At 60.6% G+C, this 55985-nt stretch carries 55 protein-coding genes and 2 pseudogenes (1 of these 57 cut by a window edge); 27 read left to right on the top strand and 30 right to left on the bottom strand.

The window, feature by feature from the left end; genetic code table 11:
• Nucleotides 1-43, bottom strand: partial view of a zinc ribbon domain-containing protein YjdM gene (locus tag HMPREF3009_RS10240; RefSeq protein WP_070681744.1) — the beginning only. The gene continues 341 nt to the left of window position 1, outside the view; only the first 43 of its 384 coding nucleotides appear in the window; its start codon is at nucleotides 41-43; its stop codon lies off the left edge, out of view.
• 115 nt (nucleotides 44-158) lie between these two features.
• Between HMPREF3009_RS10240 and HMPREF3009_RS10235 the strand changes: the two genes are divergently transcribed.
• A complete protein-coding gene (locus tag HMPREF3009_RS10235; protein ID WP_070517622.1) occupies nucleotides 159-767 on the top strand; it encodes a CueP family metal-binding protein in 609 nt (202 codons plus the stop codon).
• A gap of 416 nt (nucleotides 768-1183) precedes the next feature.
• Here the strand turns inward: HMPREF3009_RS10235 and HMPREF3009_RS10230 are convergent, their stop codons facing one another.
• On the bottom strand, nucleotides 1184-1897 hold the full coding sequence (locus HMPREF3009_RS10230) for a Fic family protein (protein ID WP_232761076.1): 714 nt from the start codon (nucleotides 1895-1897) through the stop codon (nucleotides 1184-1186).
• A gap of 24 nt (nucleotides 1898-1921) precedes the next feature.
• Nucleotides 1922-2638, bottom strand: a complete 717-nt coding sequence (locus HMPREF3009_RS10225; RefSeq protein ID WP_070681741.1) for a helix-turn-helix domain-containing protein — start codon at nucleotides 2636-2638, stop codon at nucleotides 1922-1924.
• Nucleotides 2639-2753: 115 nt separating this feature from the next.
• Between HMPREF3009_RS10225 and HMPREF3009_RS10220 the strand changes: the two genes are divergently transcribed.
• Nucleotides 2754-5282, top strand: a complete 2529-nt coding sequence (locus HMPREF3009_RS10220; protein ID WP_070681807.1) for a hypothetical protein — start codon at nucleotides 2754-2756, stop codon at nucleotides 5280-5282.
• Between the two features lie 29 nt (nucleotides 5283-5311).
• Nucleotides 5312-5962 (top strand): MOSC domain-containing protein, encoded by a 651-nt coding sequence (locus HMPREF3009_RS10215; RefSeq protein ID WP_070681738.1) that lies wholly within the window; start codon nucleotides 5312-5314, stop codon nucleotides 5960-5962.
• Here the strand turns inward: HMPREF3009_RS10215 and HMPREF3009_RS10210 are convergent.
• Nucleotides 5937-7496, bottom strand: a complete 1560-nt coding sequence (locus HMPREF3009_RS10210; protein WP_062036601.1) for an ATP-binding protein — start codon at nucleotides 7494-7496, stop codon at nucleotides 5937-5939. The two genes, HMPREF3009_RS10215 and HMPREF3009_RS10210, sit on opposite strands and share 26 nt — an antisense overlap.
• A gap of 354 nt (nucleotides 7497-7850) precedes the next feature.
• Here HMPREF3009_RS10210 and HMPREF3009_RS13845 point away from each other — a divergent pair, with 354 nt between their 5' ends.
• Genes HMPREF3009_RS13845 through arfB form a run of 4 tightly spaced genes read left to right on the top strand, consistent with a single transcriptional unit; the run spans nucleotide 7851 to nucleotide 9631 of the window.
• Nucleotides 7851-8183, top strand: a complete 333-nt coding sequence (locus HMPREF3009_RS13845) for a hypothetical protein (RefSeq protein WP_070547153.1) — start codon at nucleotides 7851-7853, stop codon at nucleotides 8181-8183.
• Complete coding sequence (locus tag HMPREF3009_RS13840) at nucleotides 8183-8638, top strand: Fic family protein (RefSeq protein WP_118783645.1); 456 nt, start codon at nucleotides 8183-8185, stop codon at nucleotides 8636-8638. Before HMPREF3009_RS13845 ends, HMPREF3009_RS13840 begins: the two co-directional genes overlap by 1 nt.
• A complete protein-coding gene (locus HMPREF3009_RS10200; RefSeq protein ID WP_198531135.1) occupies nucleotides 8566-9156 on the top strand; it encodes a putative glycolipid-binding domain-containing protein in 591 nt (196 codons plus the stop codon). The genes HMPREF3009_RS13840 and HMPREF3009_RS10200 overlap by 73 nt, the downstream gene beginning before the upstream one ends.
• A 31-nt stretch (nucleotides 9157-9187) precedes the next feature.
• Nucleotides 9188-9631, top strand: coding sequence for an alternative ribosome rescue aminoacyl-tRNA hydrolase ArfB (gene arfB, locus HMPREF3009_RS10195; protein ID WP_070517628.1), 444 nt, complete (start codon nucleotides 9188-9190; stop codon nucleotides 9629-9631).
• 54 nt (nucleotides 9632-9685) lie between these two features.
• Here arfB and HMPREF3009_RS10190 read toward each other — a convergent pair whose 3' ends face one another.
• Nucleotides 9686-9994, bottom strand: a complete 309-nt coding sequence (locus HMPREF3009_RS10190; protein WP_083279048.1) for a HigA family addiction module antitoxin — start codon at nucleotides 9992-9994, stop codon at nucleotides 9686-9688.
• Nucleotides 9981-10085: pseudogene (locus tag HMPREF3009_RS13150) on the bottom strand (type II toxin-antitoxin system RelE/ParE family toxin); the annotation flags it as partial. The gene HMPREF3009_RS10190 and the pseudogene HMPREF3009_RS13150, both read right to left, overlap by 14 nt.
• A gap of 149 nt (nucleotides 10086-10234) precedes the next feature.
• Between HMPREF3009_RS13150 and HMPREF3009_RS10185 the strand changes: the two are divergent.
• The 3 genes from HMPREF3009_RS10185 to HMPREF3009_RS13985 all read left to right on the top strand — a co-directional run bounded on the left by HMPREF3009_RS10185 (nucleotide 10235) and on the right by HMPREF3009_RS13985 (nucleotide 13478).
• Nucleotides 10235-10594 (top strand): Cd(II)/Pb(II)-sensing metalloregulatory transcriptional regulator CmtR, encoded by a 360-nt coding sequence (locus tag HMPREF3009_RS10185; protein ID WP_005530797.1) that lies wholly within the window; start codon nucleotides 10235-10237, stop codon nucleotides 10592-10594.
• Entirely contained in the window at nucleotides 10591-12483 is a 1893-nt protein-coding gene (locus HMPREF3009_RS10180; protein WP_016423157.1) for a heavy metal translocating P-type ATPase, read from the top strand. The genes HMPREF3009_RS10185 and HMPREF3009_RS10180 overlap by 4 nt, the downstream gene beginning before the upstream one ends.
• 641 nt (nucleotides 12484-13124) lie before the next feature.
• Nucleotides 13125-13478, top strand: coding sequence for a type IIL restriction-modification enzyme MmeI (locus tag HMPREF3009_RS13985; protein ID WP_016423158.1), 354 nt, complete (start codon nucleotides 13125-13127; stop codon nucleotides 13476-13478).
• Nucleotides 13479-13548: 70 nt separating this feature from the next.
• On the opposite strand, the gene erm is transcribed toward HMPREF3009_RS13985, so the two are convergent.
• The 5 genes from erm to HMPREF3009_RS10150 form a co-directional block, all read right to left on the bottom strand.
• On the bottom strand, nucleotides 13549-14403 hold the full coding sequence (gene erm / locus HMPREF3009_RS10170) for a 23S ribosomal RNA methyltransferase Erm (protein ID WP_070517629.1): 855 nt from the start codon (nucleotides 14401-14403) through the stop codon (nucleotides 13549-13551).
• A 349-nt stretch (nucleotides 14404-14752) separates the two neighbouring features.
• Nucleotides 14753-14986, bottom strand: coding sequence for a recombinase family protein (locus HMPREF3009_RS10165; protein ID WP_224784272.1), 234 nt, complete (start codon nucleotides 14984-14986; stop codon nucleotides 14753-14755).
• Nucleotides 14987-15183: 197 nt separating this feature from the next.
• Nucleotides 15184-15438: a HepT-like ribonuclease domain-containing protein gene (locus HMPREF3009_RS13940; protein WP_081636726.1), complete on the bottom strand. Its 255-nt coding sequence runs from the start codon at nucleotides 15436-15438 to the stop codon at nucleotides 15184-15186.
• On the bottom strand, nucleotides 15359-15613 hold the full coding sequence (locus HMPREF3009_RS13830) for a nucleotidyltransferase family protein (protein ID WP_232745419.1): 255 nt from the start codon (nucleotides 15611-15613) through the stop codon (nucleotides 15359-15361). The genes HMPREF3009_RS13940 and HMPREF3009_RS13830 overlap by 80 nt, the downstream gene beginning before the upstream one ends.
• Before the next feature lie 349 nt (nucleotides 15614-15962).
• Entirely contained in the window at nucleotides 15963-17444 is a 1482-nt protein-coding gene (locus HMPREF3009_RS10150) for an ApeA N-terminal domain 1-containing protein (protein WP_070512995.1), read from the bottom strand.
• Nucleotides 17445-17474: 30 nt separating this feature from the next.
• On the opposite strand from HMPREF3009_RS10150, the gene HMPREF3009_RS13980 reads away from it, so the two are divergent.
• Nucleotides 17475-17882, top strand: a complete 408-nt coding sequence (locus HMPREF3009_RS13980) for an RCC1 domain-containing protein (protein WP_232745421.1) — start codon at nucleotides 17475-17477, stop codon at nucleotides 17880-17882.
• A gap of 169 nt (nucleotides 17883-18051) precedes the next feature.
• On the opposite strand, the gene HMPREF3009_RS10145 is transcribed toward HMPREF3009_RS13980, so the two are convergent.
• The 3 genes from HMPREF3009_RS10145 to HMPREF3009_RS10135 are packed head-to-tail and all read right to left on the bottom strand — an operon-like array spanning nucleotide 18052 to nucleotide 20547.
• The gene (locus tag HMPREF3009_RS10145; RefSeq protein ID WP_070512990.1) at nucleotides 18052-18840 is read right to left on the bottom strand and encodes a zeta toxin family protein; all 789 of its coding nucleotides are present in this window, start codon (nucleotides 18838-18840) and stop codon (nucleotides 18052-18054) included.
• 3 nt (nucleotides 18841-18843) lie between these two features.
• Nucleotides 18844-19107 carry a hypothetical protein gene (locus HMPREF3009_RS10140; protein ID WP_070444618.1) on the bottom strand — a complete coding sequence of 88 codons (264 nt, stop codon included), beginning with the start codon at nucleotides 19105-19107 and terminating at the stop codon, nucleotides 18844-18846.
• 30 nt (nucleotides 19108-19137) lie between these two features.
• Entirely contained in the window at nucleotides 19138-20547 is a 1410-nt protein-coding gene (locus HMPREF3009_RS10135; RefSeq protein WP_070681735.1) for an aldehyde dehydrogenase family protein, read from the bottom strand.
• A gap of 151 nt (nucleotides 20548-20698) precedes the next feature.
• Here HMPREF3009_RS10135 and HMPREF3009_RS10130 point away from each other — a divergent pair, with 151 nt between their 5' ends.
• Entirely contained in the window at nucleotides 20699-21619 is a 921-nt protein-coding gene (locus HMPREF3009_RS10130; RefSeq protein WP_070681732.1) for an AraC-like ligand-binding domain-containing protein, read from the top strand.
• 86 nt (nucleotides 21620-21705) lie between these two features.
• On the opposite strand, the gene HMPREF3009_RS10125 is transcribed toward HMPREF3009_RS10130, so the two are convergent.
• From HMPREF3009_RS10125 to HMPREF3009_RS10100, 7 genes and pseudogenes are all read right to left on the bottom strand, one after another.
• Complete coding sequence (locus HMPREF3009_RS10125; protein ID WP_070512982.1) at nucleotides 21706-23193, bottom strand: NAD-dependent succinate-semialdehyde dehydrogenase; 1488 nt, start codon at nucleotides 23191-23193, stop codon at nucleotides 21706-21708.
• A 66-nt stretch (nucleotides 23194-23259) separates the two neighbouring features.
• Nucleotides 23260-23988 (bottom strand): annotated as a pseudogene (locus HMPREF3009_RS13825) (HpcH/HpaI aldolase/citrate lyase family protein); the annotation flags it as partial.
• Nucleotides 23973-24758, bottom strand: coding sequence for a 2-oxo-hept-4-ene-1,7-dioate hydratase (hpaH, locus tag HMPREF3009_RS10120; protein ID WP_046648741.1), 786 nt, complete (start codon nucleotides 24756-24758; stop codon nucleotides 23973-23975). The gene hpaH and the pseudogene HMPREF3009_RS13825, both read right to left, overlap by 16 nt.
• Before the next feature lie 156 nt (nucleotides 24759-24914).
• Complete coding sequence (hpaD, locus tag HMPREF3009_RS10115; RefSeq protein WP_070517631.1) at nucleotides 24915-25991, bottom strand: 3,4-dihydroxyphenylacetate 2,3-dioxygenase; 1077 nt, start codon at nucleotides 25989-25991, stop codon at nucleotides 24915-24917.
• A 53-nt stretch (nucleotides 25992-26044) separates the two neighbouring features.
• On the bottom strand, nucleotides 26045-27562 hold the full coding sequence (gene hpaE / locus HMPREF3009_RS10110; RefSeq protein WP_070512973.1) for a 5-carboxymethyl-2-hydroxymuconate semialdehyde dehydrogenase: 1518 nt from the start codon (nucleotides 27560-27562) through the stop codon (nucleotides 26045-26047).
• A 16-nt stretch (nucleotides 27563-27578) separates the two neighbouring features.
• Complete coding sequence (locus HMPREF3009_RS10105; RefSeq protein ID WP_070681729.1) at nucleotides 27579-28241, bottom strand: GntR family transcriptional regulator; 663 nt, start codon at nucleotides 28239-28241, stop codon at nucleotides 27579-27581.
• The gene (locus tag HMPREF3009_RS10100) at nucleotides 28238-29713 is read right to left on the bottom strand and encodes a fumarylacetoacetate hydrolase family protein (protein ID WP_070517633.1); all 1476 of its coding nucleotides are present in this window, start codon (nucleotides 29711-29713) and stop codon (nucleotides 28238-28240) included. The genes HMPREF3009_RS10105 and HMPREF3009_RS10100 overlap by 4 nt, the downstream gene beginning before the upstream one ends.
• Before the next feature lie 122 nt (nucleotides 29714-29835).
• Here HMPREF3009_RS10100 and HMPREF3009_RS10095 point away from each other — a divergent pair, with 122 nt between their 5' ends.
• Together HMPREF3009_RS10095 and HMPREF3009_RS10090 are read left to right on the top strand one after the other, a co-directional pair.
• Complete coding sequence (locus tag HMPREF3009_RS10095) at nucleotides 29836-31200, top strand: MFS transporter (RefSeq protein ID WP_070681726.1); 1365 nt, start codon at nucleotides 29836-29838, stop codon at nucleotides 31198-31200.
• A gap of 205 nt (nucleotides 31201-31405) precedes the next feature.
• Nucleotides 31406-33256: an FAD-binding monooxygenase gene (locus HMPREF3009_RS10090; RefSeq protein WP_070681723.1), complete on the top strand. Its 1851-nt coding sequence runs from the start codon at nucleotides 31406-31408 to the stop codon at nucleotides 33254-33256.
• A 146-nt stretch (nucleotides 33257-33402) separates the two neighbouring features.
• Here HMPREF3009_RS10090 and HMPREF3009_RS10085 read toward each other — a convergent pair whose 3' ends face one another.
• From HMPREF3009_RS10085 to HMPREF3009_RS10075, 3 genes are read right to left on the bottom strand one after another with little or no spacing between them, the layout of a single operon-like run.
• The gene (locus tag HMPREF3009_RS10085; RefSeq protein ID WP_070512969.1) at nucleotides 33403-34191 is read right to left on the bottom strand and encodes an ABC transporter ATP-binding protein; all 789 of its coding nucleotides are present in this window, start codon (nucleotides 34189-34191) and stop codon (nucleotides 33403-33405) included.
• Between the two features lie 3 nt (nucleotides 34192-34194).
• On the bottom strand, nucleotides 34195-35052 hold the full coding sequence (locus tag HMPREF3009_RS10080; RefSeq protein WP_046648734.1) for an ABC transporter permease: 858 nt from the start codon (nucleotides 35050-35052) through the stop codon (nucleotides 34195-34197).
• A complete protein-coding gene (locus HMPREF3009_RS10075) occupies nucleotides 35049-36032 on the bottom strand; it encodes an ABC transporter substrate-binding protein (protein ID WP_070681721.1) in 984 nt (327 codons plus the stop codon). The genes HMPREF3009_RS10080 and HMPREF3009_RS10075 overlap by 4 nt, the downstream gene beginning before the upstream one ends.
• Nucleotides 36033-36463: 431 nt before the next feature.
• Here HMPREF3009_RS10075 and HMPREF3009_RS10070 point away from each other — a divergent pair, with 431 nt between their 5' ends.
• From HMPREF3009_RS10070 to trpA, 6 genes are read left to right on the top strand one after another with little or no spacing between them, the layout of a single operon-like run.
• Nucleotides 36464-37963: an anthranilate synthase component 1 gene (locus HMPREF3009_RS10070; protein WP_070681719.1), complete on the top strand. Its 1500-nt coding sequence runs from the start codon at nucleotides 36464-36466 to the stop codon at nucleotides 37961-37963.
• On the top strand, nucleotides 37960-38604 hold the full coding sequence (locus HMPREF3009_RS10065; RefSeq protein ID WP_070517637.1) for an anthranilate synthase component II: 645 nt from the start codon (nucleotides 37960-37962) through the stop codon (nucleotides 38602-38604). The genes HMPREF3009_RS10070 and HMPREF3009_RS10065 overlap by 4 nt, the downstream gene beginning before the upstream one ends.
• A complete protein-coding gene (trpD, locus tag HMPREF3009_RS10060) occupies nucleotides 38604-39641 on the top strand; it encodes an anthranilate phosphoribosyltransferase (RefSeq protein WP_070517638.1) in 1038 nt (345 codons plus the stop codon). The genes HMPREF3009_RS10065 and trpD overlap by 1 nt, the downstream gene beginning before the upstream one ends.
• Nucleotides 39619-41001: a bifunctional indole-3-glycerol-phosphate synthase TrpC/phosphoribosylanthranilate isomerase TrpF gene (gene trpCF / locus HMPREF3009_RS10055; RefSeq protein ID WP_070681715.1), complete on the top strand. Its 1383-nt coding sequence runs from the start codon at nucleotides 39619-39621 to the stop codon at nucleotides 40999-41001. Before trpD ends, trpCF begins: the two co-directional genes overlap by 23 nt.
• Nucleotides 41002-41046: 45 nt before the next feature.
• Nucleotides 41047-42261 carry a tryptophan synthase subunit beta gene (gene trpB, locus HMPREF3009_RS10050; protein ID WP_070681712.1) on the top strand — a complete coding sequence of 405 codons (1215 nt, stop codon included), beginning with the start codon at nucleotides 41047-41049 and terminating at the stop codon, nucleotides 42259-42261.
• Complete coding sequence (gene trpA, locus HMPREF3009_RS10045) at nucleotides 42261-43082, top strand: tryptophan synthase subunit alpha (RefSeq protein ID WP_070547217.1); 822 nt, start codon at nucleotides 42261-42263, stop codon at nucleotides 43080-43082. The genes trpB and trpA overlap by 1 nt, the downstream gene beginning before the upstream one ends.
• A gap of 113 nt (nucleotides 43083-43195) precedes the next feature.
• Here the strand turns inward: trpA and HMPREF3009_RS10040 are convergent, their stop codons facing one another.
• Nucleotides 43196-44479 (bottom strand): HNH endonuclease signature motif containing protein, encoded by a 1284-nt coding sequence (locus tag HMPREF3009_RS10040; protein WP_070681709.1) that lies wholly within the window; start codon nucleotides 44477-44479, stop codon nucleotides 43196-43198.
• A 283-nt stretch (nucleotides 44480-44762) separates the two neighbouring features.
• Nucleotides 44763-45998 (bottom strand): dicarboxylate/amino acid:cation symporter, encoded by a 1236-nt coding sequence (locus HMPREF3009_RS10035; protein ID WP_070681707.1) that lies wholly within the window; start codon nucleotides 45996-45998, stop codon nucleotides 44763-44765.
• Between the two features lie 156 nt (nucleotides 45999-46154).
• Here HMPREF3009_RS10035 and HMPREF3009_RS10030 point away from each other — a divergent pair, with 156 nt between their 5' ends.
• The 4 genes from HMPREF3009_RS10030 (at nucleotide 46155) to HMPREF3009_RS10015 (ending at nucleotide 48857) form a co-directional block, all read left to right on the top strand.
• Nucleotides 46155-46619 carry an SdpI family protein gene (locus HMPREF3009_RS10030; RefSeq protein ID WP_070681804.1) on the top strand — a complete coding sequence of 155 codons (465 nt, stop codon included), beginning with the start codon at nucleotides 46155-46157 and terminating at the stop codon, nucleotides 46617-46619.
• Nucleotides 46620-47135: 516 nt separating this feature from the next.
• Complete coding sequence (locus HMPREF3009_RS10025; RefSeq protein ID WP_070512931.1) at nucleotides 47136-47507, top strand: Rieske (2Fe-2S) protein; 372 nt, start codon at nucleotides 47136-47138, stop codon at nucleotides 47505-47507.
• Between the two features lie 75 nt (nucleotides 47508-47582).
• A complete protein-coding gene (locus tag HMPREF3009_RS10020) occupies nucleotides 47583-48542 on the top strand; it encodes a bile acid:sodium symporter family protein (protein ID WP_070517643.1) in 960 nt (319 codons plus the stop codon).
• Nucleotides 48543-48548: 6 nt separating this feature from the next.
• Nucleotides 48549-48857, top strand: a complete 309-nt coding sequence (locus HMPREF3009_RS10015) for a hypothetical protein (RefSeq protein ID WP_049155610.1) — start codon at nucleotides 48549-48551, stop codon at nucleotides 48855-48857.
• Between the two features lie 10 nt (nucleotides 48858-48867).
• On the opposite strand, the gene HMPREF3009_RS10010 is transcribed toward HMPREF3009_RS10015, so the two are convergent.
• From HMPREF3009_RS10010 to HMPREF3009_RS09995, 4 genes are read right to left on the bottom strand one after another with little or no spacing between them, the layout of a single operon-like run.
• The gene (locus HMPREF3009_RS10010) at nucleotides 48868-49200 is read right to left on the bottom strand and encodes a branched-chain amino acid transporter permease (protein ID WP_070517644.1); all 333 of its coding nucleotides are present in this window, start codon (nucleotides 49198-49200) and stop codon (nucleotides 48868-48870) included.
• On the bottom strand, nucleotides 49185-49901 hold the full coding sequence (locus tag HMPREF3009_RS10005) for an AzlC family ABC transporter permease (protein ID WP_070517645.1): 717 nt from the start codon (nucleotides 49899-49901) through the stop codon (nucleotides 49185-49187). Before HMPREF3009_RS10005 ends, HMPREF3009_RS10010 begins: the two co-directional genes overlap by 16 nt.
• A gap of 35 nt (nucleotides 49902-49936) precedes the next feature.
• Nucleotides 49937-50536, bottom strand: coding sequence for a YqgE/AlgH family protein (locus HMPREF3009_RS10000; RefSeq protein WP_070512915.1), 600 nt, complete (start codon nucleotides 50534-50536; stop codon nucleotides 49937-49939).
• A gap of 2 nt (nucleotides 50537-50538) precedes the next feature.
• Nucleotides 50539-51972: a CCA tRNA nucleotidyltransferase gene (locus HMPREF3009_RS09995; protein ID WP_070681706.1), complete on the bottom strand. Its 1434-nt coding sequence runs from the start codon at nucleotides 51970-51972 to the stop codon at nucleotides 50539-50541.
• 28 nt (nucleotides 51973-52000) lie between these two features.
• On the opposite strand from HMPREF3009_RS09995, the gene HMPREF3009_RS09990 reads away from it, so the two are divergent.
• The 3 genes from HMPREF3009_RS09990 to murJ all read left to right on the top strand — a co-directional run.
• Complete coding sequence (locus tag HMPREF3009_RS09990; RefSeq protein WP_070681703.1) at nucleotides 52001-52603, top strand: NUDIX hydrolase; 603 nt, start codon at nucleotides 52001-52003, stop codon at nucleotides 52601-52603.
• Nucleotides 52600-54741 carry a DUF6049 family protein gene (locus HMPREF3009_RS09985; protein ID WP_070681700.1) on the top strand — a complete coding sequence of 714 codons (2142 nt, stop codon included), beginning with the start codon at nucleotides 52600-52602 and terminating at the stop codon, nucleotides 54739-54741. Before HMPREF3009_RS09990 ends, HMPREF3009_RS09985 begins: the two co-directional genes overlap by 4 nt.
• A gap of 8 nt (nucleotides 54742-54749) precedes the next feature.
• A partial coding sequence (gene murJ, locus HMPREF3009_RS13135; protein WP_158010571.1) for a murein biosynthesis integral membrane protein MurJ occupies nucleotides 54750-55985 on the top strand: 1236 nt, incomplete at its 3' end.

Raw genomic sequence — 55985 nt, 5'->3', positions numbered from 1 at the left:
ATTCGGGGCAGGGCGGCAGAGTTGCGGCCGAAGTATCAGACATAGGGGAGAGTTTAACCTGCGTAGCACGAAAAGATGATCCTTCTCTCATTCCATTGATAGATACCCGGGTGGGGTATAGGCTTGAGTAAACACAATCGGACCCATTCGGAAGACTTATGAAACGCCTCATCGCCCTCACCACTGCCTGCGCCGCAGCCATCACCCTGTCCTCTTGCTCTACTGACAGCCCCGTACCGAGTGAAGCCTCGAAAAGCGCCGCTTCCAGCACCGACATCCAACAGGTGCCTGCCGAGGAGATCCTCGCCGAGTTCGATCTCGAAGGGTTGGATGGCCAGGAAATCGTGGACAAGCTGGACCGCCAGTCCAAGGACGAGCGCAATAGCGATCTCCTCGCATCCGTGCGCCCGAACGAGCTCATCCTCGCTACTGAACAGGGTCAGGCCTCCCTGCCGCTGCCGGAGGACAAGTTCTACCTCTCTATTGCGCCGTACCTCTCCCGTACGCACGACTGCTTCAACCACTCCCTGACCACCTGCACCGGTGAGCTCAGCCAGGAAGACATCCACGTCACCATCACGGATGACGAAGGAAATGAGCTAGTCAACGAAGACACCACGACGTTCGACAACGGCTTCATTGGCTACTGGCTGCCGGCCGACAAGAAGGGCACCATCACCATCGAGCAGGACGGCAAGACCGGCGAGGTTCCCCTGGATACCTCTGACGAAGGCGGTACCTGCGTGACCACGCTGCAGATGGCATAATCTGCCCATTCACTCACCACGGTGAATCCCACCTCCTGGGGTTCACCGTTTGTCGTTTTATGGTGTCCACGCAGTGCTTGCCGACGTCAACAGTGTTCTGGGCAAGTCCCCATACGGCCACTCCCTGAAGAAATCTCCGAGCAGGCAATTGACCACAACAAGTCCGCTGGTGTCGTCAACTCTGTTCCTTTTAGCCACGCCACCCCGTCGGCGCCGGCTTCTTGGGCGCAGGCGTTGTGGCTGCCCTGCTCGGCGCCATCGCCGCATTCCTGCAGTCTGTCGGCGTGGTCAAGGCTGACTTCTCCGCTCTGCAGAAGATGTTCCGCTAAGCACTACAGCACTATGCACTAAAGGATGCGCTGAGCATTCAGCCCCCACGTAGGCCCTCCGCTTCGGAAGCGGAGGGCCTACTGCGCTTACTGGGAGGACTCCTCTAGGCAGTCATACAGGAAGTCCATCAAGGTCGTAGCGTCATCGGATCGGAACAGTTCATCGAGGGCAAGGTTGAATTCCAGCCTTCTCGCATTAGGGATATTAAGTGCTGCGTAGCCATTGCTCATCAAGAGACCTGACGCCACAAGCCGTGCGGTTCGCTTGTTTCCATCGAAGTAAAACTGGCTACGCGTGGCAGAGCAGAAATAGGCCAACGCTTGCTCGACTGGGTTTTCAAGACCTTGAAGGGAGACCAGCAAATCGGCATGAGCTTCACCCAATTCATCAGCAGGGTCGAAAGGGATGAACCCGCCATCCATGAGCCGCACTCCACCGCCATCTCCCTCCACATGGCCTTCACCACGGAAAAGACCAGCGTCCAGGGCCTCGTTCCTTGCTAGCACGGCATGGAGTGCGTTACTGGTGGCTTTATCCACCGCACATTCCTCTTTGAGGACCAGCTCATGGAGCAGGTTGAAAGCTTCTGACAAGTCCAAGATCTGTTGCTGTTCAGCAAGCGCCTTTCCACCCACCGTGACGCCATCGAGCAACGTACGGACTTCTGGGAGGGTAAACGTGTTTCCTTCCAGCGCGGCGGCATTCCACACCAAGTCAGGAAGTTGCTTGGTTAATCGAAATAACGCACGGTCGGTCCCCAACTCCGAAACGTGCGGCCGCTCATGGTGTTCCCAGCTCACTCGGCTCGTTGCTCTTCTCATCACCTATGCCCCTCCCACATAGTTTTCTGCGCACGCATCGATAGCAAGCTGGTGCGGTGACACGTAGTGTATTCCTGATTCTTTTGTTGCGCCCGTTAGCTCTTCACCAGCAACTGGCACGAGCGTGATCCCTCCAGATACGGGCTCAGAACTGGCACGGATCCGAGTGGGCAATGAAGACACGATGTCTGCTGGATTTGTGCACCAGATCAATGTTGATTGAGGTTCTTCTTCACCTGCGATCTGCCCCGCGACTCGTTGCGCTGCAAAAGCACCCGACATCGCCCAAGTTTGCCCACTCGCATCAACCGCTGAAGCAATCGTTATGGGATTTGACGGTAAGAAGTGGAGAGCCCCGTGGCGGCCATATGGGTTGGAGGCCCACGCGGCCCGTTCCATGAGAGCCTGGTAGCTGCCACCGACGGCCGCAGCGTCACCCCACTGCACAAAGCGGTCAATCCAGGCTTTAACGTCTGGTTCTTCGCTGCTGAGCTCCCCCAGGAGAACTCGGGCGGCTGTCGCGGCGGCGGCATCGCTCATGCGGTGTACCTGTACGGAAACCTCGTATCCGAGCACGCGCATTACCTTCTCCAACCCGGCCAAGCTTGGTTGAGCTGCCCCACGCAACCACAGATTGAGCGTATTTCGTGACACTCCCGAGCGCCGCGAGATTTCGCTAAGGCTCAGCGGGCTTTTCTTGAGGAGTTGTAATGGGTCCATAGCCCCACTATAGCCAGCTGTCCTATGCTTAGGACACTTGTCCTACCGTTAGGACAATCAAGCCCTCTACCAGCGACATGGCAACAGGGCCCCACGGTGTCCTATGATGAAGCAAATGAGCGCGGAGATTTATTCACTTCCCACAACGCCGTTGGTCACTACCGACATCGCCGAGCAGGGTCCCCGGATTTCACTGCGCCGGGGGAGCAACATCCTCATGCTGGAGCTGCCGGCTACCTACCCTGAAGCGGACCTGACGGACCCACGATGGGTAGTCAAGTCCCATTTCATCGATCGCCCCCACTCGGTGCGTGAATTCGCCACCGAAGAGCCGCTGGAAGTCGGCATCCCCGGGCCTTTTACCCGCATCGAGGTAACCCTGCGCGATGGCGATGAGGACCTCATCGAGACCGTCACCTTCACCGGCATCACCGATGAAGCACCCTTCATCGTCTATGACCGCCCCACCCTCATCGCGCCGCAGGGCACGCTCGAGGATGCCGAGCCGCTGGGCATCTGGGCCGGCTGGGAAGTCGGCCCGCTGCCGGAGCAGGTCAGGGTGCCGCAGAGGGAACCGGTGGACGTCGCCAAGCACGGCGATTTTGAGTGGGACTTTGACGTCGCCATCCTCCCCAACGCCCGTGGCCTCGACAACGAGCCCGTGTTCACCAAGTCGCCGCGCGTGCACCTCATTGCGGAAGGGGAGTGGCGCATCGATCTCACCTATGCGCCCCTCGGCGGCGAACAGGAGGAGATTTCGGAGCAGACCTTCGACGCGGGCATCGCCGAGCCTTTCCCGGGTGACCTCTACGAAGACCCGTGGGTGGGCCGCTACAAGGTGTCGCTGTGGCACGACGAGGAGCTTGTCGACGTCCGCTTCATCTCCCTCGCCGAGGGCCTCCACATGCGCGCCACCAACGACGGTCCGCGCGGCATGGATTTCCGCATCATCGATGCTCTCGGCGCGCACTCGGCCTTCAGCTACACGTTAGCCTCCCCGCCGAAGAAACCCATCGCGTTGGAGAAGGGCCTGCGCACCTTCGAGGACACCGAGGTCTCGCGCCGCGAGGTCGTGGCCAGCGAGGCCGGCTATGAACTGGAATTCGATGTCTGGCCCGAGGCCCTGTTCAGCCGCGTCAAGCGCATCGGCCTGGAGCCCACCGAGCACTCCGATAAGCCGGTGATTTTTGCCGGCCAGCTCGATCAGGACGATATGTTCACCGTCCACTCGCCGCGCCCACTGCCGCTGGCGAAGTTCGTCACCATCGACGGCCGGCAGAAAATCAAGGAACTGGCGCGCACCTCAAAGACGACGCAGGCGGTCACCAGCCTCGCCGTCCCCAACGCCGCGCTGGCCAACGCCGTGCGCAAGCAACCAACGGCTGAGCTCTTCCTCATGTGGTCCACACTGTCCTACGAAGATTACCTGGACTCCCTCCCGGCGGGGGAGCGCGAGGCTCACCAGGCCCGCAGCTTGGAGCGGCGCATCGTCGAGTACGAAGCTTCCGCATCCACCAGCCTGATCTATGCGGCGCTGGCCACTGTCCGAAAGTCCCCGTTCGTCAGCCGCGGCCTGCTCAACGGCGATGAGATTATCATTGAGCAGAACGCAGAACCGCAGGCAGATTTAGTAGGCTGGGCCTGGCCATTGGCCGAGCCCACCGTAGCGCCCACCCAACTCACGCCCACCGAAGAGGGGTTTGAACTGCCCGCGGAGCTTGCTGAGCATGGCTCGCTGCTTGTCGACGTCCGCGAACTCCGCGCCTCCTCCAACCTCGCCGCCCCTGCACGCCCCTCCAGCGCCTCTATTGTGATCACGCCGGAAGGCTCACCGGCGGCGCTCGCCTCAAAGGACTGGACCCCGGAGCAGCTCTGGGACACCTTCCGCGCGCTTCACGTGCTCTCACAGCGCAGCCCCAACCCGAAGCTGCAGGCGATGTTCGACAGCACCATCGATCGCCTGCGCGCCCAACCGGAGGCTGCGGTCCACGCCCTAGCGCGGACCGGCGTCAGCGTGAACCAGCAGGCCCGCTCGCTTGCGCGCACGCGCTTGTTCCACTCGCCGCTGGAGCCCACTGCCGAGTCCAGCTCCGATAGCTACCTGGATCTTCTCCTCGATCCTTCAGCCAGCGAGAACCCCGAGCTCACCGCCGTGCGCGAGACCGGCGCCGATGGCCTGACCCGCCCGATGCTGCTCAATGCTGCGACCATTCACAGCCCCACACCGCCCGTCGATGACCTGATGGGGGAGGCCGGCCGCGTCGCCGCGCTGCGCGAGTGCTTTGCCAACAACGGCGCCCTCGATGCGCTGGGCACCATCGAGCACCTGCGCAAGGACGCCACGGCACTGGCCTCGCTGGTGCAAAACGCGGGCGTTGACATGTCCGTCAACCACACCCTCATCGCGTTGGGCGCCTTTGCCAGCGGAAACACCGCCGACGAGCTCAATGCAGCGGCCTGGATGCCCTATATTTCCTATGCCTTCGCCCTAGCCTCCCGCGCTGCGGCGAATGACATCATCATGGAAAGCCCCCTGCTCAAGGAGGACATGCCCATGCTTGCCGACGTCCTCCCGCTCGCCCCCCGCCTCTTCTTCTACGACCTCGTGACTGCGGAGGCGCTCTTCCACGATCGCGACCTGTAAGCCCGTGAGGTGTGCCACAATGGGTGAGCATGAAGGTTATCTCCACGAACGTCGCTGTCCGCCGCCCCGAGCCGCACGGGCGGCACGAGTACACGGGCATCGATAAGCAGCCACGCCCCTTCCTGGACCTGGAGATACCCGGGCCCAACTACGGTGACGGCTCCGGCGTAGTGGGGGATTCCATCGGTGACCACGCCCACCACGGTGGTGCCGAGAAGGCCGTGTATGCCGTGGCCCGTGAGGAGCTCGATTACTGGGAGGGCACGCTCAACCGCGTGCTGCGTGATGGCTACTTCGGGGAGAACCTCACCACAGAAGGGATTTCCTGGCCGAATATGCTGATCAACCAGCGCATTCAGGTGGGGGAGTGCGTGCTCGAAGTGTCTATCCCGCGCACGCCCTGCGCCACTTTCTCCGGCTGGATGGACGAGCCCGGTTGGCTCAAGTCCTTCACGGAGCGCGGCGATTGCGGTTCCTACCTGCGCATCATCGAGCCTGGCCGCATCACTCCTGGCGATGAAATTACGCTTATCGGCCGCCCCGACCATGACATCACCATGGGCATGGCCTTCGCAGCCAAGATGGGGGACAAGGAGCTAGCCCGGCGCGTCGTGGACGCCGGCTGCCTTGCCGCAGTCCACCACGATCAGCTGGTTAAGCGCCTGCAGCCCCGCGGTTAGCTAGCCATTCATAGGTTGTCGCTTGTGAACCGCGCGTGCCATCCATACGCACGAATCGTGCCTTCACCAGTGACTTCAGCGCATATCGGACCTGCGCTCGAGTAAGGTTTGTGGCTGTTTCTATTTCGCCGATAGACAGCGGTTGTGCCGCCGTACGCAGCGCCTCCGCTACGCGCGGGGCGTTAACACCCAGGCGTTCCAAGGTCACTGGTGCATCCACTCGTCGTTCCGGGCCGGTGCCTGATTCCTCCTTGCGTAGTGGCTCCCAGATACGGGCCTCTCCACGAGTGTCCGGCCGCCACATTTTCACCGTAAATTGCACGCCAGAATCTATCAGGTCAGGCTCCGGTAGTCCTTGCTCTCGCGCGGCATCCAGCATGAGCTGCACGCCGCCGCCTTCGCCCTCAATAACAAAAGAGCCATCGTCTGCTTTGAGATATCGGCACAGTCTATAGAGCCGCTGGTTAATCTCCTGGCGCGCCAGATCTCTCGACTTCAGCTGTTCAACCGTCAGATCCCGTAGGCCTCCTGGACTGGAGATAACCATCTTGTCCGGTAATAGGCGGACATCAATCGATTTACCCGCACCCAACGTATTTGGCCCAAGATCACGGTGCACCAATGCATTAGCCACGGCCTCTCGAATGGCCGGAAGGGGAAGTTCAGGAACTTCCACCATTGATCCATCCTCTCGATATCGCCGTACGGCGGCTAAACGTTGCCTTACCCATCCCATTACCGAGTTCAACAGCACCGGAACGGGCCCCTCAAAGGTCTCCAACCCCAACACTCGCCCGTGCTTCGAACCATTTGGTAGCCTTTGCGCCACCGTTACTGCTAAGGAGGGAAAATGCCCTTGGGGATAGAAACCCAGCGCATACAGGCCAGCAAGCGTCAGCTCTCCAGTCGCGGTCGTCACCGCTAGCGCCCGTAAGACGTCCTCATCTTGAGTAAGTCCCGATAGTCGCCGATTCTTTTTCCGCGCCTGAACCAAGAAATCTTGCACCACGTCGCTATCTAGGTCTGCAAGGCTCGTGCCTTCCACAATCGTCGTGTCATAGGACACTGCCTCTTCGGCATGCAGCTTTGCCACGTCCATCATGCGCAGCTCCGAGGCACTCATACGGTAGTCCCCATCAGCCATTCGAAGATACGCTTCTCCCCTGTAGATAGCAGGCTTATCAATAATCGGAAGACCCGTAACCTCCGCAATCACGACATGCGTGCCATCTATTGCCACACTGTCGGTATGCACTGTGACTGGAGGAGTGATGGCATGACGCGCCTGCGAGGCCAGAGCAGCCTCCATCTCCGAAGGATTCTCAATGCCAGTGACAATGAATCCTTCCTTCTCATTGACACCGAGAATGATAAGGCCGCCACTCGGCATGTTTGCGAACGCGCACAATGTCTGCGGTAGAGAGTCCGGAATGCCCCCTTGAGCGGTTTTGACCTCGACTGTTGTTGAATCACCGCCGCGCAACTCAAGCTCAGCCAATAGCTCTCTCAGCTGATTCTCGGACCAATTGTTCACGATGAATACCCGCCCTCAATGTTAACAATGACGGCTCAATGCTAACTTCATTCCTCTTCAATGACAAGAGTTCTCATTGATCTTCCCATTGAGGTGTCATTGATATTCTCATTGAGGCCAAATTATGGCCCTGAAACCCCGTATGTTTAAGCTTTATCTAGCGCATAAACCGCAATGAGTGGTTGGATAAGAGTTATCCAACCACTCATTTGCTGTCTGACGAATGGATAGCCTCTACAAGCCTCACTACGTTACCGAGAGCTGGATCCCCGAATCAGGCTCCGGCATTCCCCGGCGCGATAAGGCCGGAGGCCCTTTTTAGGTCTATGTCCCTGACCATTTTGTAAATAAGGCATGGAGTTTTCCCCAGAGCTCACCAGCCGGGCAGCACGTATCGAGCGAGAGATCTTGGATCGCAACCGTCATGCTGCTTCTGGCCAGTTGGAGTCTGTGGCCCGCTTACTCATGCGTTCTGAGACCATTTCTTCCTCACGCATTAAAGGTATTGCGCCCAACGTCGACAAGGTTGTCCTCGCGGAACTCGCCCAAAAGGAGGAAGTCCGCGGCTTTAAGGAAAGCGCGGAAGAGGTTGCGCGTAACCTCACCGTTCTGTGTTCCATTGAGAAGAGCTTTGCCACCGAACCAACATCTCCATCGGCCTTCTTGAAAAGCTCCAAAGAGAGTTGATGGGGGAGAAGGGCTCTATCCCCACTGGTCTTCGCACTATTCAGAACTGGATTGGTGGAAGTAACCACACACCCATTGGGGCCGAGTTCATCCCAGCGCCCCCAGGCCTAGTCCATGATCTCGTGGACGACTTATGTCTTTACCTCGATGGCGCTTCGCACGGTGCTCTCATCCAGGCCGCAATTGCTCACGCTCAGTTTGAAACGATTCATCCCTTTGCAGACGGCAACGGGCACGTTGGCCCTGCTCTCATTCATGGAATTCTTCTGCGCCGCGGGCTTACGAAGTACACCATTCTGCCGGTAAGCCTCCTCCTCGGTACGCGGTCCAAATCGAAAGCTACCTGCCTTTTCGCACCATCAAGCGTGGTAAATTCCTCACCATGGAGCGCACGTATAAGTGGGAGCATGTCGAGACTCCCCTCATCCGGAACGAGGCCGCAGTTCATTTTTTAGGAGCCGGTTTGACCGCTTCCGGAGTGCAATACGGCGATGGATACGAGGCCACGTGGGAGCTGCGCGCCGCGGAGAACTGGGTGACCGAACGTGTGACGGTGAACGTTGAAGGCGACGGATGGGGGCGAAGCCTCGAGCTGTTTAGGTCCGAGCAAGGCGTGTGGTCGGCGGAAACCAATGAAGAGGGTGCCCAGCCTGAAGATCTGCCCTCCCCCGGTATCGTCCAGTCAGCCGACCTGAAAGCCGCACTCGATTGCGATCTCGGTCTGTGCCCTCTCACCAACACAATGCCTATTCGTCGCTTGACGCTGCTTGAGACTCAGGTTCCGAAAACGCAACTGATCATGGCTTGGATTGATATGCCGTCCCTCCAGGTGATCGCATCAGACCAGTACTACAGCTCCGTCGATGCTGAAACTGTCCGATACGAAAGCGGAACACGGGGAGTCGACGTCGAGTTGGAGGTCGACGGTGACGGAGTGGTCGTACACTACCCTGATCTCGCACGGCGGGTCTGATCCGGAAGCAACTCTAACTAAGCTGGGCGGTATGAACGACCTGACCATCGCGCCTGGCCCAGGGATCCCCGGGGGTCTGGTCATCGTCGCCGCCGACCTGACGGAGCGGTTCGCGAAGTCGTCGGGACCAGGTGGCCAAGGCGTCAATACTACGGACAGCAAAGTGCAGCTTTCCGTCGATATCGCTACGTGCTCATCGCTTTCCGACGCCCAGCGTCGCCGCGTCCTTCACAACCTCGAACACCGCCTGGACGGCACAGTGCTCACCGTGAGCGCGTCGACGCAGCGCTCGCAGGTCCGTAACCGCACCGAGGCGCGAGAGCGCATGGCCGCCCTCTTGCGTGAGGCGCTCGCTCCGCTTCCTCCCCCGCGGCGCAGGACCAAGCCGACGCAGAGCTCGGTGCGACGCCGTCTCGAAGCGAAAAAGCGGCGCTCGGAACTCAAGTCCACGCGACGGCAGCCCCAAATTTCCTAGTTCGAACCATCCGCGTGCATATCCTCACGCTGACGGACCTGGTTCGGGTAACCGCTACGCTGAGACAGCTTGGACCGGTTGAATCCGCTCGATTTCCGAGAGGATCTTGTCTTCCGCCACGTCCAAGTCATATTGAGCCTGTAACCCGAGCCAGAACTGGGGGCTCATTCCGAAGAACTTAGCCAAGCGAAGAGCAGTGTCCGCGGTTACAGCCCGCTTTCCGTGGACAATCTCGTTGATCCGGCGGGGCGGAACGCCAATGGAGACGGCGAGCTTGTGCTGGGTGATCCCCATTTCCTTGAGAAAGTCCTCCATGAGGATCTCACCGGGGTGAACCGGAGGGAGCTTGTCAGTGGTAGTCAACGATCTCAACCTCCTCTGGCCCCGCGGCGGACCACCGAAAACAGATCCGCCACTGGTCGTTGATTCGAATGCTGAACTGACCCCGCCGATCACGTCGCTCCCGCGTTGGGTGGCAGCCGAACCACAAAGGATCAGTCATCTGCTATCCCATCGACTAATTCCTGCAGGTCGCAGGACCTTCGCGGAACCGTCAGTTCAGTGCATTTTGAATAGTTCAACACACGTTGTATTGTTCAGCACATGCTGACTATTGCTTCGCGCCTCGACGTCATGAACCGGCTCGGCCGGGCCATGGCTGATCCGACGCGTTCCCGAATCCTGATGACCCTACTCGACGGTCCGGGCTACCCGGCCGAGATTTCGCAAAGCTTGGATCTGACCCGCTCGAACGTCTCGAACCACCTGTCCTGCCTACGCGATTGTGGCATCGTCGTCGCTGAGCCGGAGGGCCGTAAGACCCGCTACGAAATTGCCGATCCGCACCTCGCGGCGGCGCTCGAAGCGCTGGTCAACGCGACGCTGGCCGTCGACGAGAATGCCCCCTGCATCGACACCGAGTGCTCGGTGCCCGGCTGCGGCGAGAAAGGAACGGACGCATGAGTTCAGCATGTGGATGCGAACACGAACCCGCCACGGAGATCGAAGAGCTCGATCGGCCATGGTGGAAGGACCCCGAGCTACTGCTACCGATCTTCTCCGGCGTAGCCCTCATTACAGGACTGGCGCTGGACTGGTCCGACTTGGAGACGCCCGCAACGGTACTGTATTGGCTTGGCCTGCTGTTGGGCGCTTACACGTTCGCACCTGGAGCGATCCGGAACCTTGTCACGAAGCGCAAGCTCGGCATTGGCTTGCTTATGACGATCAGCGCGGTCGGCGCGGTGATCCTTGGTTTCGTCGGAGAGGCCGCGGCGCTGGCGTTCCTGTACTCGATCGCCGAGGCGCTTGAAGACAAGGCGATGGACCGGGCCCAAGGCGGACTGCGGGCACTGTTGAAGCTGGTACCGCAAACCGCGACCGTGCTGCGCGACGGTACGACGGCCGAGGTCGCTGCGAAGGACCTTGAGGTTGGCGAGCTAATGGTCGTACGCCCCGGGGAGCGGATCGCCACGGACGGCATCATTCGGTCCGGACGCTCCAGCCTTGACACCTCAGCGATCACCGGAGAATCCATTCCGGAGGAGGTTGCGCCCGGCGACGAGGTACCCGCGGGAGCGATCAACTCCGCCGGTGTGCTGGAGGTCGAGACGACCGCAGCTGGAACGGACAACTCGCTGACCACACTCGTCGACCTCGTCGAGCAGGCGCAGGCGGAGAAGGGTGACCGCGCCCGGATCGCCGACCGAATTGCCCAACCCCTAGTGCCCGGGGTGATGATCCTGGCGGTGCTGGTCGGCGTGATCGGCTCGCTGTTGGGCGACCCCGAGACTTGGATCACCCGTGCGCTGGTGGTCCTGGTCGCAGCGTCGCCGTGCGCGCTGGCAATCTCCGTGCCGCTGACGGTCGTGGCCGCGATCGGCGCGGCCAGCCAGTTCGGAGTAGTCATCAAGTCCGGCGCGGCGTTCGAGCGACTCGGCGGCATCCGTCACCTAGCGGTAGACAAGACCGGAACCCTTACCCGCAACCAGCCCGAGGTTACCGGAGTGGTCCCGGCAGACGGATTCGATCGGGCGCAGGTGCTTTCCTTCGCGGCGGCGGTTGAGCAGCAATCGACGCACCCCCTCGCCGCGGCGATCGTGGCAGCGGAGCCCGAAGCGCCCACCGCCTTGGATATCAGCGAGGAAGCCGGTCATGGCATCGGCGGCACCGTCGAAGGCCGACGGGTGCTGGTCGGCAGCCCCCGATGGATCGACGCCGGGCCACTGAAGGCGGACGTTGAGCGCATGGAGTCCGAAGGCCAGACCTGCGTCCTAGTCACCGTCGATGACGCTCTCGCCGGGGCGATCGGGGTGCGCGACGAGTTGCGGCCCGAGGTGCCCGATGCCGTGCAGTCCCTGCACGACAACGACGTGGAAGTGAGCATGCTCACCGGCGATAACACTCGCACCGCCCGGGCGCTGGCTGAAATCGCCGGAATCGACGACGTGCGCGCCGAGCTGCGACCGGAGGACAAGGCAAGCATCGTCGCCGAACTCTCCTCCAAGACGCCGACGGCGATGATCGGCGACGGCATCAACGACGCGCCGGCACTGGCGGGCGCAACGGTGGGCATTGCGATGGGAGCAACCGGCTCTGACGCCGCGATCGAGTCCGCTGACGTCGCCTTCACTGGCCACGACCTCCGGCTGATCCCGCAGGCGCTGCAGCACGCCCGCCGAGGCAGCAGGATCATCAACCAAAACATCGTGCTGTCTCTGGCCATCATCATCGTGTTGATGCCACTGGCGATCAGCGGTGTACTGGGCTTGGCCGCCGTCGTGTTGGTACACGAAGTCGCCGAAGTCATCGTGATCTTGAACGGCCTGCGGGCTGCACGAGCGAAACGCTGAGGCTGTGACCGGCAAGTCTTATAAGGGTTAAACCACGCGCCGAGCGCACACACGTTGGACCAGGCGAGTCATTCGAGTTCACCACCTGGTCCTTCTCGATGCGTGCAGGCACGGGAACTGTGGGGGAACCTAATAGTTCAACGGTTCGATACCGCTTGCAGATTCTTCACACGAGGTAGCGGAATGGACCGAGGCCGAACGAAAACCCGAGTTAGAGACAGCGCTCTTCAACCTACCCCCAATAACGCGAAACGTCATTAACGCCTCGCGTTACACGTTGAACTTGAACTCGACGGAGTGTCGTCGATAAATAACCATTTGATGCGCGCGTGCGGAATTAACAACGAAATACCGCTAAAACAGACAACATATGGGGTGCACAGAAACACATATAAGTTCTGCGGAAAACCTATAGGGTGCGTCGCTAAAAACCGCTGTGCGCGAAAAACATAAAGGGTTTACGGACCCGGTCCCAGACCCCTCAATACTCTGAGCCGGAAGAATGGAAAGTGGAAGGTTGATGTATCCCCACTATTTATTTTTTCCGTTTTTCGGAGTACATCGGGAGCTACAACTGCGGACCAGCTCTGTGTGAACTAGATGAGAAGGCGCAGCAGCGAATCATCGACGCTGGACAGTTGGTGCTGCGGGCACGCGAGCGGCACCCCCAGCGGTCACTCGCGGAGCACTACAACCCGTTATCGATGGACCCAATTCTGCTCAAGGCTCACAACAACTTGGACCGGGAAGTCGATAAGGCTTTCGATGTGGCACGCAAACTCACCAACGAGCGCCAGCGCCAGGAGCTACTGTTCGCCAGCTACGGGGAGTTGGCGAGGGGCTATGTCTCCTCGCTTTCATCAAAATCGAAACCACCAGCAGGGTCGTTCCCCGTGCGGGTGATTTTGATCGGTCCCGCTGCTGGGTGTAGAACCCTGTCGCTGGCAACGCCGGGAACTATGACTGTGCCCGACGAGAACACGTCACTGCCATAACGCGGCTCACGGTAGACGAACATGGGTCGTTCACTACTACTGGTGGATTTCGGTTTTGGTGGTGGGGGGATTACCGCCGCCGGCCTCGATTTTTCCGTTGAGGAGGTCGTTGACTACTTCCCGATGGTGAAATGGGCCGATGGTGAGGTAGAGAGGAACCAGTCACCTGGAAGAGATCGATCCAGTCGCTGGTGTGCAATCTGGGAGGTAGGGTCGCGGGGTCGATTCCTCGCGAGCGCAACCATGATTGTGTCTCTGAACGTGATGAAAACAACCCTGCCCTTCGGAGAATTTCCCCTATCCCGCGTCCCCGGGCAGTGAAAACGGTGTGCACCATCGCCTGAAAGGCTTTGCGCTGCTCTATCGGAATCTTCGGGTCACCCACCCGGCGGATCACTAAGATCCCCCCGTCAACGTTTGGCTGTGGCCGGAAAGCAGACCTTGGTACTCGGGAACCAAGGTGAAACGTGAACCATGGGGACCACTGAGCCGTCATCATCGTGCTTGCACCTACCCCGGCCCGGCGGCGAGCGACTTCCCACTGCATGAGGAGTACAGCGTCAGTCCATGCCGGCGCATGCAACAACTTTCGAAGAATGGCAGTGGTGAGGTGAAAGGGAATGTTTCCCACAATGACGCAGGGAGTGGCGGGTAACCGGAAGTTAAGGAAATCATCATGGACCACTTCGACCGCCGCCGAGGCGGTCTTTTTTGTGAGTTTGGCAGCTAGTTTTGCGTCTACCTCAACTGCCGTTATCGCCCTCCCCAAGTGGGCCATCGGGTGAGTGAGGGCACCGCTTCCTGGCCCGATCTCAATGATGGGGCCGGAGGTTTGTTTCACAAGATCGACGATGGAGTTGATGATCTTGTGGTCTGTGAGAAAATTTTGGCCATGCTCGTGACGGCCGTATCCGTATGCAGACATCAGGTGTGCTCCTTGGAGTTGAAACGGAGCCGGGCATGACAAATAGCCGCCCGGCTAAAGGACCGGAGCGGTTTCTAACCTGCGGGAGGGAGAAAACCGCCTTAGCGGCTGGTGAGCGGCCGCATGAAAACGGAACCTGAAATCAACATGGGCCTATCGTATCCAATTAATTTCGCAGGGTCCAATACGGTGAGAAAGAAGACAACCGCACCGCAACAGTGCAAGACCTCTCTGGATTGGAATTTGTCCTACCTTCGGCTCGTCGTACAGACGCCACTGGCGTATTTTGTCTCTGGGCAACGAGGGGGAGTTACCCCCACCTCCGGATGTTTTTAAGGTGCACCCCTTATTACGCTGTGGTGCGGGAGTAGTTTTGTCCGACTGATCGGACTACCCACCGACGTGGGGCGGGTAGTTCGAGGTCCCAGCAGATGATCGCGTCGATTTCGCCGCGTTCAAAGGATGCCACCATGGCGTCGTAGTCGGGGCGAGCCACATTCTTCTTTGACGCGGAAATGGACTGATCGACGTAGTTATGTCCTATGTCCAACGTCCAAGCCACGCTGCTTTGCAATGGCTTCACAGTCCTGACGCTGCCGGTCGATGGTGAGGCCATCCACGTCAGCGTCTCGCGAGATACGAAGGTAAATAGGAGCGCGTGTTGCCAAACGCTTTTAATAAGGCCCTTAGCTAACATTGAACTTAAACTCGACCACGTTCCGTAGCCGAATAACCTTTGGAGCCGCGCCGTCAGTTAGCAGAGATGTGGCACCGCAGCGCCTAGGCAAGAGGAGGCAGATGAGTATCGACGATATCGCGGACCACGTCGATGTCGACGCCGAAATACTGGTGCACCAGGATGTTGCGGAAATCCCGAATCTGAGGCCAGACGATCTCAGGGTGCGCGCCGGTGATCTCATCGGGAAGATGGTTCACGGCTTCGCCGGACTGCGACTCACAGCGGCACCGCCTCGGCGAGCGTCGAAGCGGATACCGGGTGCCTGAGCAACTGGGCAGGAAACACGTCGATGCCATCGCGCCCGAACAGAGCGCGACTCTCCTCGAGCAGACCAGACGCACGCATCAGGAGACGTCCCTCCGCAGGGTCCATCCCGACGAGGATGTCGATGTCCGATCCTGCAGACGCGGTGCCGCGCGCGACGGACCCGAACAACTTCGGGTTGGTCGCGCCGTACCGATCGATGAGCACCTGGAACTAGTCAAGACGCGCAACGAGAATCCCGCGTAGGGCAAGCGTCTCAGGCGTCATGACGGTCTCAGACATGCTTCCGGGGGAAACGGGCCCGGCAGCACGTCGACATGGAGCTTTGACATTGAAGCGGAACTCCACCGCGTTCTTAAGGGCCGACGACATTCTCCCGTCTCACCGCCGCACCAGGCGGCACTGACGCGCTGCCACCACTTACAGCCGGTCGTCTCGCCCGCCCGCCATGACGCACTCAACGAACGAGCGATAGAGCAGGCTTACACGCGTCTCGCACTAAACGACCGGGCAGCAGCGTCACGGAGGTTCCGAAGTAGCGGCTATCGCAGTGCACCTAAGGGTTTGGTGAGGGAACCAGCCATTCGGCAGCGGTACGGAACGTAGCCCTCAGTTGCGGGTGCTCCCGCACGATCTCTCGCTGCCGCTCCGCCGGCAACCCGAGCTCGTGCAAGACGTTGAGGATTACGACCGCGGTCGTCACCTCGACGACGGCGATCAGCTCCTCGATGGAATGGTTGGGCGTTCTGCCCTCGTGCGCGAGGTCATTGCGGGCGCGCGTCGTCCACTTCGCCCAATGGTCGACATCCGGTAAGAGCTGTGCGATCGCTTCCTGATCGGGTCGCGCGGCGAGGGCATGGAGCCGATCACGGAGGGTCGGGTCGTTGCGGATCGCCCCCTTGAACCTGTTTCGGTGCTCATCGGGAACCTGCGCCAGCATCGCCTCTCGCATCGCCCTGAACTCCGCGTTGGGGAACGGTTTCTCGTCGATGCGGAGGTTGCGGTGCAACACCTCGGCAGCATCGACTGCCGTCAGAAGATTGTTCTCAACAAAACGGGCCGGTGCGTAGCGCAAGCCCAAGATCATGTTTGTCGCTGCCTCCAGGCGGCCATGGGCCTCGCACCATCGGGGCATGACCTCCTCAAATGGGATCGAGCCGCAGGTGAAGAACATTCGGTGGTGATCGACGACTTTCGCGTCGTGTTTTCCAAGCGCGGCCGGTGAGTAGAGCACATCGGCACGTCGGCGCGGCAGCGGGCGGCCATCAGGGAAGTGCGACTCGGTCCCGGCAACTTCCAGTCGGAGCCAGATCACTCCGGCCGCGCGATGCGTCGCCAGGGAGATCAGGTCCTGCACCAGGCTCGCCTCCTGCAGAGCAACACTCAGAGAGAATGGTTCGGCTGGCACGACGCAGATGGACACCGTGTCCCGCATACGTCCGACGCTTCCTCCCTTGCGCTGGTCGAAGAATGGAAGCGTGTGCGTGTGCTGAAGGCGATACTCAGTGTCGTCGACCACGACCGATTGCGCCTCGACCGGCTTCACCGAGATACGCCCGGTCCCATCGATCTTGCCGTCGGGAGCCCCGAGGGATCCTTCGAACACAGAAGACGCCGCCCAGAGACTCAGATCCTCGACTGAGACTTCTGCCCTAGCGAACGCCGGATCCGCGTCACCGCTGACATGCGCGCCGATGATGGCGACCGTCGCGGTCACGGTCTGCTTATCAGGGCTCGCCACTCGCGCACCCATGGTCCTTCTGGTGCTCCTAGGAACACAGCCAAGCAGTGTGATCTCCCTGAGCTCGGCCACACCGTGCATGACTTCCCAGGTGCGGGTTCCTTCGTGAACAGCAGTCCATCCAGACGAGTCCGTCGTCAAGATCCGATCCTCGAAGGTGCCGATCAGCGACAGAGAGAGACCATCTTCCGGGTCGTACCGTAGGACACCCGGGACCTTCTCGCTAGGGGCTTCCGGCAGCCACCACACGCCAGCCCACTCGCCGGCCTTGTCGAGGTTGAGAGGATCATTAGGCATCGTACTCCCGGTCCCGGGCTCCTTCCTGTCTTGCGGCCAGATGTCAGGTCGAAAATCTTTACTCCACCACATGCCCCCCACGTAGGACAATCTACAGCGAGATCATGGTCAACTGAGATCGGATGCGGCGACTGGCACACAATCGCAGTTCGACGCGACGGCACAGCCCTCGCAACTGGCAACAATCAGCGAGGGCAGACCGACGTCGCCCGGTGGACACACGTGTCCGGGGTCTTTGCCGGCTACCTACACACCGTCGGCTTACACGAAGACGGCACCGTCGTCGCCGTCAGCGACGACAGCAGAGGCCAGTGCGATGTCCAGTCATGGACCGGCATCACAGCGATCGCAGCCGGAGCGAGACACTCGCTCGGGCTGCGGGCGACCACACCGAGCAGCAATGCAATGTCAACGCCTGGGCCGCTCGACCACAGATGAACTGAAGTCCAGCGTGCCCGATAATCGGCGGTCGATCACACGTTGAATCTAAACTCCACGCAGACGACATCCTCAGCCTGCTAGACCTCGCAGACCGCCAGCTCGCCAGCAGCCGCTTTGACACGAAGCTCTCACCGCCTACCGGGCGCGCAGTTCCACGGGCACAGCCTTAAAGCTTGCGGATAAGCTCTGCATCAGCCACGAGGTTTTGCGTGAGCTTCTCAGCTTCAAGCCCACTCAAGTCACAGCTGTCGAAACGGGCCAGCCAGTCGGCCCGAACAGCGGGGGAGTCGAACCAGGTTGCGCGCTCGGCTTCAATATCCTCGATGCCGCTCAAGGTACGGCCGTCGCGGGTGCGGATCTCGAGGTCGTCGACAAGCGGGGCAATCGCTTGAAGCCCTGGGACGATGGCTTTAAAGCCCGACGTATGGGAAACCTCATTGGTCCAGCGCGGGTAGCGGCTCACACGCTGCGCCTCCAGGTAGCGCTGGACCACGCCCAGCCTGGAGACCTCCTGCGCCACCGCCAGGCCCACGACCTTCACGCGGAAACCCGCAGACCGAAACTTGGCTATCTCACCCGCGATGAATTCCGGGTTGGACAGCGTGTTCTCAATGATGAGGGAGTGCCCGTGCTGACGGCCATACTCAATCAGCGAGGACATCCAATAGGGCACCGGCCCATTGGTGAGTACGTCCATGCGTAAGGGATCGCGCTCCACAATCTCGTCGAGGGCGGGGTGCAGCTTCCGAATCTCATCGGAATCAAGGACCGCGTGACCGTTCTTTACCGATTCAATGGCCGTTGATTTGCCTGACGCTGGCTGCCCCGCCACATAAATGACCTCTGGAACAGCCGGACCATGAGCATTCGATCGGCCGAAATAGCTGGCTTGCAGAGTCTTTAGCCGTTGCTCCATAACCTGCGGATCAACGGGGAAGTCAGCGGCAGAAAGCATAGGCTATGCCGCTTTGTGCTCGGAGGAGAGGGCTTCAAGCCGCTGCGCAAAGAGAGCCGCAGCGGATCGGATGGCTTCGATGTCAGTTGCATCAACCTCGCCAACCATGTCCTCTACCAGCCAGTTCTGGCGAATCCACCATTGCGATTCAACGTCGTTGCCTGCTTCAGCGGCCCTAGTGAGGTAGGCAGCTTTCAGCGAGGACGCAACCTCCTTCATGGCGTCGAAGGCTGCGTACTCGATCTCCGGGACTTTGGCGGTGCTCATGGCGCTAAGAATAGCAGCGCCACGGCGGTTTTAGCCGTTGATAATCTGCGGGTACGCCAGGCCCTTGAGGCCCTCGGTGCCGAACTCCACGCCGTAGCCGGAGGACTTGATACCGCCGAAAGGCACACGCGGATCCACGGCACCGTGGCTGTTGATCCAGGTGGTGCCAGCCTCCAGCTGAGCAGCAACTTCCAGAGCGCGCTCGCGGTTGGAGGACCACACGGAGGAGCCCAAGCCCACGTCCAGCTTGTTGGCCTGCTCGATGGCCCAGTCGAGGTCGGTGTACTTGATAATCGGCAGTGCCGGACCGAACTGCTCCTCGACGACCAGCGGGTTATCCGGGTCGATATCCGCCACCAGGGTGGTGGGGTAGAAGTAGCCCGGCGCGTCGTAGTCCGGGTCGCCGCCCAGCAGCACGCGGGCACCCGAGTCCTTGGCAGCGTTGACGAGCTTGTCAACGATGTCGAACTGCTGCTTGTTCTGCAGCGGACCGAGCACGTTCTCCTCTTCCAAGCCCACGCCCATCGGGGAGGCCTTGGCCACCTCGACGAGGGCGTCGCAGACGGCGTCGTACAGCGACTCCGGCACATACACGCGCTTCATCGCCGCACAGGTCTGGCCGGTGTTGATGAATGCACCCCAGAAGAGATCGCCGGCGATCTCCTTCGGGTCGGCGTCATCGAGCACGATACCGGCGTCATTGCCGCCGAGCTCCAGCGTGAGGCGGGTGAGATTATCGGCGCTGGCCTCCACGATCTTCTTGCCGGTGGCGGGGGGACCGGTAAACATGATCTTGTCGACGCCCTCGTGGGTGGTCAGTGCCGCGCCAACCTCACCGGCACCGCTGACGACCTGGAGCACACCCTCCGGCAGCACGGAGTTGACTACCTTAAGCAGACCCAGCACCGAGAGCGGGGTGTACTCGGAGGGCTTGACGACGACCGCGTTACCCATACGCAGTGCCGGCGCAATCTGCCAGATGGTGATCATCATCGGCCAGTTCCACGGGCCGATAGCACCGACGACGCCGAGCGGGCGGTAGTTGACGGTGGCGGTGATGTCATCATCGACGGCGGTGTAGTTGGGGTGCTCGAAAGAGGCGGTAGCATTCAGCCAACCAGAGCAGGCACCGACCTCGAAGCGGGCGTTCGGGCCGTTGAGCGGCTTGCCCTGCTCACGGGAGAGCAGCTCCACGAGTACCTCTGCATGGGCATCGATGGCGGCGGCTGCCTTGGTGAGCAGTTCGCAACGCTCAGCGTCGCTAAGCTTGGCAAAGTCCTTCTGCGCTGCGCGTGCGGTCTCAACTGCAGTGTTGAGGTCCTCAACGGTGTTCTCTGGGGCGCGGCCAACAACCTCACCGGTGGCGGGGTTGAGGATTTCGCGGCCGTTTTCATCCGTGATGGCGTCGAGCAGATCAGCGTAGGTGGGGAACTGAGTCATGAGATCTCCTTGTGAAGCAGTCGAGGGCCCCGCGAACAAAGCCCAAAGAAACTTTTAACTAGGATGTTACCTGCACCACACCGACTCTATTGACTCTGAGTGCACACAATTTGTCCAAAAATGTGCCAGTTCTCACGATATGATGCCACTTATGTCTACTTCCGCCGTTGAGCACTTCGATATCGCGTCATGGCGCACGGCGTCATCCGAGTCTTTTGGCCAACTCGACGTGGATACCGAAGACCCCTCGTCCTTTCACGCCACGCTGCGCTCAACGAAAGTAGGGGACATATCCCTCTTCGATATGTGTACCTCCCCGCACACCGTGAATCGCTCCAAGATAGCCGCCAACGAGGCCCCCTTTTGTAAGCTCAGCCTGCAAATCACCGGATCCTCAACCATGAGCCAAGACGGGCGAACCTGTGAGTTGCACCCTGGGGACTTGGCATTGTACGTCACCCAGCGGCCTTACACTCTGCACTATCCGGAAGAGCAAAACACCCTCATCGTGCACTTCCCGCAGAGCTTCCTCAACATTTCACCAGCACAGATTCAGCGCCTCACCGCCAACCCCATCTCACGCTCACATGGCCTGGGTGCAGTGGCGGTTCCCCTCTTTGAGCAGCTGGCCAAGAACCTCGACCTTCTCAAGGGCCCACACGCCACAGCCTTGGTCCGCTCCGCTCTCACCATGTTGGTGTCGGTTCTCTCCTCCGACGTAGCCGATGAACCCTCTGCAGGCACACTCCTGTTCAACCAGGCCACCGCCTACATCGAGAAGCACTTGGGCGACCCGGACCTAGGCCCGAGCACCATCGCCCAAGCACTCTTCGTATCGGTACGCCACCTCCACGCCAAGTTCTCCGAACAGGGCCTCTCCGTAGGCAGCTACATCCGAACGAGGCGCCTAGAGCACATCCGCAGAGAACTCGTGGACCCGCGGCACTCCGAGGAATCGATCAGCCACATCAGCGCCCGCTATGGCCTGCACGATCCCTCGCACCTGTCACGCATCTTCAAGGCGGAGTACCACAAGTCACCGAGTGCGTACCGAGCAGCGGCCAGCGAATAGCACCGGCAAGTTTGGCATAAAAGACAATGCTGGCACCTCTCACAAAGGAGGTGCCAGCATCATTATCAGCGAATTTAATGCACTATTTATGCATTCGCGTACGGGTCGCGCATAGCGATGTACTGCAGCGAGGTGTACTCGTCCAGGCCCTCAGCGCCGCCCTCGCGGCCCATGCCGGACTGCTTCACGCCACCGAATGGGGCAGCGGCGTTGGAGATGACGCCGGCGTTGAAGCCCATGAGGCCGAACTCGAGGCCGTCACCGATGCGCCACATGCGGTCCGAATCCTCGGTAAACACGTAGGAGGCCAATCCGTACTCGGTGTCGTTAGCAATCTCAATTGCTTCCTTCTCATCGGAGAAGGTCAGGATCGGAGCAATCGGGCCGAAGATCTCCTCCTGTGCCACGCGGGCATCACGAGGAACGTTCGTCAGAACAGTGGGGGAGTAGAAGTAACCCTTGCCCTCACCCGGCTTGCCACCGACGATAGCCTTGGCGCCCTTGGCCACGGCATCGTCGACAAGCGCGGTGATGTTATCCAGCGCCTTCTGCTCCACGAGCGGACCACAGGTAACGCCCTCGTCGAGGCCGTTGCCCACCTTGAGCTCACCGATGCGCTTGGCGAACTTCTCCGCGAACTCATCAGCGATGGACTCGTGAACGATGAAGCGGTTGGCGGCGGTGCAGGCCTCACCGATGTTGCGCATCTTGGCGCCCATTGCGCCCTCGACGGCCTGGTCAATGTCGGCGTCCTCAAAGACGATGAACGGAGCGTTGCCGCCCAGCTCCATCGAGGTGCGCAGGACGTTGTCCGCAGCTGCCTTGAGCAGAGTCTTGCCCACCGGGGTGGAGCCGGTGAAGGAAACCTTGCGCAGACGAGAATCCGCCATGATCGGCTCGGAGATAGCAGACGCAGACTTACCGGAGACCACGTTGACCACGCCAGCCGGAACGCCAGCATCAATCATGGTCTGTGCGAAGTACTGGGTGGTCAGCGGCGTCAGCTTGGCCGGCTTCACCACCATGGTGCAACCAGCGGCGATGGCCGGTGCAATCTTACGGGTAGCCATGGCCAGCGGGAAGTTCCACGGAGTGATAAGCAAGCACGGGCCCACCGGCTTACGACGGGTCACCATGCGCAGGGTGCCCTCCGGCGCCGGCAGGGTACGGCCGTAGTCACGAACGGCCTCCTCGCTGAACCAACGCAGGTACTCAGCGCCGTAAGTAACCTCACCGTAGGACTCTGCCAGCGGCTTGCCCATCTCCAGGGTCATCAGCGCAGCGAACTCGTCCTTGCGCTCCTGCACCAGGTCAAAAGCACGGCGCAGCAGGTTGGAGCGCTCGCGGGTGGACGTGCGTGCCCACTCATCCTGCACGGCGCAGGCGGCGTCCAAAGCCTTCTTCGCATCCTCAGAAGTAGCGGAGGCAAGGGTGGCGATAACTTCACCGGTTGCCGGGTTTTCCACGTCGAAAGTGGATCCATCGGAGGCGTCTACCCACTCACCGTTAATCAGCAAGCCAGTCGGAACCTTGGCCAGCAGCTCGTCAATATTGACCTTGTTGTTTTCACTCATGGTTCTTTTTTCCCCTCCCAAATGGAATTTGTCTGCCAGTTGGCGTGCCGCACCCGAAAGAAGTTGAACATCCGCCCCAACCAGGGCAAATGATGCGCCGGAAGCTATGTATTTCTGGGCCTGTTCAAGGTTGAAAGCGTTGACGCCTACCTTCTTTCCGGAAGCGCGCACGGCTTCAAATGTGTGATTAACCGCCTCGATCACATCCGGATGGGTCTGCTGACCCAGCAGCCCCATGGAGGCCGCCAGATCAGAGGGACCGACGAAGATGTTGTCCACCCCGTCAAGAGCCACGATTTCTTCCACGTTCTCTACCGCGGTCGCAGACTCAATCTGCACCGTGAGGCTCACCGTATCTGAGGCATTGGCGAGGTAGTTCTCCACGCCGTTCCAGCGTGAGGAGCGGGCCAGCGCCGAGCCCACGCCGCGCACGCCGCGGGGAGGGTAGTGCATGGCTGCTACGGCAGCCTCGGCTTCCTCGACGGTATCAATCATGGGCACCATCAAGTTTTGTACACCCAGGTCAAGGTACTGTTTGATGAGTGCCGTGTTGTTTACTGGCACGCGGACCACGCGCGTCACGCCGTAGGCGTCGGTAGCCCGCAGCAGAGAGAGGATGGTTTCGAGGCCATAGGGCGAGTGTTCGCCGTCGATCAGCGTCCAGCTAAAGCCAGCCGAGGCGATGATCTCCGCTGCAGCCTCCGAGCCGGAACAGATCCAGGCGCCAACGAGCGGCTGCTCGGCCTTTTCTAGGACGTCCGCGAAAGTGGGCGGCAGCTTTACTGGAATCGGCATGTGATGGACCCCAACTTTCCATAGTCTGCATGGACGGTATCGCCCGGTTCAACCCACATGGGCTTGGTGAAGGAACCGGCCAGGATGATGTCGCCGGCGGCAAGGCTATCGCCGTGCGCATGAAGCTTGTTGGCAAGCCAAGCCACGCCCATTGCCGGGTGGTTGAGCACAGCCGCGGCCACACCCGTATCTTCGATGGATTCGTTGCGGTAGAGCAATGCAGACACCCAGCGCAGGTCGACGTCTGCGGGATCCACCGGGTTGCCGCCGTAGATCATGGCGCCGAGGGCTGCGTTATCCGAAATGGTGTCGACAATGGTGCGTCCCTCCATCTCAATGCGGGAGGAGAGGATCTCTAGAGCAGGGACGACATACTCAGTAGCGCGCAGCACGTCGAAAATGCTGCAATTCGGCCCCTTTAGCTCCTCCTTGAGCACGAAGGCCAGCTCAACCTCGATGCGGACGTTGGAGAACTGCGCGTGCTCGATAGTGGAGCCGTTCTCATAAACCTGGTCTTCAAAGATTGCGCCGTAGTCCGGTTCGGTAATTCCCGTGGCCTCCTGCATAACCTTGGAGGTCAGGCCAATCTTACGACCGACGAGACGGCGCCCGTCTTCGATGCCGCGGCGCACCCACTCGCGCTGCACCGCGTAGGAGTCCTCAATGCTCATCTCCGGGAAACGGGCGGTCAGCAGCGGGACCATCGACCGGTCCTTTTCGGCTTGCGCCAATTCATCTGCGATAGCGATGTGCTGTTTCTCATCCAGCATGTATTTCGCTCCTTACTGTGTTATTGAACGTGACTGTGGTGTTGTAATGGTTGTTAAACGTTGCGGTTTCACGTGAAACGACAACGCGGCCCCGCGTTATGTGCGCATTATCGACGCCGCGGGACCACGTTAATCAACCTGAGTGCTTAGGCCGTTTTAGAGCTGGTTACCCAGCTTGTACTCGCCCTGCTTCCACTCCGGCATCTCCTCCGAGTCTTCCTTACGGGTGTAGGAGAAGCCGTCCGCACCAATGGTGGCCTCGAGCTCGGACTCATCCTCGCGAGCGACCAGCGGCACCGGGTTGCCATCCAGGTCGAGGACGGTGGAGCCATCGCGGTACCAGGACGGAACAACCGGGGTTCCCCACCAGTCACGGCGCTGGTTATCGTGGACATCCCAGGTCACGACCGGGTTATCCGGGTCGCCGGTGTAGTAGTCCTGGGTGTAGATCTCTACGCGGTGGCCATCCGGGTCACGCAGGTACAGGTAGTAGGCGTTGGAGACGCCGTGGCGGCCCGGGCCGCGCTCAATGCGGTCGGATTCGCGGAGCGCACCCAGCTTGTCACAAATCGCGATGATGTTGTGCTTCTCATGGGTAGCAAAGGCGATGTGGTGCATACGCGGGCCATCGCCACCGGTCATGGCGGTGTCGTGCACCGTCGGCTTACGACGCATCCATGCAGCGTAAACGGTTCCTTCCTCATCGCGAATGTCCTCGGTGGTGCGGAATCCGAGCTCTTCCATGTACTTCACTGCGGCAGTAACGTCCGGAGTGATCTGGTTGAAGTGATCGAGGCGAACGAGCGCACCAGGGATGTGGGCGTCGTATGCCCAGGCCAGACGCTCACGGTGCTCAACCTCGTAAAAGAACTCGTACGGGAATCCCAACGGATCCTGTACACGCACGGAGTCACCGATGCCCTTGACGAAGCCATCCTTGTTACGGCGAACCTCGCAACCACGCGCCTTGTAGAACTCCTCGGCGAGGTCCAGATCCTCCGGCGAACGAACGCGGAAGGAGAATGCAGCGACGGCAGCGACGGGGCCCTGACGCAGCACGAGGTTGTGGTGGATGAACTCCTCGTAGGTGCGCAGGTAGATTTCGTTCTCGTTTTCCTCGGTCACGACGAGACCGAGGGTGTCAACATAGAACTTACGGGATGCAGCGAGATCGGTAACGATGATCTCCATGTAGGCGCAACGCAGAATGTCGGGGGCCTGAATGTCAGCCATGATGGCTCCTTAGTGTGAATTAGTAATGGGGGAGTGGAGAGGGCATGCAGACGTTACTGGTCCTGCTTGCCAAAGACCGGGTTGTGCACCTTGTCCAGGTTGATGTGGACGGCCTGCTGGTCGGTGTAGAAGTCGATCGAGCGGTAGCCGCCCTCGTGGCCCAGGCCGGAAGCCTTAACGCCGCCGAAGGGGGTGCGCAGGTCGCGGACGTTATTGGAGTTGAGCCACACCATGCCGGCCTCAACGTTCTGGGCAAAGTTGTGGGCACGTTTCAGATCCGAGGTCCACACATAGGCGGCAAGACCATACTTCGTGTTGTTCGCCAGCTCGAGTGCCTCTTCGTCGGTATCGAACGGGGTGATAGCAACAACGGGACCGAAGATCTCTTCCTGGAAGATTCGTGCGTCCGGCTTGACGTCAACGAAGACGGTCGGCTGGACAAAGTTGCCTTCCTCGAAGCCTTCCGGGCGCTCGCCGCCGGCGGCCAGGGTGGCCTCCTGCTTGCCAATCTCGATGTAGGAGGTGACCTTCTCGTAGTGCTCCGGGTGGACCAGGGCGCCGACCTCGGTGGTCGGATCGGAGGGCAGACCCACCTTCACGCGCTTAGCCTGGGCGGCGTAGCGCTCCACGAACTCATCGTAGATATCGCGCTGAACCAGGATGCGGGAGCCAGCGGTGCAACGCTCACCGTTGAGGGAGAAGACACCGAAGATACAGGCGTCGATAGCGGTCTCCAGGTCGGCATCGCTGAAGACGATGGCCGGGGACTTGCCACCCAGCTCCATCGACAGGCCCTTGAGGTGCGGGGCTGCGTTGCCGAAAATGATCTGGCCGGTGCGAGATTCACCGGTGAAGGAGATCAGCGGGACGTCCGGGTGCTTAACCAGCGGGTCGCCGGCGTAGCCTTCCTCGCCGAAGCCGTTGACCAGGTTGAAGACGCCCTTCGGCAGGCCAGCCTCCTCGAAGATGCCCGCCCACAGCTGTGCGGACAGCGGAGTGAACTCAGCAGGCTTGAGGACGACGGAGTTACCGGTGGCGATGGCCGGGGCCAGCTTCCAGGACTCCAGCATGAACGGGGTGTTCCACGGGGTAATCAGGCCCGCCACGCCAATCGGCTTACGGTTGACGTAGTTGATCTGGCGGCCCGGTACCTTGTAGGCGTCGTCAGCCTGGGCGACAATCAGGTCAGCGAAGAAGCGGAAATTCTCCGCAGCGCGCTTGGCCTGACCGTTGGCCTGGGTGATCGGCAAGCCGGAGTCGAAGGATTCCCAAGCAGCGAGCTTGTCTGCGCGGCTTTCGACGATGTCGGCGATCTTGTTGAGGACGCGGGCGCGCTCACGCGGCAGCGCCTTGGACCATGGGCCGTTCTCGAAGGCGTCCTTAGCGGCGGCGACCGCCTTGTCAATGTCCTCCGGCTTGCCAGAGGCGGCCTTGATGTAGGTCTTATTGGTTACCGGATCCAAGACCTCGAATTCATCGCCGTCGATCGACGGGACAAACTCGCCGTTGATGTAGTGAAGAATCTTCTCTGGAAGGTCGGTGGGCTTAGCAGCATCGTTGTTAATAGCCATGAGTGCTGTGAACTCCTTAATCGTTTTTCTTGCGATAGGTGTTGAGGGTGGACAGTCGGTGTTGCCTGGCCACTTTTTCTATGTAGGCGGGTTCCGCGCCAGCCTCGATGAGGCTGACCAATTGCTCGTGCTCGCGCGTTGACTCTTGGGCTCTCTCCGGCACGTAGCGGAAGGTCGAGACGCGGTGGTATTCCAATTGCTTCCATTGGTCCACCACCAAGTCCTTCAACCTCTCGTTCGGGCACTTGGAGAAGAGAACGCTATGAAATTCTTTGTTGAGCTGGGTAAATTCTTCTGGATCGTGGTGGATATCGAGCTCCCGCATGCGCTGGTTGATCTCTCGCGCCCGGGCAATATCCTCCGCGTTGAGATACGGGGCGGATTGGGCCGTGGCATTGGCTTCCACGGTGGCCACGATGTCCATGGATTCGTAGTAGGCCTCGCGATTGTAGGTGGTCACGCTGGCACCGACGTTGCGTTCGTAGGTGACCATCCCTTCCGCTTCGAGTTGCCGAATAGCCTCGCGGACGGGAACTACGCTGATCCCCAGTTCATCCGCGATTGTTGCCAACACGAGGCGATACCCGGGCTCATAGTCGCGAGTCCGAATCCTTTCACTTATCCAGTTATAGGCTTGTTGGGATTTACTTTCCCCGGCTGGTGCTGCGGGTTGCGTCATTGACCACCTGCCTTTCCATCACGGAAAGCGATGTAGGCTTCCTTGTTCGCTCCGGTCGGCGGGAAGAGCCCATCCAAGCTGGCGCCTTCCTCCACCTGGGAAGCGACCCATTCGTCCTCGTGCTCCTTGGCGAGGGCACCTTCGGCGACTTCGGCTGCGATATCGCGGGGGATGACCACGACGCCGTCATCATCACCAACGATGATGTCACCTGGGAGGACGGTGGCGTTTCCGCAGGAAACAGCGATATCGCTATCCCACGGGACATGCTTGCGGCCGAGCACGCAGGGGTGAGCGCCCTGGGTGAAGACGGGCAGGCCGATCTCCTTCACAGCCTCGTAGTCACGCACGCCACCATCAGTGACAACGCCGGCTGCACCACGTACCTTGGCGCGCAGTGCCAGAATGTCACCCAGTGTTCCTGAGCCGGATTCCTGGCGGGCCTCAATAACGATGACCTCGCCTTCCTTGACGGTGTCGAAGACTTTCTTCTGCTCGTTGAGGCCACCGCCGTGGGACTTGAACAGGTCCTCGCGGCCGGCCACGAAGCGCAGGGTGCGGGCAACGCCCACCATCTTGGTTCCCTTAGCCTGCGGGTACACGCCTTCGATCACGGACTGGTTGATGCCGCGCTTGCGCAGCTGAGCGGACAAGCCGGCGGTCGGGGCCTTCTCCAAGGCCGCCTTGAGCTCGGGATCGAGGCCGACCGCATCCTTAGGAGGAAGGCCGGCGGATTCGCGGTCACCGTAGGCGTCCTCGCGCTGCTTATCATCCACGTAGGGCAGGTTGCCCAGCTGCGGATCGAAAGAGGCGGGGACCTCCTTCACGGTAGTCTTCAGCCTGCCGGAGCTCACGCCACCTGGCACGTCAACCTCGACCTCAACAACGTCACCAGGCTCAATGACAGAGGAGCCGGCCGGGGTGCCGGTGAGGATGATGTCACCGGTCTCCAGCGTCATGTGCTGGGATAGGTCGGCCACAAACTGTGCGAGCGGGAAGATGAGATCCTCATCAGAAGATGTTCCCTCCTGAACAACCTCGCCATTGACCCAGGTGCGGAGGCGAAGACCCTTGGGGTCGATCCCTTGGGCGTCGATAAGCTCCGGCCCGATGGGGGTGTATCCATCGCGGGATTTGGAGCGGGTGTTGGAGCCCTTGTCCTGCACCTTGTAGTCATACAGACCAATGTCGTTCGAAGCCGTCACGTAGGCGACGTGTTTCCACGCATCCTCAAGCGATACGTTGCGGGCCGGGGTTCCGATGATGAGCGCGATTTCTCCCTCAAAAGCCAGCAGCTCCGTTCCCTCGGGGCGTTCAACAACCCCGCCCGATTCAGCCAGCGTGCTAGTCGCCTTGAGGAAGTAGCTCGGGGTCTTGGGCCAGCGACCGCGCTGCGCCGCGCGGGACTCAAAGGCCACATGGACAGCGATCATTTTGCCCGGTTTAACCGGCAAGAACTCAGGTACAGCCATGAAGAATCCTTAATTGTGAACAAATCCTTACCCAGATCGTATATTATCCCTACCACCACCGCAAGTGGTTCAACTCACACACATTTCCATATATGGCACACCGCATGCCGAAAGGAACCAGAATGTCGCACACATCTGACACGCCGGCAATTTCGACGGCCGAACGCCGCCGCGTCGTCGCCGCGACAACCATTGGTACCGCTATCGAGTGGTACGACTACTTCCTCTATGCCGCAGTGGCCGGACTCGTGTTCAACCAGCTCATGTTCGGCCCGCTCGAGGGTGGCCTAGCCACCATCATTTCCTTCCTCACCGTGGGATTGTCCTTCCTATTCCGACCCGTCGGCGCGTTTCTGGCAGGACACTTCGCGGACCGCTTCGGCCGCCGCGTGGTCCTCATGGTCACGCTCCTCGCCATGGGTGGTGCGACCACCCTCATCGGCCTTCTGCCTACCTACGAGACTGCCGGAATCTGGGCGCCGATCCTCCTCATCACCTTGCGCATTATTCAGGGCATCTCCGCAGGTGGCGAGTGGGGGTCCGCCGTACTCATGGCTGTGGAGCACGCACCGAATGACAAGCGCGGTCTCTACGGCGCCGGCCCGCAGATCGGCGTGCCAGCTGGCCTGCTGCTCTCCTCCGGCGTCCTCTCCATCATGAACACCATTGCGCCTGGCGACGCCTTCATGAGCTGGGGCTGGCGCGTACCTTTCCTGCTCTCCTTCGTCCTCATCCTGGTGGGCTACCTCATCCGCATGGGCGTCGACGAATCCCCGGTCTTTGAAGAGATTGCGGAGCGTGAAGAAGAGGAAGCCACCAACCCCATTGGCAAGCTCTTCAAGAGCTTCACCCCGCTAGTCGTCGTTGCGGCCCTCGTTTTTGCAGGTAACGGCACCGTCGGCTACATGACTACGGGCGGCTATATTCAGCGCTACGCCACCGATCCCGACGGCCTCGTTGCCCTCGACCGCGGTGACGTCCTCAACGCGGTGACCGTCTCTGCCGTCACGTGGGCATTGATGACTTTGTTCGCGGGATACATCTCCGACTATATCGGCCGCCGAAACACCTACCTCATCGGATTCATCCTGCAGGGAATCGGCGCTGCCGCCCTTTTCCCGCTGGTTAATACGGGCAGCCTGGGGCTTCTCTACGGCGCACTCATTTTCCTGACCGTCGGCCTGGGCCTGACCTATGGCGCGCAGTCCGCGATGTACGCCGAGCTTTTCCCCGCCTCCATTCGCGCCACCGGCGTGTCCATCACTTATGCGCTTGGCTCGGTGTTGGGCGGCGCCTTCGCCCCCATGATCGCTGCTTCGCTCGTGGAGGCTACTGGCACCACCTTCGCGGTGTCGGGCTACCTCGTCTCCGCCTCGATTGTCGGTTTCATCTGCGCCTTCATCCTGCGTGAGCGCAAGGGAATCGCTCTCGGCGCAGAGCACGAGGCCGAGCAATCTCAGGGGCACTTCATCTTCAGCCCGCGCTAGGCGACGTCCCGTGCGCAGATCATTGTGCAGGAGCCGCGTATCATATATGATTCTAGAAATAAGACCCAGCTCACATCCTCCAGACGCCTTGAACTGAGTCACCACCTCCACGAGCAAAGCTCACAGAGCGATGGGGGAGTAGATACCACCCCCATCACTCGCTTTTGTTCTCGACCACGACAACCCGCTGACTAAGGAGTCCACAGTGCAGTTCCACCACAACGGCTACGTTTCGGAAGATCCCCGCGTGCACGAGCCCGCCGGGTATGGCATCGATCGCGCCTCTGAGCTTCCCGATGAAATGGACGTCCTCATTGTGGGCTCCGGCCCGGCCGGCATGATCGCGGCCGCGCAGCTAGCAATGTTCCCCGACGTCAACACGCGCATCATTGAACGCCGTCCTCACCGCCTCGAGTTGGGCCAGGCCGACGGCATCCAGTCCCGCTCCGTAGAAACCTTCCAGGCCTTCGGCTTTGCCAAGGAAATCACGGAAGAGGCCTACGAAATCACCGAGATGTCCTTCTGGAACCCCGATCCGCAGGACCGCTCCAAGATTGTTCGCGGCGCCCGCCCGATTGACGACGAACACGGAATCTCCGAGTTCCCCCACCTCATTGTGAACCAGGCTCGCGTGTTGGACTACTTCGCCCGTTACGCACGCCGAGCACCCGGCCGAATCGCCCCGGATTACGGCTGGAACTTCGTCTCCCTTGAGGTAGGGGAGGGCGACTACCCCGTGACGGTGCACCTCGAGGATGTCGACGGCAACCCGCGCGACGTACGCGCTAAGTACGTCGTGGGCTGCGATGGCGCAAAGTCCCGTGTCCGTAAGTCCATTGGCCGCTCGCTCAAGGGTGACCAGGCCAATCACGCGTGGGGCGTCATGGACGTTGTCGTAGATACCGATTTCCCGGACTGGCGCACCAAGTGCGCCATCCACTCACAGGCTGGTTCGATTCTGCACATCCCACGTGAGGGCGGCTACTTGTCCCGCATCTACGTCGACCTCGGCGTCGTGCCGGAGGATGACAACCACAAGGTCCGCTCCACCCCGATTGAGAAGATCATCGAGAAGGCTAACGAGATTTATTCGCCCTACTTCATCGACGTCAAGATGGTCGCTTGGCACTCGGTCTACGAGGTGGGCCACCGACTTGTCGACGCGTTCGACGATAACAACGAGGATCCGCGCGTCTTCCTTACAGGCGACGCCTGCCACACCCACTCGGCCAAGGCCGGCCAGGGCATGAACGTCTCCATGCAGGATGGCTTCAACATCGGCTGGAAGCTCGGCCATGTTCTCGACGGCCGCGCCCCGAAGGAGCTCCTGACCACCTACCACGGTGAACGCCAGCCAGCTGCCCAGAACCTCATCAACTTCGACCGCGAGTGGTCCACCCTCATGGCCACCCCGACCGAAGAGCTCGATGATCCCGAGGCAGTCGAGAAGTACTACGTTTCCGCGGAGGAATTCGCCGCCGGCATGATGACGCAGTACGAAGAAAACCTCATCGTCGGCAGCACCGAGCACCAGAAGCTGGCCGTCGGCTTCCCGGTGGGCAAGCGTTTCAAGTCCTACGAGGTTCTGCGCCGCTGTGACGCGTACCCCCAGCACCTGGGCCACCAGCACACCGCTGACGGCCGCTACCGCATCTACGCCTTCGCTGATGCACCCAAAGCCGGCGAAACCTCGAAGCTCAGCGAGTGGGCCGAGAAGGTCGGCCCCATCCTCGCCAAGTTCACCCCTGAGGGCGCCGACGAGAACACCTACTTCGACGTGAAGGCCATCTACCAGCAGACGGACCACCACGAGTACGAAATCCTCGACGCTCCACTCCTGTTCCGGCCCCGCAACGGCAAGTTCAATATCCCGAACTGGGAGAATGTTTTCAATGCTCTGCCGGGAGACAAGGATATCTTCCACACCCGCGGCATTTCCCGCGACGGTGCCGTCGTCATCGTTCGCCCGGACCAGTACGTAGGAGCGGTCCTTCCGCTGGATGACCCAGCTGCCGTCGAGGACTACTTCTCTTCCGCGCTCATCAAGCTCACCTAGTTCCGGTTTCACGTAAAACCAAGAGGGCTCAGCACAACGCTGGGCCCTCTTTCAATGCCGCCGCTAAGCCACCACGGACAAAAAGAAACCTAGGTGCTGCCAAGTGCAACACCTAGGTTTCACGTGAAACAACCACGCTTCGACTTCTACTGCAGGAGGGTCCTATCGGACGTCGCTCCCTTAATCTTCGCGAACTCCGCCATGAGATCCTCCACTGTGAGCTTCGCCTTCTGCTCGGCGTCAGCGGAGTAGATGATCTCACCCTCATGCATCATGATGAGGCGGTTTCCCACCTGCAGTGCTTGGGCCATGTTGTGCGTCACCATCAGAGTGGTGAGCTGGCCTTGCTCCACAATGCGCTTCGTCAGTGTGGTCACCAGCTCCGCGCGTTGCGGGTCGAGGGCGGCCGTGTGCTCATCCAGAAGCATCACCTTCGGGTTAGTAAAGCCGGCCATGAGCAACGAGAGGGCCTGGCGTTGACCGCCGGAGAGCAGCCCCACCTTGGTCCCCAGACGCTTCTCTAGGCCGAGCTCGAGGGATTCCAGCTGTTCCACAAAGATGGCCCGGCGCGCGGAATTGAGACCCAAACCGAGGCCGCGCTTCTTGCCGCGCAGGTACGCCAAGGAGAGATTCTCCTCAATCGTGAGGTTTGGTGCCGTACCCGCCATGGGATCCTGAAAGACGCGCCCGACCTTCCTTGCACGCTTGTGCTCCGGCTGGCTCGTCACCTCCTGGCCGTCGATCGAGATCTTTCCCGAATCCGGGATGAGCCGGCCCGCAACGGAGTTCAGCAGTGTCGACTTTCCCGCACCGTTAGAGCCGATGACAGTGACAAAGTCACCGGAGGCAAGTTCCAGGGAGACGTCGCGAAGCGCACGGCGTTCGTTGACCGTACCTGGGAAGAAGGTCTTCGAAATCTTATCTACTTTGAGCATGATCTAGGCCTTCCTCTTCCCGCGCACCTTCGTCATACGCGGCACCAGCAGAGCGACAATAACCAGCAGCGCCGTGATGAGCTTCATGTCATTCGGGTTAAGGCCTACCTGAAGCGCAGCGAAGATGATGAGACGGTAGATCACAGAGCCCAAGGCCACCGCCACCACGGCCATCCACAAGCGCGACTGGGGGAGTACCGCTTGTCCCAGAATGACGGATGCCAGACCAACCAGGATGAGTCCGATACCCATCGAAATGTCGGCGAAGCCCTGGTACTGCGCGATGAGAGCACCGCACAGGCCCACCAGGCCATTGGACAGGGCCAGGGTCAGGATCTTGGTGAAATCGGTGGACACGCCAAAGGAGGTGATCATCTGCTGATTGTCACCTGTTGCGCGCAGCGAAAGTCCCAGGTCCGTGGACAGGAACCACACGATCAGCAGGCAGAGCAGCACCGCACCCAAGGCGAGCAAGCCCACCCCGGCCCACGACCCCATTACTGCATCCAGCGGGGTAAACACCGAATCTTGGGAGAGCAACGGAACGTTGGCGCTGCCCATGATGCGCAGGTTGATGGACCACAGACCAATCATGGTGAGGATACCCGCAAGCAAACCGTCGATGCGGCCTTTCGTGTGCAGAAGCCCCGTGATGCAGCCGGCGATAAAGCCGGTGACAAAGCCCGCGGCCGATGCCAGAAAGGGATTAACCCCATTCGTAATGAGCACGCCGGCCGTCGCAGCCCCGGTGGTAAAGGAGCCATCGACGGTCAGGTCCGGGAAGTCAAGGACGCGGAATGTCAGGTAGACGCCCACGGCCATGACCGCATAGATGAGCCCTAGCTCGAGTGCACCAATCACAGCGTCTCAGCCTTCTCCATGATCTCCTTCGGTACCTCAACGCCCTGTGCCTTCACGGCATCCTCGTTAATGACGTAGGTGTACTCAGAGGCGGTTTCTACCGGGGTCTCGGCCGGGTCTGCGCCGTCCTGGAGGATGCGCAGCGCCATCTCACCGGTCTGGCGGCCCAGCTCCTTGTAGTCGATACCGATGGTGGCGGCAGCACCACCTTCAACGGCACCCGAGTCCGCTGCGATGACCGGGATGGTCTTGTCATTCGCTACCTTGATGAGCGAAGAAATGCCGGAAACAACCATGTTGTCGGTCGGCACGTAGACGGCATCGACATCGCCCAGCGCTTCTACGGCCTGCGGTATCTCCGTCACGGAGGTCACCGTCTGCGACTTCACCTCAATATCCTTCGGCTTGGCGGCCTCCGCCAACTGCTCCACCTGCACCTTGGAGTTAACCTCGGCGGAGGAGTAGACCACACCGACGGTCTTAGCGTCCGGAACCAGTTGGGTAATCAGCTCGACCTGCTCCTCGATGGGCGCGGCGTCAGAGGTACCAGTGACATTCTTGCCCGGCTTATCCAGAGACTCCACCAGCTCCGCCTCCACGGGGTCCGTCACCGCGGTAAACAGAAGCGGCTTGTCCTTGATGGATTTGCTCATGGCCTGGCCGGCCGGGGTGGCGATTGCCAGGTAGAGGTCGTGGTTAGCGTTTGCCATCTGCTGCGAGATGGACACCGCAGTGCCCTGCTCACCATTGGCGTTCTGGATGTCCCACTCCACGTCCACGCCCGCTTCCTCGAAGGCTTCCTGGAAGCCTTCCGCCGCGGCGTCGAGGGAGGGGTGCTGAACCAGCTGGTTGATACCGATGGAATAGGAGTCCCCACCGCCGGAATCACCGCCGGCGTTGTCCGAGGATGAGGAGCACCCCACGAGGGCGGCGGCGCTCAGAGCGAGAGCGGAGAGAGCAGCAGCAGTTTTAGAGAACATAACGGTCCTTTTCTACTCTAGAGTGACTGTTGTGACCGTTATTTAAGCCTCTTTCCATGCGTTTAAGCAGCAGTTTTGTGAATATTTTTCCCGCGCGGGGGTACTCTTAGCCCTCCAAAAGCTATACTGTGACAGTTTTAGAGTTCTATATCACATGCTTAAGCTGCATGTTTCCTACATCACCCACCTCGCTGTGGCCCTGCAGCACATAGACCCCACGGGGGTACCCTCTGGCATTTATCTGTACGGCAGAAGGTATCGGTGTTAGAGTCAGTGATGTGAAGAACATTTCTAACCTTTGGTGGTGGCGCGCGTAACCCGCGGGCCTCGTTGTTCTCCCATATTTAAGGCCCGCAGCTGCGGGCTTTTCGGCGTTTTGCTCTCTTAAAAAGCTCGCGGCAGCACACAACATCGTTAAAGAAAGACACCGTATGCCGTTTACAGCCAAACGCGAGGTCGGGTACACACCCGATGCCAGTGCGCTCTTTTACGCCCTCGCCACGCCACAGGACTCCTTGCTCTTAGAATCAGCGGACATTGAGTCCAAGAAGAACCTCACGTGCATTGCGATCACCAAGGCAGCGCTCAAAGTCGTCTGCCACGGCCAAGAGGTCACCGCTACCGCATTAACATCCGCTGGCCAGCTGCTCCTCGACGAGCTTCGCCAGGACTTCCGCTCCAGGATCAGCCAGGACAGCGAGGAGAGCACCACCTTTAGCTTCGAGCTTTCCACCGAACACGATGAGCGCGCCCGCCTCCGCGCCACCTCCACCGCGGATATCCTGCGCACCTTACAATTCAGCCAACTGTATTCCAGTGAATCACTGCCCTTCATCGGTGGCGGTTTCGCTTTCGACTACGTCGAAACCTTCGAGAAGCTACCCTCGGTTCCCGACGGACTCAACGGCTACCCCGATTATGAGTTTCTCGTCGCCGAGCACGTTCTCACCGTGGACCACCTGACGGAGACCGCGAAGATTGAGGGGTGGGGCGTCGACAAGCAGGCGCTCGAGGAGGAGCTCGACCTCGCCGCCCGCACCGAGCCCATCACGCCCCAGCCCCCACAGCCACTCACCACGATCTCCGCGCGCGCCTCCATCGACGACGCTGCTTTTCGACGCCACGTGGAGCGCCTCCAAGGCAACGTCCACGCCGGCGATATTTATCAGGTGGTCCCTTCCCGGGCGTTTAGCCTCGACTGCCCCGACGCCTTCGCTGCCTACCGCACGCTGCGTGAGACCAACCCCTCGCCGTACATGTTCTACCTGCGCGGCACCGAGCATGAGCTCTTCGGCGCCTCTCCGGAATCCAACCTGAAGTACACGGCCACCGACCGGCAGGTACAGCTCTACCCGGTCGCCGGCACCCGCCCGCGCGGCGCGACCCACGAGCTGGACATCCGCAATGAACTCGAGATGCGCACCGATTCCAAGGAGGTCTCCGAGCACATCATGCTGGTGGACCTGGCCCGCAACGACCTCGCCCGCGTCGCCGTCCCCGGCACCCGCCAGGTCGCTGATCTGCTCCAGGTGGACCGCTACTCCCGCGTGATGCACTTGGTCTCCCGCGTCGTCGCCACGCTGCACGAGGATTTCGACGCCCTCGACGCCTACCGTGCCTGCATGAACATGGGCACTCTGACCGGCGCGCCGAAATTGCGCGCGATGGAGCTCATCCGCGAAACCGAGGGCACTCGCCGCGGCTCCTTCGGGGGAGCTATCGGTTACCTGCGCGGCGATGGATCCATGGATAACTGCATCGTCATCCGTTCCGCCTACGTCAAGGATGGAACGGCCGTCGTCCAGGCGGGCGCCGGTGTCGTTCGTGATTCCATCCCCCAATCCGAAGCCGATGAAACGGTCCACAAGGCCTACGCGGTGCTCAGCGCTATCGCCCAGGCACACAACGCATCCCTGGAGGTCATCCGATGAACCCGCACGTCGTCCTCATTGATAACCACGATTCCTTCGTCTACAACCTCGTCGACGCCCTCGCCGGCTATAACACCACCGTCTTCCGTAATACGGTGCCGGTGGAGGAGGTCCTCGCCGCCGAACCCGACATCATCATTCTCTCGCCCGGCCCCGGCCATCCGCGCGACGCCGGATCGATGATGCAGCTTATCGACGCCTCCCTCGGCCGCATCCCTATCCTCGGCATCTGCCTGGGTTTCCAGGCGCTGCTCGAGCACTTCGGCGGCACCGTCGAGCCCTGCGGCCCAGTCCACGGTTCCTCTGTGCCCATGACGCTAACCGACGCTGGTGCGAAGCACCCGCTCTTCCAAGGGCTCACTACTGATTCCGAGCCAGATAATCCGAACTACGTGGGCCGCCTCGTCCCTGTTGCACGCTATCACTCCTTGGGCTGCGCGAGCATTCCCACCCAGATGCGCAGCCTCGCGGAGACGGAGACCGCCATCGGCCCTGTCACGATGGCGGCAGAAACCGTCGACGGCATGGCCCTCGGCCTGCAGTTCCACCCGGAGTCGGTGCTAACTCCAACCGGCCCCATCATGATCGAACGCTGCATTGAACAACTTTCTTCTCTACCCACCATGGAAGGAGCCAAGTAATGACCAATAACCACGCTCTCAAGACACTGCAAGAATTCCTCGATATCCCCGAACCGACCCTCGAGCAAGCAATCGAGGTCTTCACCCCGCTGACGGTGGGGGAGTATGACGACATCCATATCGCGGCCCTCCTTACTCACATCCGTACGCGCGGCGAAACCTTCGCCGATGTGGCCGGCGCCGCCCGCGCCTTCCTCAACGCCGGCCGCCCCTTCCCGGTTACCGGTAAGGGCCTCATGGATACCGCGGGAACCGGTGGCGATGGCGCGAACACCATCAACGTCACCACCGGCGCATCCCTCGTCGCCTCCGCCGGCGGGGTCAAGATGGTCAAGCACGGCAACCGCTCCGTATCCTCCAAGTCGGGCTCCGCGGACGTCCTTGAGGCCCTCGGCATCCCGCTTGATCTCGATCCGGACCGCGCGGTCCGCCAACTCGAGGCCTCGAATTTCACGTTCCTCTTTGCCCCCGCGTACAACCCGGCGGTTGCCCACGTGCAACCGGTTCGCAAGGGCCTTGGCGTCTCCACTCTCTTCAACACCATGGGCCCGCTGCTCAGCCCAGGCCACCCGGAGTTCCAGATCATGGGCATCGCCAACCCCGAACAGGGTCAGCTCATTGCTGAGGTGTTCAAGGATCTTGGCCGCACGCGCGCGCTCGTCGTCCACGGCGCCGGCACCGATGAGATCGCTGTCCACGGCACCACCCAGGTCTGGGAGCTTCGCGACGGCACCATAACCCACTACGAACTCACCCCTGAGGACCTCGGCATTTCCCGCCACGAGCTAGCTGACCTCGCCGGCGGCAACGGCAAGGAAAACGCCGAGGCCCTGCGCGCCGTCTTCGCCGGCACCGGCAAGCCCGCCCACCACGATGCGATCGCCGCGACCACCGGCGCGATGTTCTACCTCAATGGCACGACCGACTCCATCCAAGAGGGCGTCGCGCATGCCGACCAGCTCATCAAGGATGGCACCGTGGCCGCATGGCTGAAGAAGCACGAGGAGGCGAACTATGGCTCTGCCGACCGTGCTTGAGGGGATCGTCGCCAAGCGCCGCACGCATCTGCCCGCAATCCGTGAGCGCCTGGCGCACGTTGATTTAGCTGCCCTCCCGCGCTCGGAGCGCTCCTTCTACGATGCGCTCCGCGGCACCAACCGCTTCATCATGGAATGCAAGTCTGCCTCGCCGTCACTGGGGCTGATTCGCGAGCACTACGAGCCCGGGGCCATCGCGCGGGTGTACTCGCGCTACGCTTCGGCCATCTCGGTGCTGTGCGAGCCGGATCGTTTTGGTGGCGACTACGACCACCTGCAGACCGTGGCTCTATCCACGCACCTGCCTGTCTTGTGCAAGGACTTCATCATTGACCCCATTCAGGTCTATGCTGCGCGCTATTTCGGCGCCGACGCCATTTTGCTCATGATGTCGATCGTCGATGACGACACCTACGCAGAACTCAAGCAGCTGGCGGATTCCCTTGGCCTCGATGTCCTCACCGAAGCGCTCACCGAGGAGGAGGTCGCCCGTGCCACTGCCTTTGACATCGACGTGATCGGTATTAATAACCGCAACCTCCACGACCTCAGCATCGATCTAAATCGTTCCGAGCGCCTCTCGCACCACGTGCCATCGGGCAAGGTTATCGTTTCGGAATCGGGCATCCGCGATAACCAGACCGTCCGCCGCCTAGGGTCGCATGCCAATGCCTTTCTCGTCGGCTCCCAGCTCACCGGCACGCCCGATATCGACCGGGCCGCCCGTGAGCTGGTCTATGGCCAGAACAAGGTCTGCGGCCTCACGACATGGTCAGCGGCTCAGGCCGCCCGTGCCGCCGGTGCCGTCTACGGGGGATTCGTCTTCGAGGAGGCCTCCCCGCGCAATGTTTCACGTGAAACCGCGCTCGACATCATCGCCCACGAACCCGACCTCAACTACGTCGCGGTCTCTCGCCGCACCTCCGGCTGGGAGGAGCTTGCCTTCGACGGCATCGCCGCCCTACAACTCCACGCACCCTTCCAGGGAAGCACCCAGGCCGAGCTCGAACTCATTGAGTCCGTCCGCGCAGTAGCAGGGGAGCGACAGGTGTGGCGCGCCATCGACATGACAGCTGCCCATGGCCCCGCCCTTGCCTCCGCGCTTGCCGACGCCACCGACATGCTCATCCTCGACTCGGGCGCCGGCGGCACTGGCTCATCCTTCGACTGGACAACAGTCCCGGACGAGGTCAAAGCCAAGTCACTTCTTGCTGGGGGCCTGAATCCAGAGAACCTCACCCAGGCGCTTCGCGTCGGCACCGCCGGATTGGACATCAATTCGGGGGTCGAAGTGAACGGTCGAAAAGACAGTGCACTCATCGCTCAGGCCTTCCATATCATTCGTCACTTTACGTATTAATCCCCAACCCGAGCCTTAGCAACAGCCCGAGACAAAAGGACTATCATGACCAACGATCAGGACACCAGGGAGACCATTCTTCCCGCCTACTTCGGTGAGTTTGGCGGACAATTTGTTCCCGAATCACTCATCCCAGCACTCGACCAGCTCGAGCACGCCTTCGTCGACGCCCAGAACGACCCGGCCTTCCGCAAGGAACTTGCCGGCTACCTACGAGACTACCTAGGCCGCCCCACGCCCCTCACCGAAGCCACCAAGCTCGGCGGCAAGGCGCGCATCTTTCTAAAGAGGGAGGACCTTGTCCACGGCGGCGCGCACAAGACCAACCAGGTGATCGGCCAAGCGCTCTTGGCCAAGCGGATGGGGAAGACCCGCATCATCGCCGAGACCGGCGCCGGCCAGCATGGCACGGCGACCGCCCTCGCCTGCGCTCTGCTTGACCTCGACTGCGTGATCTACATGGGCGCGAAGGACGTCGAGAGGCAGCAGCCCAACGTCTACCGAATGGAACTGATGGGCGCGAAGGTTGTTCCGGTTGATTCCGGTTCCGGCACGCTCAAGGATGCCGTCAACGAAGCTCTCCGTGACTGGACCGCAACCTTCCACGAATCTCACTACCTCCTCGGCACTGCGGCTGGGCCACACCCCTTCCCAACGATCGTTCGCGAGTTCCACAAGGTGATTTCCGAAGAAGCCAAGGCCCAGATGATCGAGCGCACCGGCGGTTTGCCGGATCTCGTCGTCGCGTGCGTCGGCGGCGGTTCGAACGCCATTGGTATGTTCGCTGACTTCATCGATGAGGAATCCGTCGAACTCGTTGGAGCGGAACCCGGGGGAGAGGGACTCGATTCCGGACACCACGGCGCGACCATCAACAACGGCACCATCGGCATCCTCCACGGCGCCCGCTCATATCTCATGCGCAATGCCGACGGCCAGGTTGAGGAATCCTATTCCATCTCCGCTGGCCTCGACTACCCGGGCGTCGGTCCACAGCACGCACACCTCGCTCAGACGGGGCGCGCAACCTACGTCGGCATCACCGACGCCGAAGCTCTCGAAGCCTTCCAGCTCCTCAGCCGCCGCGAGGGCATCATCCCCGCCCTCGAGTCCTCGCACGCATTGGCCTATGCCCTCAAGCGCAAGGATGAAGACATCACCATTCTCGTTTCCCTGTCTGGGCGTGGCGACAAGGACATCGACCACGTCCGCCGAACCCTTAGCGAGCACCCCGAACTCAAGATCACGGAGGACAAGTAATGAGCCGTTACGAGAAACTCTTCTCCACCCTAGCCGCACGCGGTGAAGGCGCTTTCGTTCCTTTCATCATGCTCAGCGATCCCGATCCCGAGACCGCACTCACCATCGTCCGCGCGGCCGTCGCCGGTGGCGCCGACGCCCTCGAGCTTGGTGTCCCGTTCTCGGATCCTGTCGCCGACGGCCCAACGATCCAGGCCTCCCACATTCGCGCGCTCGCCGGCGGTGCGACGGTGGATTCCGCTATCGAGCAGATCCGTCAGATCCGCAGTGAATTCCCGGACCTGCCCATCGGCATGCTCATCTACGGCAACGTTCCCTTCACCCGCGGGCTCGAGACCTTCTATTCCGAATTTCACGAGGCCGGCGCCGATAGCATCCTGCTTCCCGACGTCCCCGTTCGCGAAGGCGCCCCCTTCGCCGCTGCAGCCGACAAAGCAGGAATCGATCCCATCTTCATCGCACCAGCACAAGCCTCCGAGAAAACCCTCGAGGGCGTCGCGAAGTATTCCAAGGGCTATATCTATGCGATCTCCCGCGACGGCGTTACCGGCACCGAGAAGGAGTCAGAGACACGCGGGCTCGCTGACGTAGTGGACAACGTGAAACGTTTCGGAGGTGCACCGATTCTCCTTGGCTTTGGAATCTCCACCCCGCAACACGTTGCCGACGCCATTGCTGCTGGCGCTGCGGGAACAATCACCGGTTCCGCTCTGGCCAAGGTCGTTGATGCCCACCTCGACGATGACAACCGCCCCAACGACACTCTCGCCGCTGCGGTCACCGACTTCGTATCCACCATGAAGGCAGCCACCAAACAGTAGCCACGAAACAGTAGCCGGCTTCGACAGGCACGCCTCGCAACGGTCTCTTTCCGTCAGAATCCGCGCCTACGCGCGGCAGAGCGGAAGGGGGCCGTTTCACGTGAAACACTTCCCTAGAAGGGAATCTCCTCTCCGCCATTCGTGTAGCGATCTGCCGGATCAGTCATGTCGAATACTTCGACCATGGTTCCGTTATCCATTTCCACCTTCAGAGCCTGCGCGGCTTCGTGCATCTTGCGACGGTGAGCAACGACGTCTTCCGCGATGGAGCGGGCCCATACCTTCGAAGCAGGAGCCAACGGTCCGCTCGCTTCGGTAACCGCCCAGGTTCCGTCCTCGTACAACCACACAACATCTCCAGTCACGGGATCCAGGATGTAGAACGCCCGCCCATCTGTCTTCATATTGTGATGGTGCTGGCACAGGGCCACCATGTTGTGTGGGTGTGTAGGCCCGCCGTCGGCGTAGTTGATCCGATGATCCAGCTGGCAGACCCATGCGGGCCGATTACAGCCAGGCGCCCGACATGTGCCGTCACGCCCTTCGACGTACTTCCTTAAAAATTCCGACGGCTGATAGCCCTCACAGGCATTTGGGACACTTTCGAAGTCGCGCAAAACAGTCTTCGAAGCCGGAACGCCCTCACCGTTCCACCCATGCCCTTGGACATAGACCGGCGCGCCCTCGACGTCTTTCGCCTTGTATTCGTGGACGACGACCTTGCCTGCCTCTGGCTTGATTTTTCCGGTAATGAGGAGCACCAGTGCATCGGCCATGGAGACGTCGTGTTCTTTTGCTGCCAATTTGATGGTTTCATGGATGACGACACCCACGTTGCTGTCCACTTCTAGCTCGATCAACCCACGTTGCCCGCGGGTGAGTAGAGAGTAGCGATTCTTCTTGCGCTTGTCACGGAATGAAACGGAGTCGTCGAGCACCTTGCAGATGTCTCGCACCTTGCGCCGGATCTTCTCAACTGAGGGAAAGACCTGATTCGGCTTGGTCGGCGTTAACCAGGCGGCTAGCTTCTCATCCACTTCCGCTATTACAGCCGCCGTTGGGTTGCCAAGCTTTGCCATCACCTGATCGATAGCGACTAGCATCTGCATGTCCAGTAAAAAGTCGGCCTTCTGCAACGCACGTAACTTCGGCATTTCATCAAGACGGATAAGAGCCATCACGTTGCGCGCCACATGCGCCGGAGATTTTCCCGTCTTCTGTCCTATGCGCATGAAGGCGGTATCAGAATCCTCGTCTAATGGTGGCTGGATGCTTGCCCAGAATTCATACTCTATTCTGCGCATCAGCTGACCCGACATGCATTCAAGATCACGCGGATTTGAGTGGGAAAAGTATGCGGTGGGAAGTGACGTAGAAGATTGTGCTGTGGTTGCCATGGCTAGCTGCACCCCTAAACTTGCGGAACAATTCGTTCCCCCACACCCATTTATAGAATACCTGTTCTATATCTAAGGCGCAAGACTTTCCTTAAGAAATTGGGGCTTGGCCCCAAACTGCCATGGGTAGAACCACGGTCTACGCATCGGAGCCACTAGCCCCTACATGACTGCACACATTCTCCGGTATTAGGGCAAAAAAAATCCCCCTTCACCCAACTATCCATCGCAGATATCATGTCAGGGAAAGGGGGAGTAGAAACTTCAGGGTTTCACGTGAAACTTAGGCCTCGCTAAGCTCCTCGTCAGTAGCCTCGGCATCTGCCTCGGCCTCTAGGCCCTCAATCTTATCGCGTGCGAAGCGATCGACGATCATGGCGATGGCGCCGTCGCCAGTAACGTTTGCGGCGGTACCCACGGAGTCAATTGCGATGTAGGCGGCAATCATCAATGCGACCATCGAATCATCAAAGCCCATGTTCGCTTGCAGAAGTCCGACCGCGACCATCACCGCGCCACCCGGAACGCCAGGAGCGGCGATCATCATGATGCCCAACAGCAAGATGAAGCCAAGGGCCTTCCCGAGGTCAGCCTCCATGCCATCCGCCATGTACACGATCGCGAAAGCATAGAGGGTGAGCTTGATCATCGAACCGGAAAGGTGAATCGTCGCGCAGAGCGGAACCACAAAACCCGCCACCGGCTTGGAGATTCCATTCTTTAGCGCGGCGTCGAGGGTGACCGGAATAGTAGCCGCAGAGGAGGACGTACCCAACGCGGTAAAGTAAGCCGGGGCCATGTTCTTCAGGGCGGCGAATGGATTCTTGGCCGCAATCGCGCCAGCAATAATGTACTGCAGGACAAGGTAGACCAAGGTCATCACGACCGCGAGGAGAAGCACCTTAGTGAAGGCGATCAGCACGGTACCGATACTTCCGTTCATACCCAAGGAGAGGAACATACCGAAGATGTAGATCGGCAGAAGGGGGATCACGAAACCCCAAATGACCTTGATAACGACGTTCTCAAATTCCTTCGTAAGTGTGTAAAGATTGTCCGACTTCACAGTCGTCATGGCTACGCCGATACAGAAGGACAGCAGCAGCGCCGTCATCACTTCGAAAGGCGCTGGCATCTCAACCGTGAAGTACGGCTCTAGGGCTCCGGCATCGATATCAGAAACCTCGGTATTGAGGGCCTGTCCGCTCAACAAAGTCGGGTAGAGGACCTGGGTCAAGCCGTATGCGATAAGCCCTGCCACGATAGTCGAGCCGTAGGCAATTCCGGCGGTGATGCCCAACCACTTACCCGCGCCGCGTCCGAGACCCGCGATTGCTGGGGCCACGAGGGCGAGAATAAGGATCGGAATGAAGAAGCCGAGGAAGTTTGAAAACAGGCCATTATAGGTTGCGAAAGCTCTGCCAAACCATTCCGGGGCAAACTGGCTAACGATGATGCCCAAGACTATCGCGACGATGATCTTGAACAACAGAGAGTTGCGAACACTCTTGAATGTCATGATTGAGTCTTTTCTATGGTTGCTACCACGCTGATCAGTTCGCTCGATAATAAAGTCTTTAATATCTACCAAGCGACACGAAATGTATATTACAGCAGCATGCGAATAAATTGAACTGACTTTCTCCCTAACTACGGGGCGGGATAGACTATGGGCATGCTCGTAGTCGGAATCATCTTCCTCATCGTGGCCGCCATCTTTATCGTCGTCGGCGGCCTAGCCTCGCTCCGGAAGCTCCCGGGTAATAGCGTCGTCGGTTTGCGCCTCGCGGAGATCCGCAAGACTAAGGAAGCTTGGGATAATGCCCACGCCGTTGCAGGACCGTTCTGGTTCCTCGCCGGCGTCGCTTTAGTGTTTGGCGGAATCATCGCGCTGCGGGCCGAGGGTTGGATGTGGTTGATCCCAGCACTCACGTTCGTCGTAGCTGTTCTCGCACTCTCGGTCGGTTCCAATATGGGCGCCCGCGCGGCGTATCTCTGGGATCAAGCCCACAAAGAGGATGAGGGTTGCGGTGAATCCTGCAACTGTGGCGACGGTGGGTGCGGGGGAGAGGCACCGATTGTCGACGTTTCCGCGGCCCGCACTGCTGCAAAGCGTGCCGATAACGGCAATCCTTGCTAGATATCATTAACGTACAGTGACGTTATTTCGCTAATATCTAAATCGCCGTCGTTACGTCACAAACAATATTATTCCAAAGGCCATTCCAATGGTGGGCGATACTCACCATTGGAATGGCCCTTTGTGTGCAGACCCCAGTCTGAAAGATGACTGGGAACTCGACGCCAACTTCGTGGGAAGCCGGCATCGTCTCGTCTCGTGACAACCTTTAACCTACGGCGCACTATGGATGGCATGAAGAAAAGCGTTAACACCCGAGCAATCCGAATCATCGCCGCAGCCGCACTCAGCATTAGCGTTCTGGGCGCTGGGGCAACCTATGCCTTCACGAATGATTCACGGGGCGGACGACACGTAGCTTCGCCAGGGACCATCTATAGCGATGTCGGTACATCGTACGGATCCTACGATTTCAGCGGCAGTAGGGAAGAAGAGTTACCTGTGTGGGATGGCAAACTCAGTTAAGAACGCTATACCTCACACTATGGAACACGCCGATCAGATAGAGTAAGCACCATGACTACGTGTTCCCGCCGCCTCTTCCTCCTCGGTACTGCCACCACCTTCGCTGGTGCCTATCTCGCCGCCTGCGGCAAAGAACCTACCGCCGAAATAGCCGCGACGGATATACCCGTTGGATCAGCCATCATCGTGGACAAAGTGATCTTTGCTCAACCCACGGAAGGGGAGTTCAAAGCTTACTCCCAAACCTGCCCGCACCAGGGATCCCTCATTACAAAAATCGAGGGCATGACCGCCACCTGCACCAGCCACTATTCCAGCTTTGACCTCGGCACCGGCGAAGTGACCGGAGGTCCCAGCGCCAAACCGCTCACGGAGTACGGCGTGGAGAATGACGGGGGAACAATCAAGAACGTGTCAGCCTAAAGAGCATCCCCAGGAGCTCTGGGGGCTGAAAAGATGTTTCACGTGAAACCTTGAGGGGCGTCTACACTCTGTTATATGCTTGAGCGCCTCAAAAGACTCGATCCCCTCATTGTCCTCATCCTCTGCGCCGTTGCGGTCGCCATCGTTCTTCCCGCGCGAGGCAGCTTTGCGGATACCTTCGACGTCCTCACGAACATCGCAATTGCCGTCCTCTTCTTTCTCTACGGAGCCCGGCTGTCGACGCGCGAGGCGATCAACGGCGTCAAGCATTGGAAACTCCATCTGACCATTTTGGTCTTTACCTTCGTGGTGTATCCGATCATCGGTCTCGCACTCCGTCCACTCACGGCTTTCATCCCAACCGATCTATACCTGGGCATTCTTTACCTCACCCTAGTTCCATCAACGGTCCAGTCATCGGTAGCCTTCACGTCCATCGCGCGCGGCAACGTTCCTGGAGCGATCGTCTCCGCATCAGTGTCTAACCTCGCCGGCGTTGTCCTCACACCGTTACTCGTCATGACCCTCATGGGGGCCGGCGACGGCATCCACATCGATAGCTCCGTCTTCCTCGAGATTTCCGTGCTTCTGCTTCTGCCTTTCATGCTCGGCCAACTCACCAGAAAATGGGTAGGAAAAGTCGCAGCCAGCAAAGCCACCAAAGTGGTGGATCGCGGCTCCATCGCGATGGTGGTGTATGCCGCCTTTTCGAAGGGAATGGTGGACGGGATATGGGCGTCAATTAGCGTCTGGCAGATTCTGTTCCAGATTGTGTTCTCAACTGCATTCGTCTTCTTCATGCTCTGGCTGACCAAAGTGGTGAGCAGAAAGCTGGGCTTCGACAGGGAGGACACCATCGCCATCCAGTTCTGCGGTTCGAAAAAGTCCCTCGCCACGGGTCTGCCCATGGCCTCGGTGATCTTCGCCTCTGGTGGCACGTCTTTGGGGCTCCTTATCCTCCCGCTCATGATCTACCACCAGGTGCAATTGATGATCTGCGCGTCTATGGCGGCTCGCTATTCGCGGGTAGAGTGAGACCACATGAAAAAGCTTTACGTTCGCACCACCATGACTGTCCCGGAGGTCGGCACCGCCATCCACATCGCGGAACTCGAGGAAATCAGCAACGAGGCTTGCTCCATGTTGCGTATGATTGCCCTCGCGCCGAATGACGCCATCGTCGGCGCCGCAACGCCGACCGCCTCGGTGGGTGACGCCAACATCCCACAGCAAGTGGTGCCGCACCCTGACACCTACGACACGTTCCCCGACATCGACGCCGAGCTTATCGACGCCTTCCAGTTCCACTCCCTGTGGACCGAGGCCATCGCGCTATTCGGCGACTTTTAGAGCACCCGCGCTACAGTACGAGATTCACCAGCACCATGTAGAAGGCCGTCCCGCCGAAGATGGAAAGACCGGAATTGCGGCGCCAAAGGTGCAACGCGGCGGTCACAGCGGCGGCTACGAAGGGAGCAACAATGCTTCCCGTATCGCGGGCTTGACCGAATAAGGTATAGACCACCAGAACTGTCATCACGCCGACCGGCATGGTGAACCCGAGCATGCTGATGAACTGGCTACCCTTCAGGGCCTTCACGAAGGCGAAGGGAAGCCAACGCAGCACGACGGTCACAATCCCGACGGGGATCAGCACGGCGAAGATGCTGGCTAGGGTTACTCCGGCTGGCATGACGCCTCCCTCCGCAGAATCAGTGCGCTATCGACGCGAGGGGAGAGGTAGCGCACCACGAGCAACACAAAGTAGGCGGACAGCGCCACCATAAGAAGCTGACCAGGAAACAAGAAGCCCGCGAGAATCCCGAGCACCGCGGCAGACAGCGGAAGCGAGTAGTCCTTGTTGTTCTGGAAGGAATCGATGGCAAGGACGATGAACAGCGCGACGAGGGCGAACTCCAGTCCCTTCACAGAGGGCGGGATTGCCTGACCGGCCACCGCGCCAATGATGCCGGAACCGACCCACAGCACTTGGCAGTAAAACTGCACCGTGAAGACGAAGGCGCCGCTTGGGCGAGAGTCTCGGGGAAAGGCGGAGAGGACGGCATAGGATTCGTCGGTAAGCGCGTAGGTGGAATAGGCGCGGCCGAGGGGACTAGAAATCTGATCACGCGGGAAGGTCAATCCATAAAAAATGTGGCGGAAATTGACCATGAAACCAGTGAGCGCAGCCACGGCGGGCGTCACGCCGCCGGTCACCATGGAAATAGCAAGAAACTCCATCGAGCCAGCGTAAATAACGATGGAAAAGATAGGGGTCCACCACCAGTCGAAGCCGGTCTGAACCATGAGCACGCCGAAGGCGAGGCCCAGCGGCACCACCCCCACGGCGATAGGGATGCAAGTCCGTATAGCCTTGATGATCTCCGCGCGCATGGCAGAGATGTTAGCGCAGGGAGAGGCGAAGAGCTCTAATTATCTTCATCGATGTAGCGCGGGAAGGTCGCAAACAGCGGCAAGGGCATGGCTTGGCGACGCATCACGTCCGACCACGTATCGGTCGAGCCTGAGGAGACCACGTCCTGGGGCAGGGCGGGGGCCACGTACCACTCGCCGCGGTCAATTTCCTCATCCAGCTCGCCCGGGCCCCACTCAAAGAAACCGGCGAAGAAACGCATGCCCTCCACCAGATCGGTGACGTCCTCCGGGCTCACGCGCAGATCGACGAGCGCCACGCGCGGGGCGAGGCGATTCAGCGAAGGCTCTTTCTCAATGTCCACGCCCTGGCGGGTCAGCGCCACACCGATGGCCGCTTGCTGGTTGTGCGGGCCGCCGATGTAGAGGGCCTGCGGCTTGGCCGCTACGGGTACCCACTCCGGCATGACGTTGAAGAGGGCGACCTCGGAGCGGTTGGTTAGATCCACGCCATACGTACGCCCGGCGTGCTGCTCCGTGATCAGAATGACGGAACGGTTGTAGTGGGGCGTGAGAGTGTCGGGCGCCGCCACAAGGAGCTGGCCAGGGGCGGGATCGTTGCGCTCGAGGGCGTTGAAAAGTCTGTCTGCGTACATCCCTATCTAGAATTCCACCACTCGCGCAGCTTCGCAATAGCAACCTCGCGCTCCAGCGGGCCTTCTTCCAGGCGCAGCTCCTTGAGATAAGACCAGGCCTTGCCTACCTCGGGGCCGGGCTCAAGGCCGAGGATCTCCATGATCTCATTGCCGTCGAGGTCGGGACGTACGCGAGCGAGATCCTCCTTGGCGGCGATATCCGCGATGCGCTCCTCCAACTGATCGTAGGTGCGCTGCAGGCGGCGGGCCTTGCGTTCGTTGCGGGTGGTGCAGTCAGCGCGAACGAGCTTGTGCAGGCGCGGAAGGAGATCGCCGGCATCGGTGACGTAGCGGCGCACAGCGGAATCGGTCCACTGGCCATCCCCGAATCCATGAAAGCGCATGTGGAGGTAGACCAGCTGGCCGATGTCCTCGGTCGTGGCCTTGGGGAACTTCAACTTGCGCAGGCGCTTACGGGTGAGCTTCGCGCCCACCACCTCGTGGTGGTGGAAGCTCACCTTGCCGTCGGTGGTATCGCGGGTATCCGGCTTGCCAATGTCATGGAGCAGGGCGGCCCACCGAAGAATGAGATCGGGACCGTCCTCCTCTTGCTCCATAGCCTGGCGCAGCACGGTCAGCGAATGCGCGTACACGTCCTTGTGCTGTGCGTGCTCGTCCGGGGCCATGCGCAACGCCGGGATCTCCGGAAAAACATAATCCGCAATACCGGAGTCAACGAGCAGGTCAATGCCCTTCCACGGCGCGACACCGCAGATGAGCTTGTTGAGCTCCACCTGCACGCGCTCCACGGTGATGCGCTGGATTTCGCCCGCCATGTCAGTCATGGCATCGCGCACGCGCTGGGCGACGTCAAACTCCAACTGCGCCGCAAAACGTGCCGCGCGGAGCATGCGCAGGGGATCATCGTGGAAGGAAATCTCCGGCGCATCCGGGGTATCGAGGATACGGTTCGCTAGATCCTCGAGTCCGCCCATCGGATCGTGGAATTCACGGGTGCCGTCTGGGCGCAGCTCGATGGCCATGGCATTGACCTTGAAATCGCGGCGCACGAGATCACCCTCGAGGGTATCGCCGTACATGACCTCGGGGTTGCGGGACTCACCGTCATAGCTATCTGAGCGGAAGGTGGTGATCTCGATCTGCTGGCCCTTATAAGCCGCCGAGACCGTGCCGAAGTCAATGCCGGTATCCCATACGGTCTCCGCCCACTCTTCGAGAATGGAATAGACCACGTCGGGCCGGGCCGGGGTGGTGAAGTCGAGATCGTTGCCCAGACGGCCAAGTAAGGCATCGCGGACGGAGCCGCCGACGAGGTAGAGGGGGGCGTCGTGAAGCGCAAAACGTTCCACCAGGCCGCTTAAGAGGCCACTGAGCCGGGCGACGGTGGCGTCCGCGCGGGCGAGAACGCCGATTAGCTGAGTGTCCTGAAAATTCACGGATCGAAGTCTACTACGATTAGCAGGGATGACTAAGAACACGCCAGGGTCCAAGCGCCGCCGCCGGCGGGGCGCGGGCCACCGGAACCACCGCACGGGACGCCCCCAGCGCACGTCCACCAACCGCATGACCACGCGGGATGAGACCTCCGCCGGCGGACTCGTCGTGTCTGGATTGGCGGAGGCCGTCGACGACAACGGGAATGTAGATCTGTCCCAGATCTACGTGGCGCTCATCGGCAGGCTGGACCGCCGCGGGCGCCTGCTGTGGTCCATGCCGAAGGGGCACGTGGAAAACGGCGAGGCTAAGGAGCTCACCGCCGAGCGCGAGGTCTGGGAGGAAACCGGCATCCACGGCGAGGTCTTCGCGGACCTGGGCATGATTGATTATTGGTTCGTCTCCGACGGCGTGCGCATTCACAAGACCGTGCACCACCATTTGCTGCGTTTTGTCGATGGCATCATGAATGACGAAGACCCAGAGGTCACGGAGGTGTCCTGGATCCCGGTCTCCGAGCTCATCGAGCACTTAGCCTATGCCGACGAGCGCAAGCTGGCGCGCATCGCCCACGACCTTCTTCCGGATCTCGCGCGAAAGGAAGCTGCCGAAGGAAAGGCGACCCCGCGGTGAGCTGGCGCGCAGCGGCGGCCATCGCGGCCTTGGCGGTGAGCTGCACCGTCCCGGTGGCCCAGGCACAAACCCCCGACACTGGGATCACCGACTCCCACTATTGGCTCGGCTCCCGCGGTCCCGATGAGCTGGAGCTAAGCCTGCTCAGCGCGAGCGAGGCGCGGGTAGGGGAGAGACTCGAAGTCCAATTGCGCATCCACAACCCGACAGACGGCGCCGTTGATGATCTTCAGATCACCTCCCGCCGCAGCGATGCCGTGACCTCCACTACACAGGCCCGCCAGGAGCTGGCTGCGGGATCTTTTCCTTATTACGGGGCCTCGCTCGGCGCAGGGGCGCTCCAACCGGGGGAGAGCCGCGACATCACCGTGACGGTGCCGACCGCCCTGGGTGAGGACTCGACCCTGGCCATCACGGAGCCCGGCGCGTACCCACTCCTGTTTACCTTGACCGGCACCCGCGACGGCCAAGCGGCCAGTTTCGCGGAAGAGCGGACGATTGTGGACTTCTCAGGAGACCAGGAAGCTCCCGAAGAGGAGGGTGAGCATTCCTTTTCCCTGGTCTATCCCATCACCACCGAGGTAGACGTGGTGCCGGGGGATACCGGTGGCGAGGAGCTCATCTTAGAAAGCGAGCAGCTGGCCGAGCAGCTCTCGCCGGGCGGGCGCCTCGATCAGCTGCTCGATGCCTACCTGGAGCATGATCTCCACGGCTCCAGTTGCGTGGCGTTGGACCCTGCGCTTGTCGACGCCGCCGACCGCATGTCCGCCGGCTACACCGTCAACGAGACCCGCCCCTCTACCGCCAAACGCCCCACTCGCCTGCGTGATTCCTGGTTTAACAGCGCCGATTCCGATCGCGGCACGCCCGGCGCGGGTTCCCGGGATGCCGCCGCGTGGCTGGAGAAGCTCAAGAAGGTGGACTGCCGGATGCTCCTGCCGTGGGCTAACGCAGACACCGACGCTGTGGCCAAAGTGGGCAATGAGTGGCTCACGCACGAGGCCTTCGAGCAGGGCGCGGCGACCGTCGAGCGCGTTCTCGATGCACCGCTCAGCACCAAGCTGACCGCGCCGGCTTCCGGAACGAGCGAACATGCAGTACCCGTCCCGCTGTTGGTGGCCGATAATTCCGAGTGGGCGGGTGAGGCCGCCACTTTTGATGCCTCCCTCGGCGCGCTGTTGGCCCAAACCGGGTCGAAGCCGCAGACCACCGGGTACTCCAACCCGGAGCTGCGCTACGACTTCTCAATCGATTCGGAACAGGCGCGGGCGCTGACGGCGGGGGCGTCGATAAGCGTGGCGTCTGCGCAAGAGGAGACCGTGGCCAAGCTGCCGAATTACCAGGACCCTGCCGCCGCGCGCGCGGTGATGGAGACCGCGCAGAGGCTCCTCGATTCTGGGCGCTTGCAACCGCGCCCCGTCACCGCGCTGCCCATCGAGCCCGGCAGCGGCAACCCCGGAAGTCCCTACCCGGATCCCGCGGCCTTTCACGACGCCGAGATCACGCAGGTGACACAGCAAGCGCGCTATACCGACGAACTGATGTCCATCATGGTCAACGATCCCGGTATTGCCATGACGCGCTACGACTTCACGGCACCCCTGCGCCACGATCTGCTCACTGCTCTCAGCGCTTCCGACCGCTCTAGCCTGCACGGTTTCACACCCTCGGTACAGCAAAGCCGCGCTCGCCTGGAGAAGAACGCGGATATGTTGCGTGAGCTCCGCGCCTCCGTCTCCCTCATCCCGCCAGGCAACGTCTACACTCGCGTTTCGGAGTCATCGCCGCTGCTCATCGTGGCGGAGAACGGCCTACCGCTGCCTGTCGACGCCCACCTAGCCTACGACGCCCCCGACGGCGCCACGTTAAACACGCAGGACTTGATTCACATCCCGGCCAAGGGATCTATTACCGTGTCCATGACCGCTGACCTGCCCAGCAACGTTGACCAGATGTCGCTGCGCCTGTGGCTTGCAACACCATCTGAGCACCTCATTTCGGATCCAATCGATATCACGGTGCAGACGCGTGCCGGTATCGTTAGCGTCTATGGAGTCGGCGCGATCGCCGCGCTCGCCCTCGTCCTTGCCGCACTGTTCCGGCTGGGTAAGAGGAAGAAAAAGAAGTCTCACGGATAGTTTTCTCAATGACACATGAACCTAAGTCTGGTGCCCGTCGACGCATTATCACGCCCTCGCCGCCGGCACCGGTCCCGGAAAAGCGCGCGCCGAGCGGCGTCGTTGCTGTCGATGACGAACTCGAGGATCGTTCGGGGCTGAAAGGCTCGGCCGCCTCCGCCTCGAGTGAGTCCCCCGGCGAAGAGAACTCCGACCGCGCCGTTGTGCGCGCCACCGGTTCGATGGCCATCGCGACGATGATCTCCCGCATCACGGGATTCATCCGCAACGTGCTCATTGGCTCTTCGCTGGGCCCGGCCATTTCTTCCGCTTTCACCACGGCGAACCAGCTGCCCAACCTCATCACGGAGATCGTGCTGGGCGCGGTGCTCACCTCGCTCGTCGTGCCCGTGCTCGTACGCGCGGAGAAGGAAGACTCCGACCGCGGCGAGGCCTTCGTCCGCCGCCTCTTCACGCTGGCCTTCTCCCTGCTGGCGACGATCACGGTGCTCTCCTGCATCTTTGCCCCGCAGCTGACGCGCATGATGTTGCCGGAGGACGGCAAGGTCAACGCCGTGCAGGCCACCTCCTTTGCCTATTTGCTGCTGCCGCAGATCTTCTTCTACGGGCTCTTCGCGCTCTTCCAAGCGGTGCTCAACACCAAGAACATCTTCGGGCCGGGTGCGTGGGCGCCGGTGGTCAATAACATCATCTCGATCTCGGTGCTCGTGGCCTATCAGCTGGTGCCGGGCAGCCTACATCCCAATGCGCCCTCGCCGATCACGGACGGGCACGTGCTGCTCTTGGCGCTTGGTACCACGGCGGGCGTGGTGGTGCAATGCCTCATCTTGTTCCCGTACCTCAAGAAGGCAGGCATCAACCTCAAGCCGCTCTGGGGCCTAGATGACAGGCTCAAACAATTCGGTGGCATGGCGTTGGCCATTGTGGCCTACGTGGCCATTTCCCAGCTGGGCTATGTCATCACCTCCCGCGTGGCGGCGCATGCCGATAAAGGCGCGCCCTTTACCTACCAACAGGCCTGGCTGCTTCTGCAGGTGCCCTACGGCGTCATTGGTGTCACCCTGCTGACCGCGATTATGCCGCGACTGTCCCGCAACGCCGCGGACGGTGACGTCAAGGCCGTGGTTCGGGATCTCACGCTCGGCACGAAGCTGACGTTTATCGCGCTGATCCCCATCGTCATCTTCATGACGGGCTTCGGCATCCCGATTGCCCGCGGCCTCTTCCAGTACGGCGCCTTCGAC

The sequence above is a fragment of the Corynebacterium sp. HMSC034H07 genome (genome assembly GCF_001815175.1).
In the GTDB taxonomy this organism is placed as follows: Bacteria; Actinomycetota; Actinomycetes; order Mycobacteriales; family Mycobacteriaceae; genus Corynebacterium; species Corynebacterium hiratae.
Note: the sequence above shows the minus strand (reverse complement) of the source record. Positions and strands in the feature narration are given on the sequence as shown.

Coding starts and splice junctions, on each gene's coding strand:
- HMPREF3009_RS10235 (WP_070517622.1), top strand. CDS start 159: ATGAAACGCCTCATCGCCCTCACCACTGCCTGCGCCGCAGCCATCACC.
- HMPREF3009_RS10225 (WP_070681741.1), bottom strand. CDS start 2,638: ATGGACCCATTACAACTCCTCAAGAAAAGCCCGCTGAGCCTTAGCGAA.
- HMPREF3009_RS10220 (WP_070681807.1), top strand. CDS start 2,754: ATGAGCGCGGAGATTTATTCACTTCCCACAACGCCGTTGGTCACTACC.
- HMPREF3009_RS10215 (WP_070681738.1), top strand. CDS start 5,312: ATGAAGGTTATCTCCACGAACGTCGCTGTCCGCCGCCCCGAGCCGCAC.
- HMPREF3009_RS13845 (WP_070547153.1), top strand. CDS start 7,851: ATGGAGTTTTCCCCAGAGCTCACCAGCCGGGCAGCACGTATCGAGCGA.
- HMPREF3009_RS13840 (WP_118783645.1), top strand. CDS start 8,183: ATGGGGGAGAAGGGCTCTATCCCCACTGGTCTTCGCACTATTCAGAAC.
- HMPREF3009_RS10200 (WP_198531135.1), top strand. CDS start 8,566: ATGGAGCGCACGTATAAGTGGGAGCATGTCGAGACTCCCCTCATCCGG.
- arfB (WP_070517628.1), top strand. CDS start 9,188: ATGAACGACCTGACCATCGCGCCTGGCCCAGGGATCCCCGGGGGTCTG.
- HMPREF3009_RS10185 (WP_005530797.1), top strand. CDS start 10,235: ATGCTGACTATTGCTTCGCGCCTCGACGTCATGAACCGGCTCGGCCGG.
- HMPREF3009_RS10180 (WP_016423157.1), top strand. CDS start 10,591: ATGAGTTCAGCATGTGGATGCGAACACGAACCCGCCACGGAGATCGAA.
- erm (WP_070517629.1), bottom strand. CDS start 14,403: ATGTCTGCATACGGATACGGCCGTCACGAGCATGGCCAAAATTTTCTC.
- HMPREF3009_RS13940 (WP_081636726.1), bottom strand. CDS start 15,438: ATGGCATCGACGTGTTTCCTGCCCAGTTGCTCAGGCACCCGGTATCCG.
- HMPREF3009_RS10150 (WP_070512995.1), bottom strand. CDS start 17,444: ATGCCTAATGATCCTCTCAACCTCGACAAGGCCGGCGAGTGGGCTGGC.
- HMPREF3009_RS10145 (WP_070512990.1), bottom strand. CDS start 18,840: ATGCTTTCTGCCGCTGACTTCCCCGTTGATCCGCAGGTTATGGAGCAA.
- HMPREF3009_RS10140 (WP_070444618.1), bottom strand. CDS start 19,107: ATGAGCACCGCCAAAGTCCCGGAGATCGAGTACGCAGCCTTCGACGCC.
- HMPREF3009_RS10135 (WP_070681735.1), bottom strand. CDS start 20,547: ATGACTCAGTTCCCCACCTACGCTGATCTGCTCGACGCCATCACGGAT.
- HMPREF3009_RS10130 (WP_070681732.1), top strand. CDS start 20,699: ATGTCTACTTCCGCCGTTGAGCACTTCGATATCGCGTCATGGCGCACG.
- HMPREF3009_RS10125 (WP_070512982.1), bottom strand. CDS start 23,193: ATGAGTGAAAACAACAAGGTCAATATTGACGAGCTGCTGGCCAAGGTT.
- hpaH (WP_046648741.1), bottom strand. CDS start 24,758: ATGCTGGATGAGAAACAGCACATCGCTATCGCAGATGAATTGGCGCAA.
- hpaD (WP_070517631.1), bottom strand. CDS start 25,991: ATGGCTGACATTCAGGCCCCCGACATTCTGCGTTGCGCCTACATGGAG.
- hpaE (WP_070512973.1), bottom strand. CDS start 27,562: ATGGCTATTAACAACGATGCTGCTAAGCCCACCGACCTTCCAGAGAAG.
- HMPREF3009_RS10105 (WP_070681729.1), bottom strand. CDS start 28,241: ATGACGCAACCCGCAGCACCAGCCGGGGAAAGTAAATCCCAACAAGCC.
- HMPREF3009_RS10100 (WP_070517633.1), bottom strand. CDS start 29,713: ATGGCTGTACCTGAGTTCTTGCCGGTTAAACCGGGCAAAATGATCGCT.
- HMPREF3009_RS10095 (WP_070681726.1), top strand. CDS start 29,836: ATGTCGCACACATCTGACACGCCGGCAATTTCGACGGCCGAACGCCGC.
- HMPREF3009_RS10085 (WP_070512969.1), bottom strand. CDS start 34,191: ATGCTCAAAGTAGATAAGATTTCGAAGACCTTCTTCCCAGGTACGGTC.
- HMPREF3009_RS10075 (WP_070681721.1), bottom strand. CDS start 36,032: ATGTTCTCTAAAACTGCTGCTGCTCTCTCCGCTCTCGCTCTGAGCGCC.
- HMPREF3009_RS10070 (WP_070681719.1), top strand. CDS start 36,464: ATGCCGTTTACAGCCAAACGCGAGGTCGGGTACACACCCGATGCCAGT.
- HMPREF3009_RS10065 (WP_070517637.1), top strand. CDS start 37,960: ATGAACCCGCACGTCGTCCTCATTGATAACCACGATTCCTTCGTCTAC.
- trpD (WP_070517638.1), top strand. CDS start 38,604: ATGACCAATAACCACGCTCTCAAGACACTGCAAGAATTCCTCGATATC.
- trpCF (WP_070681715.1), top strand. CDS start 39,619: ATGGCTCTGCCGACCGTGCTTGAGGGGATCGTCGCCAAGCGCCGCACG.
- trpB (WP_070681712.1), top strand. CDS start 41,047: ATGACCAACGATCAGGACACCAGGGAGACCATTCTTCCCGCCTACTTC.
- trpA (WP_070547217.1), top strand. CDS start 42,261: ATGAGCCGTTACGAGAAACTCTTCTCCACCCTAGCCGCACGCGGTGAA.
- HMPREF3009_RS10040 (WP_070681709.1), bottom strand. CDS start 44,479: ATGGCAACCACAGCACAATCTTCTACGTCACTTCCCACCGCATACTTT.
- HMPREF3009_RS10035 (WP_070681707.1), bottom strand. CDS start 45,998: ATGACATTCAAGAGTGTTCGCAACTCTCTGTTGTTCAAGATCATCGTC.
- HMPREF3009_RS10030 (WP_070681804.1), top strand. CDS start 46,155: ATGCTCGTAGTCGGAATCATCTTCCTCATCGTGGCCGCCATCTTTATC.
- HMPREF3009_RS10025 (WP_070512931.1), top strand. CDS start 47,136: ATGACTACGTGTTCCCGCCGCCTCTTCCTCCTCGGTACTGCCACCACC.
- HMPREF3009_RS10020 (WP_070517643.1), top strand. CDS start 47,583: ATGCTTGAGCGCCTCAAAAGACTCGATCCCCTCATTGTCCTCATCCTC.
- HMPREF3009_RS10015 (WP_049155610.1), top strand. CDS start 48,549: ATGAAAAAGCTTTACGTTCGCACCACCATGACTGTCCCGGAGGTCGGC.
- HMPREF3009_RS10010 (WP_070517644.1), bottom strand. CDS start 49,200: ATGCCAGCCGGAGTAACCCTAGCCAGCATCTTCGCCGTGCTGATCCCC.
- HMPREF3009_RS10005 (WP_070517645.1), bottom strand. CDS start 49,901: ATGCGCGCGGAGATCATCAAGGCTATACGGACTTGCATCCCTATCGCC.
- HMPREF3009_RS10000 (WP_070512915.1), bottom strand. CDS start 50,536: ATGTACGCAGACAGACTTTTCAACGCCCTCGAGCGCAACGATCCCGCC.
- HMPREF3009_RS09990 (WP_070681703.1), top strand. CDS start 52,001: ATGACTAAGAACACGCCAGGGTCCAAGCGCCGCCGCCGGCGGGGCGCG.